Genomic DNA, 57,671 nt, shown 5'->3' on the forward strand with positions numbered 1-57,671 from the left:
GCGGCGTCGACCAGCGGATAGCCGGTGCGGCCGTCGCACCACGCGGCATACGCCTCGTCCGCTTCCGGGCCTTGCTCCCAGCGCAGCCGGTCGTACTCTTCCTTGAACGACGCGCCGGCCGCCAGCCTCGGATGGTGCGAGAGGATCATGAAGTAAAAATCCCGCCAGATCAGTTCCGAAAGCCACGTGGCCGAGCCTTGCCCGTCGGGCTGCAGTGAGATCTCGTGCGCGAGCCGCGCGAGCGTGCGGATCGAGACAGTGCCGAAGCGCAGATGCATCGACAGATAGCTCGGGCCTTTGACGGCGGGAAAGTCGCGCCGGTCCTTGTAGCCATCGATGCGGGTCATGAAGTCGTCGAGCAGACGTTGCGCGCCGCTCATGCCGGTGGGCAAGTTGAGCTCCGTCAGATTGCTCGGTGCGAAGCCGAGCTGGTCGAGCCTCGGTAACTGGCGGTCCAGCTTGGGCGGCAGTACGGCCAGATGCGTGGCGTAGGTCTCGACCGGATACGGCTTCAGATCGAAGGCCGTCAGTTGCTTGAGCCACGCGTTCTTGTATGGCGTGAACACCGTGAACGGTTTGCTCTGTCCGGTCAGCACCTCTTCGCGTTCGAAAATCACCTGGTCTTTAAACGTCAGCCACTGACGTTCGGCTTCGGCAAGAAGCTCACGCACCGTCTCGTCACGCTCAATCGCGACCGGTTCGTAATCTTGATTCGCGAAAACCGCATCTACGCCGAGTTCGTTGGCGAGCTTGGGCACGAGATCGGCTGGATTGCCGTACAGGACGATCAGGCCGCCACCATCCGCGCGCAGCGCCTGATCCAGTTCGCCAAGTGCGGTAAGAATGAATTCGATGCGGCGGTCCTGCGGTTGCGCATCCGGATGGCGGGTTTGCCAGGCTTCGATCAGTGGTTGCAGGATCGTCGTGTCGAATACGAACACGCACCAGACGCGCTCGCAATGCTTGAGCGCGTAGTAGAGCGCGGCGTTGTCCATGCTGCGCAGATCGCGGCGAAACCAGACCAGACCGGTATCGAAGGTGTCATTCAGGCGTCGGACGCGTGTCATCGGAATCGCGGGTCAGGGTGAACGGCTGCGCGGCGGAGCATCGACCGTCGCAATGACGAACTGCCAGGCGACGCTATTACTGAACCGAGCGCGTGTTCAAAGGGCTGGTGATGGTAAGTGATCGCACGATTCGGTATTGCACATTGCGTGCCGCGACCGTAAAACGGCGCAGCGCCCGCCCTGTTTGCAGGGTGTGGGCGCTGTTCAGGGCGGCGCGGTTTTGCCGCGCGGCGTCGACGATTCATCAGCTAGCCGGTGAGGTCGCAGCTTACGCCACTTGCAGGCGCACCGCGACGTTGTTGCGCGTAGCGTTCGAGTACGGGCAGACCTGATGCGCTGCGTCGACCAGTTCCTTGGCTGCATCTGCGGCCAGACCCGGCAACGAAACGCGCAGATCGATGTCGAGCGCGAAACCGCCGTTGTCGTTCGGGCCGATTCCCACTTCTGCCGTGACTTGCGTATCAGCCGGCAAAGTCTGCTTCTTCTGGCCGGCGACGAACTTCATCGCGCTCAGGAAACATGCCGAGTAGCCGGCTGCGAAAAGTTGTTCCGGGTTCGTGCCCGCTGCGCCGTTGCCGCCCAGTTCACGTGGGGCCGCCAGCTTCACGTCCAACGCATTGTCTGACGATACTGCGCGGCCGTCGCGGCCGCCGGTGCTGGTTGCGCTTGCTTTGTAGAGGATGTTCATTTCGCTGCTCCTTCGTTTCGGTTATCGGGATCTGCATACTTGCCGCACCTTACTTGCCCGCCGTTCTGGCGGAGCGCTATCGAAGCGGCATGTGATAAAGATAGTACACAAATCATTTGTGTGCAAATGATTTTTTGCATCACAGCGATAGCATGCTTTTTGAAACAGGCCGGCTAGTGGTCCATGTAATCGTTCAGCGTGGTGCGCAAGCGTGTCAAATCGTCGCGCAGACGGAGCAGGAATTCCGGCGTCTGCTGAGTCGCGCAGAAGATTTCCGCCGGCACTTCGCGTGCCTGACGCTTCAGTGCGGTGCCCGCTTTGGTGAGCCGGATATAGACGAGCCGCTCATCCTCGACGCCGCGTATCCGTTCCAGGTAGCCTTGCGCTTCGAGACGTTTGAGCAGCGGCGTGACCGTTGCCGAGTCGAGATTCAGTCGCGCGGCGAGGTCTTTGACCGTGATGTCGTCGGCTTCCCAGAGCACCAGCATTGCCAGATATTGCGGATAGGTGAGCTCGAGCTTGTCGAGCAGCGGCTTGTACGCTTTCGTCATCGCGAGCGAGGTCGAATAGAGCGCGAAGCAGAGCTGCTCGTCGAGAGTAAAGGGCAAAGCGGGGCGCTGGGTCATGATGCATCTCGTCTAAAAAAGAGCGTGCAAATCGATTGCGCGCAAACCATTGTGCCCCAAATCGAGGGAGGCTGACGAGTCCGGATAGGGGTTCTTCAGGCCGCCGGCGTGGTCGGCAGGTCCGGTGCTTCGGGTGTTTGCACGCCGAAGCAGCCGCGATAGGTCGCGTAGAACGAGCAATACAGCATGGTCGTGACGATCATCGTGGCGGGCATCAGGATCGCGAACGCGAAGTCGCCCGCGCCCAGCGCCTGCATCAGCGCGGACAAACCGAACGAGACCGTGGTCGCCACTGCGAACCACAAGGCGCCGAACACGATGAACGCGCCGCGATTGCGCCAGCAACTGACGATACTGAAGAATATCGCCTTAACGGGCGGCACGTCGTGCCACGCGATGAGAATCGGCGAGAACCAGAAAATCATTGCTACCGGAATGTAGAACGCGAATGCGGCGATCACCGCGAGCGGGATATTGCTGTTGGCGATCGCGTCCTGATCCATCGTGGCGGCGCCAAGCATGACCTTCAGCAGCATGCCGCCGTCGGCGAGCGCCGAGCCGGCCAGCACCAGCGCCATGGCGACGACATAGAGCACGCCCAGTACCAGCAGACGTTTGGCGACCACGGGGCCGTACGAGTGAAAGCCGTCTACCAGAATGGTCGGGAACACCGGCTTGCCCGCGATGGTGTTACGGCACGCGGCCATGAAGCCGACCGCGACACCCGGAATGAAGGCCAGCGGCAACACGCCGCCGATTACCGGAATCTGCGACATCAGCGTCATGACCAGCAGATAGGTGAAGAACAGCGTCAGAAACGCGAGCGGGTTCTTGCGGAACAGCCAGATACCCTGCCGGAACCAGACATAGCCGGTCTTCGCGGGGACTTCGATCAGTTGCATGAGGTATGAATGCCTGGAAGTGCAACGCCGGACAGGCGTTCGCGCAGAATACGTTCGAAATGGCCGGGATCGTGCGGTTTGAGTAACTCGGCCGCGCGCGGCAAATGAAAATCATACAGGCGTGAGACCCAGAAGCGGTAAGCGCCCGCACGCAACATGTCGCCCCAATGGCGGTTTTCTTCGACGGTGAACGGGCGCACGGTCTGGTAGGCGCGCAACATGGCCTCGGTGCGTACTTCGTCCAGCTTGCCGGTGGCGAGGTCGACGCACCAGTCGTTGACCGTTACCGCGACGTCGAACAGCCACTTGTCGCAGCCGGCGAAATAGAAGTCGAAGAAGCCGCCCAGGCGCACCTCGTGGCCGGTGTCCGGCGCGGCGTGCGCGAACAGCGCGTTGTCGCGGAACAGGTCGGCGTGGCAGGGGCCCTCGGGTAATTCGGCGTAATCCGCCGATGCGAAGAAAGCTTCCTGATGCGCCAATTCGGACGACAGCAAGTCACGCTGCGCGCCCTCGAGGAACGGCAGGATGGTCGGTACGGTTTCCTTCCACCACGGCAGGCTGCGCAGATTGGGCTGATGACGCGCGTAATCGCGCCCCGCCAGATGCATGCGAGCGAGCATATGCCCGACCTCGATGCAGTGCTCGACCTGCGGCACTAACTCCGGTGCGCCCTCGAGCTTGGTCACGATAGCGGCGGGCTTGCCGTGCAGCGTGCCGAACAGCGAGCCGTCTTCGCGCGGCATGGGGTCCGGCACGGGTACGCGGTGCGCGGCCAGATGCTGCATCAGATCGAGATAGAACGGCAGTTGCCCGGCCGTCAGCTTTTCGAAAATCGTGAGGACGTATTCGCCGCGCGTCGTCGTCAGAAAGAAGTTGCTGTTCTCAATACCGGACGGGATGCCACGAAACTCGACGACGTCGCCGAGATCGTAATGACGCATCCATTCTGCTAGTTGGGGTTCGGTGACAGCGGTGAAGACAGCCATGCGGGAAACGTCGGATCAGGTTAGTCGGGCTGGCGCGATGCGACCAGTGCGAGGTGTAGCAAATGCGTTTCAGACAGTGCGATCAAGGTCAATCTGGGCAGCGATCCTGGCCACTGGTTCTGGCCATCGGTCCGGCCATCGGTCAGGGCCGCGAAGCGCTGCGGCAATTCAACGCGGTATCGCCGTGCTGCAGGCGGGGTAGAAAAATTGGCAAGCAGGCTGAAAGCCCGGGGTGACAACCACGGGCCGAGCGGATTCGGGGGAGCGGCTCACGCCGTGCCGCCGCCCCGGCATGCATCAATAAGTCAGATTCACGGACGGCAAACGCGTGCTTGCACGGCCGTTGTCGCGCACGGTAGGCGACGTGTCGAGCGGCGCGCTCATCTGATAGCGCGTGCCGAGATTCGAATGCACGTTGATTTCAACGGGCTTGCCTTTGTCGCGATATTCAGTGATTTCGGTGCCGTTAGCGCTGCGTTCGTGGAAGCTCGGCGTGCGCGGGACGTTGATTTCGACCTTCGAGCTGACCTCGGCGGCCGGACGATTGATCTTCTCCAGGTCGGGTAGGCCGGCCCGTTCATTGGCGGATTGGGGGGCGCCGGCGGCCGGAGTGTCATCGACAGGCTGGGCAGCCATCGCGGCGTTGCCAAAGGCGAAGGCCAGTGCAACGGCGACAGGAAGGAGCGGCTTCATGGTGATTCTCCAATATGGTGTCCCGATTCTAGCAAATCCAGCCTTGCCTACGGGCGCGATCGCCTTATTTTGCGCCGCTTTCGCGCGACGTGCGCGCAATCTTGCGACCGCTGTTGCGGCAGTTGTGGTAGGCGCCGCGAGGTCATTTGGTGATCACGGGTTCCGTGGTAATGTCATCTCATGAATAGGGGTGAATGAAGATGAACAACGATACCAATCAACGCGCGGTGCAGACTCCCGCCAACAGCTTCCCAACCGAATCCTTTGACGACGCCACCGAGGCCGTCACGCGTCTGTCGGCGATCTACGAAGCGAATACCTCGTTCCTGCGCGACGCCTTCGCGCGCTACCGCCGCAACGAACTGTTCGAAAGCCGGGTGCGCGCCTGCTACCCGTTCGTCAGAGTGCGCACCGAAGTCAACACGCATATCGACTCGCGCCGCTCGTATGGTTTCGTCGCGGGTCCGGGCGTGTTCGAGACCACGGTCACGCGGCCGGATCTGTTCGGCAACTACTATCGTGAGCAGTTGCGTCTGCTGGCCAAAAATCATCACGTGCAGATCGAAGTTGGCGTGTCCGATCAGCCGATACCGATTCACTTTGCGTTCGCTGAAGGTATCCACCTCGAAGGCGATCTGGATCGCGAGCGCCTGTTCCTGATGCGCGACGTGTTCGATACGCCGGACCTCGCGCTGCTCGACGACCGCATCGTCAACGGCACCTATGAACCGCTGCCGGGAGAGCCGCATCCGCTTGCGCTGTTCACGGCGGCGCGGGTGGATTTCTCGCTGCATCGGCTGAAGCACTACACCGCGACTTCGCCCACGCATTGCCAGAACTACGTGCTGTACACGAACTATCAGTTCTATATCGACGAGTTCGTCAAACTCGGCCGCACGATGATGGCCCATACCGACGACGAAGAACTGCGCGCCTATCGCAGCGAGTACACGTCGTTCGTCGAACCGGGTGACCTGATCACGTACAACGAGAATCTCGGCGAGCAGGCGCAGGAAGGCACGGCGCCGCCGCGTTTGCCGCAGATGCCCGCGTATCATCTGAAGCGTGCCGACGGCAGCGGCATCACGATGGTCAACATTGGTGTCGGGCCGTCGAACGCGAAGACGATCACCGATCACATTGCCGTGCTGCGTCCGCATGCATGGATCATGCTGGGCCACTGCGCGGGACTGCGTAACACGCAGCGTTTGGGAGACTACGTGCTGGCGCACGGCTATGTGCGCGAAGATCACGTACTCGACGACGATTTGCCGCTGTGGGTACCGATTCCTGCACTTGCCGAAGTGCAGGTGGCGTTGGAACGCGCGGTCGCGCAGGTCACGCAGTTGGACGGCGTCGAGTTGAAGCGCGTGATGCGCACGGGCACGGTGGCGAGTGTGGATAACCGCAACTGGGAGTTGCGCGATCATCGTGAGCCGGTGCAGCGGCTGTCGCAAAGCCGTGCGGTTGCGCTCGATATGGAAAGTGCGACGATCGCTGCGAACGGGTTCCGTTTCCGCGTGCCTTACGGCACCTTACTTTGCGTGTCGGACAAGCCTTTGCATGGCGAATTGAAGCTGCCCGGCATGGCGGATCAGTTCTATCGCGCGCAGGTCGATCAGCATCTGCAGATCGGCGTGAAGGCAATGGAGCTGTTGCGGATGAACGGACTGCATCGTCTGCATAGCCGCAAGCTGCGGAGTTTCGCGGAGGTGGCGTTTCAGTAAGCGGCGGTTTAGCGGGATTCGGCGGCGAATAGATCAGCCGTCTGGGCGGTCGTCGCTGTAGGGGAGAACAATCAGACTTTTCTTATAGGCGCGAGCCGGGGCAACAGGTAGCGTCCAAGGTCATATTAAAAGAGTCGGATCGGATGACGTCGAATGAATCGACATCATCCGATCGGCTACAAGAGACCGGAGATGCCCCGATGCAGACCAAGATTAGGACAATTGCAGATCCGAAGTGCTACGGCCGGGAATACTCCCGCGTCTCCGTCGTTGAGGCCGGTTTCCGTTCCGCCTCAGTGAGCCGTAAGCTGCCGCAATGGTTCGAAGAAGATGTTCGAGCCAGCCTTGCAACCCCTTCTGTAAACTTTCCGCCATCAGTTGGGGATAAGGCTGGTTGCGGTCTGGATGCTAGCTCAGGCCTCCTGTGGGCGGGCCCGTCCGGGCAGTCGTTTGAGGGCTTCTGAATCGAGTTGCCTGGAGCGTTGAGACGATGATAATCAGCCCTCCTTTCTTGCTCGAGACACAGGATATCAACTCAACCGATCCGGTGATGGATGCGGTTGATCGTTATGAAATGGCGCACGGTATCTATCCGATTGCGTTCGATCGCCGCTGGCATCCCGGCATGCATCTGACACCGAGAATGCAGAACGAAAAAATTCACGCGATCGCGGACGGCGAGGTCGTGGCGTATCGGGTATGCCAGTATGCCTTCGACGGCGGCGGCGGAGTGCAGGACAGTAATGCTGGCTTCGTGCTGCTCAAACATACTACCGACACGGGCGAAGGCCATAAGCTGACGTTCTATTCGCTCTACATGCACTTGCTGGAACTCGACGGTTATAACGACCACGGATTCCACCCAGACGTTTTGCCGTCGTTCTTGCGGACGTCCTCGCCAGGACCCAATATGCAGCCGCCGGCCGTTGCTCCGGCTCAGGCCGGTGGCGGCCTAAAAGTCTATCGGAAGGACATTCTTGGCCTGACGGGGCGATGCCATGGCCAGTTGCACCTGCACTTCGAGATCTTCATGACGAAGCCGGATTTCGATGCTTATTTTGGGCATACCCAATTAGGCGAGGAGCAGGTTACCACCCCTGCTATTGCTGATTATTGGGGCAGCAGCTATTACGTCATCCCACCCCAGCAGCAGTTCCTGCCATTACCGGTGGGCACAGACGCACACCACAAGCTCAACGGCATCCGATTCGACGAATTGCGCGCTGGGCGGAATGCCGACACGCTATATGTCGAGGCATGGTTTCACAAAGGCTCGAAATTCACAAAAGTGTGGCGCGGCGCGGGGGCGGGGCAGTTCGAATTGCTGACCACAGAACCAATTCGTGAGCCTGACTACGAATATAACCTTTACAACCGGGCGAGCGCCCTATATCCGGGCTGCCCGAGCGACGGCTACGAGATGCTGCGCTTCGGACGCGTGTTCAGAGCACCCGCAACGTTGCCAGAAGCTGCGCGTACTACTTGGATGCGAGTCGCATTTGCGGCAGGCCAGCAAGGCTATATCGACATCAACAATCGGGGTGTTTTGAAATTGTCTGATGCTGATTTCCCGTTCTTTAAAGGCTGGAAGAAGATCAGCGAAGGTAGCGGACCGTTCAATACGGATGGGCTCTGCGATATCGATGCCTTGAAGAAAATCCTGAAGGACGCGAAGGAGCACGAAACACCGCAGGAAGCAGCGCAGACTGAGGAATATCAGAAGGAAGATGTGCTTGTTCGCTATTTGAAGACGACCGAAGGCGTGCGCGAACAGTTGCGTGGTTTTGTATGTGAAGCGCCGAGCGAATGGGATAGCACGCACAACGAGGATCGTTACCGGAAATTGAAAGACCCGGGCGAGTTCTACGATGGCAACGAGGCAGGCTACAGGAAATTCCTCAACCTGCTGAAGTCCTTTCAGTTCTGGGATCACACGGGATTGCCTGCTGGCGAGAAGTTTTGGTTTTTTCATCCGATGGCGTTTATTCGGCATTTCAGAAGGTGTGGATGGATGAGCCTGGACGAGCTTGCCGCTACGTTTCCTCGGCATACGTTTTACGGCCAAACTGGAAACCCACGGACGGCAATTACTACCGACGGGGCGACGTACACCCTGACAAAAACGGAAGCATGTAATCGAATACGGGAACACTCGGTCGCATTGAATAAATGCATTCGAAAATATATAGGACACGATAAGCAACGCATTTCCATTTTTTTGGCTCAGGTGCTTCTTGAAACGGCGCAGTGGAGAAATCTGAGTGGCGTCAGGAGACTTATGCACGAATGGGGTTTTGGGCAGTATTCAAATAACAATCCTGCGACGGAATACTACGGTGCGTTCTACGGACGGGGAATAATGCAGCTTACGTGGGCCGGGAACTATATGCAGTATGGCAAGTTTAGATCTTTTCCGAACAATGTGGGTGCATATACAGAGCGCTTGCCCTCGATCGCTCCACGGATTACATCCGCGTCTCGTCATTACACGGGAAATCCGAATGACGGCGGTCAGTTGATCGTCTGGTTCCCTCGGTTTGATCCTGATTTTGTAGCCGAAGACGTTTTCTCCTCCTGCGACTCAGGTGGTTTCTATTGGGTATCTAAATCGTTCTCGCAAGGATTTAATATAAACAGAGTCGCCGATCGGCTGTATTCTGCTGCGAACATTGGCCTTGTGAACCGGTTGGTGAATGGAGGCGGGAATGGTTATTATGAAAGGCAGGCATACTCCGCATACATGCTTCGCAAACTGACAGATAGAATCGGAAGTAGCTCAACAGAACTGATCGTTGCACCGCCACCAAAGAGCGTCGTGTGCGCTGATATGGAGTCGCCGGAGTAGATTTATGGGGAAAAATACTTTTTTTATTCAGATTGTCCTGTTGTTTTTTTGTTGCCGGGCTTGCGCATCGAGCGGATGGATAGAATTTTCGCCTGACGGCGGAGTAAATGCAGCGTTAAAAGTAGGGGGGAAGACGATTCTTTATAAAATTTATGGAGTCAATTTAAAGCGGCACGGGGAAATAGTCGTTGATTCAGAGAGAAGAATAAATATAAACGTCGATGATTTTAATTTTGATGGGAAAAAGGATTTTTCAGTATGGTACATCGATGATGGGATGGGGGTGTACACAGTTCACAGAATTTTTATGTACTCCAGAAAAAGACAGGCATTCGTGGAGTATTTTCCAGCATGCGGCGATGAATTTATTGAGTTAAAGGTGGATAGAAAAAGGAGGCGATTGATTAGCACATACTTTGAGGACAATGTTTCGAAGTCTTGCGTAACTCGCCTGCCGAAGAATGTACAATGAGTCGCAGCATAAGCTGCCGTTCTACTAGCGTCGGGCAGTAGAGCCGTCCAGTCCATGTCAGGGTCAAAGAGGGGCACGCATCGAATGATGCTTGCGATACAGATCTCTTTGGGGAGGAAAAACCTATGAGATTGCTTCTATCAGTTTTAATATTGACTATCTGTGTACCTGCTCAGGCCTGCGGATCATCTGCTCTCAAACACCATCTTGCGTCCAAATTGTTTTCAGATGCGGATATGCGATTTTTTATCTGCGGAAATGATAAATGCTCGTTCGATAAGTTTATCGTGGTCTGAAATTTCAGAAATATTCTGAACTGTTGCGCGATGGAACTCTAAACATTTGCCTCGTCGATTCGATAAACATTGCACGAAACTCTTACACGGCTGTCTTTGCTGGTTTGCGAGGAAATCTCCGCTTCCAATTAATTTCCTTTGGCGCGGGAGTGGAGGTTGGTCATGACGGCGGTGTGCCAGTTCTGACTGGGCACGATGCATATGATCCGTCGACTGGGCGTCAATCTGGTGCGCTATATGTTTGGAGTGGAGCGGATTTCGTTTTTGAAAGGGATTTTGGTGCAGATCGTTGGAACGACCAAGCGCCTAGCGACGAATTTCAAAACTGCCCAAACCCCGTCAACCCAATCAAGCTTCCTGCCGCCAGCAGCCACAGTGGATGAATACGCGTTTTCAACGCCAGCACGGCAGTAAAAGCGGTGATTGCCCACGCAATCGCAGTCGGGTTCGACGCTTCGGCGATCAGCGCCGCGCTTGCCGCAACGATGCCCGCCGTCACCGGTACCAAGCCCATTTGCGCGTAACGCCGCCACGGGCGGTCCTTGAACCGATCCCACGCATGCAACGCAAGAATCGTCACGAGCGAAGACGGTCCGAACTTCGCCACTGAAGTCACCAGCATTCCCGCCCAACCCGCCACATGCCAGCCGATCAGCGTCACGATCATCAGATTCGGTCCCGGCGCCGCTTGCGCGAGCGCGAATAGCGCACTGAATTCGCTGGCCGGCATCCAGTGATGCACGTCCACTACCTGACGCTGCATCTCCGGAAGAATCGTGTTGCCGCCACCGAACGCCAGTAGCGAAAGCTGACTGAAAATGATGGCAAGAGAAATGAGCGTGTCGTTCATCGTGCGGCCCTCGATGCAATGTAGATGCTGAGCGGCGTGAGCACCAGCATCGTAGGCAGAAGCGGCAGGCGCATGATGGCAATCGCGATGAAACCGAGCGCCGCGATGAGCGCGGCCATCGGTTTATCTCGCAACGGCAGCAGGATTTTCACGGCCATGGAGATCAGCAGACCGGACGCGGCGGCGGCGAGACCGGCAAACAGATGTCGAACGTGCGAGTTGTTTTGCGTGTGTTCGTAAAGTACGCCAAGGCCGATCACGACCAGCGACGGCCCCGCGATTAATCCGAGCAAACCCGCCAGTGCGCCCGGCACGCCGCGAAAGCGCATCCCGATCGCCACTGAAAGATTGATCACATTGCCGCCCGGCAGGAATTGGCACAAGCCCAGTAAGTCAGTGAATTCAGCGCCGGTCAGCCAGCGCCGCCGCTCGACAAGGGCGCGCCGCGCCAGAGGCAGTGCGCCGCCGAACGAGATCAGCCCGAGGCCAAGAAATCCGCCAAAAATTTCCCGCAATGTAGGCGTGGGCGCCAGGGCGGCCTCGGCCGAGGTGAGATCGTGATCCATATCGCTAAGCTTCCAGTTCAAGCTCAGGAGGTTAGCGCTGAACCGGCGGTGAGCAAAACGATTTTTGAGCATGCCTTTGTGATTTAGAATCACAAGCATGGCTCGTAATCTTCCTCCTTTTCCTGCGCTGCGCGCCTTTGAAGCTGCCGCGCGGCATGAAAGCTTCACCGCCGCAGCGAACGAATTGCATGTGACGCACGGTGCAATCAGCCGGCAAGTCGCGGCTTTTGAAACATGGCTCGGCGTGCAGGTGTTCCATCGCCGCGGCAAGCGCGTACGCCTGACCGACGACGGCCGCCGCTATCTGGGCACCGTCCAGGCTGCGTTCGACAGTATCGCGCTTGCCACGGATCAACTCCGCGACACGGGCGTCGTTCATGTGTTGCGGGTGAATGCGCTGCCGACCTTCGCGATGAAATGGCTGCTCCCGCGGCTTCATCAGTTCCAGCGCAAGGCGCCGAATGCGGAGCTGCGCTTATCGACATCAAACGCACCGGTCGAAACACTGGACAGCTTCGACGTCGCGGTGCGGCGCGGGCCGGCGCATTGGCCGAACTGCGTGAGCGGCCACTTCCTTGGCGAGAGCGAGATTCCGGTGTGCAGTCCCGTGCTCCTGCAGCGCTCGCCAGTCAACGCGGCTGACGATCTCGCGAAGCATGTGCTGCTGCATTCGGATACGCGGCCCGACGCGTGGAGCAACTGGTTATCGGCAGCAGGGGTAACGGCGAAATGCCGGAAGAAGCAGTCATTCGATCACTTCTATCTGGCCTTGCAGGCTGCGGTGGATGGCCTCGGCGTAGCGCTCGGTCCGTTGCCCTTGCTGGCGGATGAGCTGGCATCGGGACGGCTCGTCGTGCCGTTGGCGGGTCCGCGTATCGATGCGCGCGGCTATTGGTGGGTGGCGAGGCGGGAGGTCGCGCAGGCGCCGCTCGTGGCGCAGTTCTGCGAATGGCTGCAAGCGCAGGGTGATCAGACCGATGTGGTGGAAGCGAGCGACCTTGGGGTCGCCCGCTAAAGCCTGTGTGCGTTACTCACTATTCATTACACATGCACTTCGCGCACAGGGCGCGAAGTTTCAGCATTACAGATAGAACATCCGGTCTTCATCCGACTTGGCCGGATGCGGTTCGGCTTCTTCACGGTCTTCGTAGAACTTCAGCACCGCTTCGAGCACCTGATCCGGATCGTCGATCACCTGCATCAAGTCCATATCCGCCGGATTGATCAGGCCCATCGGCGTGAGCGAGTTCTTGAACCACGCAAGCAGGCCTTCCCAGAACTCGCCGCCCACCAGAATGATCGGCACGTGGCGCGACTTCTTGGTTTGAATCAGCGTGAGGACTTCGGCGAGTTCGTCCAGCGTGCCGAAACCTCCCGGCATCACGATCACCGCATCCGAGTTCTTGACGAACGTGACCTTGCGCGTGAAGAAGTGACGGAAACGCAGCGAGATGTCCTGCCATTGATTGCCCGATTGCTCGTGCGGCAGCTCGATGTTCAGGCCGACCGAAGGGGCCTTGCCCGCATGGGCGCCCTTGTTGGCCGCTTCCATGATGCCGGGGCCGCCGCCGGAGATCACCGCGAAGCCGGCGTCCGACAGCTTGCGCGCGATTTGCGTGGCAAGTTTGTAGTAGGGCGAGTTCGGTTTCAGGCGCGCTGAACCATAGATGCTGACAGCCGGGCGAATCTCCGAGAGGTACTCGGTCGCCTCGATAAACTCTGCCATAATCGTGAACATCTGCCACGATGCGCGGGCCTTCTTAGCCGTTGCGCGCTCTTGATCTGCGAGTGATCGCAGACTCGGAATCACTTTTCTCTTAGTCATAATGCCTGAAGAACGAAGCCTTGAAGGTAAGACCCTGCTATTGGTAGACGGTTCGAGTTATCTGTACCGGGCCTACCATGCGATGCCTGATCTGCGCGGACCCGAGGGCGGCCCGACGGGTGCGCTCTATGGAATGATCAACATGCTGCGGCGCATGCGCAAGGAAGTCACAGCAGAGTATAGCGCGTGCGTGTTCGACGCCAAGGGCAAAACGTTTCGCGACGACTGGTATGCCGACTATAAGGCGAACCGTCCGTCCATGCCGGACGATCTCTCGCGCCAGATCGAGCCGATTCACGTCGCCGTGCGCGCGCTCGGCTGGCCGTTGCTGATGATCGAAGGCGTCGAAGCCGACGACGTGATCGGCACGCTCAGCACCGCAGCAGAAAAGCGCGGTATGAAGGTGATCGTGTCGACTGGGGACAAGGATCTGGCGCAGCTCGTGTCGGATCATGTCACCCTCATCAATACGATGACCAACGAAACGCTCGACCGCGCCGGCGTGATCGCCAAATTCGGCGTGCCGCCGGAGCGCATCATCGACTACCTGTCGTTGATCGGCGATACCGTCGACAACGTGCCGGGCGTCGAGAAATGCGGCCCGAGAACGGCGGTCAAATGGCTCGCGCAGTACGAGACGCTGGATGGCATCGTCGCACATGCGGACGAAATCAAAGGTGCGGTAGGAGACAATCTGCGCCGTGCGCTCGATTTTCTGCCCATGGCGAAGAAACTCGTCACTGTCGAGCGCAATTGCGATCTGACCGGCCATATCGTGTCGATCGAAGAAAGTCTGGAGAGCCGGCCGGAATCGCGCGAAGAACTGCGCGACGTGTTCACGCGTAACGGCTTCAAGACATGGCTGCGTGAAGTGGAAATCGCTGACGCGGTGGCAGGTCCCGAGACCGATGTGGCACCGGCGCTCACCGTGGATATCGAACGGCACTACGACACCGTGCAGACGTGGGAACAGTTCGATGCGTGGCTCGAGAAGATCAACGCCGCCGAGTTGACTGCGTTCGATTCGGAAACCACCTCGCTCGATCCGATGACCGCGCAAATCGTGGGCTTGTCATTCTCGGTTGAACCGGGCTATGCCGCGTATGTGCCGGTCGCGCATCGAGGCCCGGACGCGCCCGTGCAACTGCCGCGCGATGAAGTGCTCGCGAAACTCAAGCCGTGGCTCGAAAGCGCCGATCACAAGAAGGTCGGCCAGCACATGAAGTACGACGAGCAGGTGCTGGCGAACTACGGCATCGAAATGCGCGGTGTCGAACACGACACACTGCTTGAATCGTACGTGCTCGAATCGCATCGTACGCACGACATGGACAGCCTCGCGCTGCGCCATCTCGGCATCAAGACGATCAAGTACGAAGAGGTGGCGGGCAAAGGTGCGTCGCAGATCGGCTTCGATGAAGTCGCGCTGGAAACGGCCGCCGAATACGCGGCAGAAGACGCCGACATCACCTTGCGTCTGCATCAGGCGTTGTATCCGCAAGTGGCCGCCGAGAAGACGCTCGACTATGTGTATCGCGACATCGAAGTGCCGACCTCGCGCGTCTTGCGCAAGATGGAGCGCACCGGGGTGCTGATCGACGCAGACAAGCTGCGCGCGCAAAGCAGCGAAATCGCCACGCGTCTGATTCAACTGGAAAGCGAAGCGTACGTGCTGGCCGGCGGCGAATTCAATCTGGGTTCGCCAAAGCAGATCGGTCAGATTTTCTTTGAGAAGCTTGAATTGCCCGTGGTCAAGAAGACGCCGAGCGGCGCGCCGTCCACCGACGAAGAAGTGCTGCAAAAGCTTGCCGAAGACTATCCGTTGCCGAAGATCCTGCTCGAACACCGCGGTTTGTCGAAGCTGAAATCGACCTACACCGACAAGCTGCCGCGCATGGTCAACGCCCAAACGGGCCGTGTGCATACGAATTATGCGCAGGCCGTGGCGGTTACGGGGCGGCTGGCGTCGAACGATCCGAACTTGCAGAACATTCCGGTTCGCACCGGCGAAGGGCGCCGTATTCGCGAAGCGTTTATCGCACCGCCGGGCCACAAGCTCGTCTCCGCCGATTACTCGCAGATCGAATTGCGCATCATGGCGCACATTTCCGGCGACGAATCCCTCTTGCGTGCGTTCTCGCAAGGCGAAGACATTCACCGCGCCACCGCGGCGGAAATTTTCAGCGTGACGCCGCTCGAAGTGTCGAACGATCAGCGGCGTGTGGCGAAGGTCATCAACTTCGGCCTGATCTACGGCATGAGCGCGTTCGGTCTTGCCGCGAACCTCGGCATTACACGCGATGCAGCCAAGCTGTACATCGACCGCTACTTCGCGCGTTATCCGGGCGTTGCGCGTTATATGGACGAAACGCGTGTGAGCGCGAAGGCCAAGGGCTACGTGGAAACGGCGTTCGGCCGCCGCTTGTGGCTGCCGGAGATCAACGGCGGTAATGGTCCGCGCCGCCAGGCAGCAGAACGCGCGGCCATCAACGCGCCGATGCAGGGCACGGCCGCCGACCTGATCAAGCTGTCGATGATCGCGGTGCAAAAGTGGATCGAAGACTCGAAGGTCGGTACGCGCATGATCATGCAGGTGCACGACGAACTGATTCTCGAAGTGCCGGACGCGGAATTGTTCGATGTACGTAAGCGCTTGCCGGAACTCATGTGCGGTGTCGCCGCGCTGAAAGTGCCGCTGGTCGCGGAAGTGGGCGCCGGCCTGAACTGGGAAGAAGCGCATTGACGTGCGTGTGACGGGGGCTGGATAGGCGATAACGTCGTGCGCATGTCACATATGCGTATTGATGGCTTGTGACAACCCGTGCCGCTCGCGGACAATCGCCAGGACAGACGGCGCGCGCTTCATGTGTCATGCGCGCCGTCGCGACGCACAACCCATCGGCAAATACGGAGAGTTCAATGCATCGATTTATCGTCGTTGGTGGGGGCGCGGGGGGACTGGAGCTGGCGACACGCCTGGGCGACCGCTATGCACCCCGCAAGAACAAGGGCGGTGCGCGCGCGCAAGTGACGCTCGTCGACCGTAATCCAACCCATATCTGGAAACCGTTGCTGCATGAAGTGGCCGCCGGCAGCATGGACCCGTTCACCCAGGAACTCGAATATGCGGCGCAAGCGCGCTGGCACGGCTTTGAGTTTCAGCAGGGCGAATTGACCGGTCTGGACCGTGCGAACAAGCGTCTCACACTCGGCACAGTGCTCGACGACGATGGCGCCGAATTGCTGCCCGCACGCGAACTCGAATACGACACCCTGGTTATCGCGATCGGCAGCACCACGGCATTCTTCGGCGTGAAGGGCGCGCCGGAGTTTTCTCTCGCGCTCGATACGGTCAGCCAGGCGGAGCGCTTCCGCAAACGCCTGATCGCGGCCTGCATGCGCGCGGAGCATCAGGTGCATGAACCTGTCGAATCGGGCTCGGGCACGTCGCCTTCTTCTGAGCCGCGCATCCAGGTGGCGATCGTCGGCGGCGGCGCGACCGGGGTCGAACTCTCGGCTGAATTGCGCAATACGGCCCAGGTGTTGTCGGCGTACGGCTTGCATAAGCTCGATCCGCGGCACGACGTCGGTATCGTTCTGATTGAGGCCGGGCCGCGTATTTTGCCGGCCTTGCAGGAGCGCGTGTCGACGGCTACCGCCGAATTGCTCACCAAACTCGGCGTGAAGCTGATGACCGGCGAGACCGTGGCCGAGGTCGCGCCCGGCATGATCCGCACGGCCAGCGGTAAAACCGTGCGTGCCGACCTGACGGTGTGGGCAGCGGGCATCAAGGCACCGGCTATCCTGAGCCAGCTGGACGGCCTGCCGGTCAACCGTCTGGGACAACTCATCGTGCGCCGCACCCTGCAATCCGAAATTGACGACAACGTCTTCGCGCTCGGCGATTGCGCGGCTTGCCCATGGCCGGGCAACGAGCGCAACGTGCCGCCGCGTGCGCAGGCGGCTCACCAGCAGGCGAGCTTCCTGATGAAGGCGCTTGCGGCACGACTCGACAACAAGCCGTTGCCTGAGTTTACCTACCGCGACTTCGGCTCGCTGGTGTCGCTCGGGCACTTCAGCGCAGTCGGCAATCTGATGGGCGGCGTGATCGGCGGCAATATGCTGATCGAAGGGCTGTTCGCGCGGTTCATGTACATGTCGCTGTACCGGCTGCATATCGCGGCGCTGCACGGCTACGCGCGGATGGTGCTCGACACCTTCGCGCACTGGTTGCGGCGCACCACACTGCCGCGGGTCAAGCTGCACTGAAGTGCTGAGCGCGCTTGAGAAGGTTGCCTGTGCAACAGGACGCGGGTGAAGCGTATCCTGTTGCCTCCAACCTTCATCCGAGGAGCGCCGCATGCTGAACCCCGACATCGACAGCCTGGTCCCGCACGTTCCCTTCAATCGGCGTACTTTCATCAAGGCCGCGCTCGGCACCGGTTTCGCCGCAGCCGTTCTGCCGGTGTCGGCGCAAACCATCCATACCGATAGCGACGGTCTCGAAGCCGGCGAGATTGGCGTGCGTTCGGGCGATACGCTCGTGCCGGCGTATCGCGCGCAGCCGAAGGGTAAGACGCACCTGCCGGTGATCATCGTCGTACACGAGATTTTCGGTGTGCACGAGCATATCGCCGACGTGTGCCGTCGCTTTGCCAAGCAGGGATATCTCGCGATCGCGCCGAATCTGTACGAACGGCAAGGCGATCCGACTGTGTACACGAGCATGCAGCAACTCAATGAACAACTGGTCAGCAAGGTGCCGGACGACCAGGTCATGGGCGATCTCGACGCAACCGTCGCATGGGCCGGCGAACACGGCGGCGATCTGAACCGGCTGGGTGTGAACGGTTTCTGCTGGGGCGGGCGGATTGCGTGGTTGTATGCCGAGCACAATCCTCGGCTGAAGGCGGGCGTGGCCTGGTATGGGCGCGTAACGGGCCAGAAAACCGCGATGACCCCGGACAATCCGCTCGATGAAGTGGCACAGTTGCATGCGCCGGTGTTGGGCCTATACGGCCGCCAGGACCAAAGCATCCCGCAAGACACGCTCGAACAGATGAAGCAGGCTATCGCGCAGGGTCCGGAGGTGGGACGCGGCTCGCAATTCGTTGTATATGACGATGCAGGCCACGCGTTTTTCGCGGACTATCGGCCGAGCTATAAGAAGGCCGATGCTGAAGATGGCTGGCGCCGGGCGCTGGTGTGGTTCAAGCAGCACGGAGTCGTATGAGGGCGCTTGTTCGCGTGGCCGGGCGCCTTCGATACCGTCGCTAACGCACCGTAAGGGGCGCCGATGCGCTCGGCTTAACGAGTGAAAAGGCCGTAACCGCTGAGCAGCGGCCACGGCCTTTTTATTAATCGGTCCGCTTGATCGGTCGATTAAGGATTTGGGCCCGTTGCAACCGGCCGCTTCGGGTCAGAACTCCATTCGCTCCACGATCCTGCATACAGCGCCGCGCCATGCAGGCCGGCGATCTCCATGGCGAGCGCGTTAACACATGCTGTCACGCCCGAGCCGCATTGCAGCACGACGTGTTCCGGCGGCGTGTCGGCCAGCAGCGCATGGAACTCCTCACGCAGCGTGTGTGCCGGTTTGTAGCGGCCGTCGGCGGTGAGGTTGTCCTTGAAGAACCGATTGAGCGCGCCGGGAATATGGCCGCCGACGCGATCCAGCGTTTCGTTCTCGCCGCGATAACGATCGTTCGCGCGCGCATCGACCACGACGCGTTCTTTCGTGCCGAGATTGCGCTCGACCGTTTGCGCATCGACGGTGACAGAAAGCGGTGCGCCCGCTTTGAAGTCGCCGGTGTTCTGCGCCGGGGCGTCTTGCGTCAGCGGGTGGCCGGCGGCCTGCCAGGCCTGCAGTCCACCGTCGAGCAGCGCAACCGCGTCGTGGCCGAGCCAGCGCAGCAGCCACCAGGCGCGTGCGGCGTACATGCCGCCTTGCGTGTCATAAGCGACCACCTGCTGACCCTGCTTGAGCCCGCGGGATTCCAGCGTCTCCACCAGCCGCGCACGATCCGGTAACGGATGGCGGCCATTGTTGCCGTTCTTTGGCCCCGACAGATCGCGATCGAGGTTCAGATAGTGCGCGCCCGGCAAATGCCCGGCCAGATAGGCTTTCTCGCCTGCTCCGGTGTCGGCCAGATCAAAACGGCAATCGACGACGAACACGCTGCCCGGCGCAGCGGCCAGCCGTTCCGCAAGGTTTGTCGCGGAGATGAGTGTGGTGTAGTGAGTGTGGGGCATGACGTCTCCTGAGTCGACACGCTAACTCCGGTCCCATGCAAGATGGTCGCGAAGCGGGCGATTGCGGCGGTTGCCCGGCGGCTTGGCGCGTTAGCAAATGACCGAACCATACTGATAGTCTAAACAAAAAAAGACGGGCCGAAGCCCGTCTTTCCATGCTTTGATGCGGCTTGCGCAAGGATCGGCTCAAATGCCGGTCAATACGGGTCGCGCGCGGATCAGATTGCGCCGAGTTCGCGCCGCAAGAATTCGTGGAAGTGCTGCATGCCGTCTTCCATTGGGCTCTGATACGGGCCGACCTGCGATTCGCCACGTTCCATCAGCGCGCGGCGGCCTGCGTCCATGCGCTCGGCGATCTCGTCGTCTTCGCGGGCCGTTTCCATATAGGCGGCGCGCTCGGCTTCGACAAACTCGCGCTCGAACAGCGCAATTTCCTCAGGGTAATAGAACTCCACCACATTGGTGGTTTTCTGCGGACCGCGCGGAATCAGCCACGACACGACCAGCACATGCGGATACCACTCGATCATGATGCCGGGGTAGTACACCATCCAGATCGCGCCGAATTCGGGCGGATTGCCGCCGCGGAAACGCAGAACCTCGTCGTGCCACTTACGGTACGTCGGGCTGCCCGGCTGCTCCAGGTCCTTGTGAACGCCGACCGTCTGCACGCTGTACCACTCGCCGAACTCCCACGTCAGATCGTCGCAATTGACGAAGCTGCCGAGGCCCGGATGGAACGGCGCGACGTGGTAATCCTCCAGATAGACCTCGATAAAGGTCTTCCAGTTGTAATTGCATTCGTGCACTTCGACGTGATCGAACATGAAGCCCGAAAAATCGAAGTGTTGCGTGGTGCCGAGCCGTGCCAGATCCCGTGCGACGTCGCGCCCCTGCGCTTCGAACAGCAGGCCTTGCCAGTTCTGAAGCGGTGTGGCGCCGAGATTCAGGCAGGGGTTGTCCGCAAAATGAGGTGCACCGAGGAGTTGGCCGTTCAGGTCGTACGTCCAGCGATGCAGGGGGCAGACGATGTTCTCCGTCTGGCCGCGGCCGTTGAGCATGATGGCTTGCCGGTGGCGGCACACGTTCGACAGCAATTCGACTTGCGACTGCTGGTTACGGACGAGCACACGCCCTTCGCTCTCGCTGGGCAAAGCAAAATAATTTCCCGCTTCGGGCACCATGAGATCGTGGCCGATGTAGCGAGGACCTTTCTTGAAAAGGGTGTCGATTTCGCGCGTTAGAAGCGCTTCGTCAAAGTAAGCCGTGACTGGCAGCTGGCTGTGAACAGACCGCAACTGCAATGCATTGCTCAGATTGGACATTCCCACTCCCGATGAAGACGTGAAAGCAGTGAACAACCCAACCATCGAAGATTCGATTTAGGGAGCCCGCGATTATACCCGTTTCCCCTTTCTTGGGGCGCTTAAGTACCTGATTTGGGTCAAAAATGTCAAGGAAGTTCACGGTTTTCGCCGCAGACCAATCGATTTTTTTCTGCGAGACTGAGGGGCAGGTACGGAGGGCAAAGGCGGGGCGCGGGCTGGCGATGAGATCGGAAATGTCGCTTTTGCCGTAGAATGTCCGACTTGTTTTAATTTTGCGACTATTCATGGCGAAGACCGCGTCGAAAGATACTGCTGCCGCGCCTGCTGAAGGCGTCGATACCACACCGTTGCCCGAGAACTACGAGGCCGCTCAGGCCGAGCTGGAAGGGCTGGTTGCGCGTATGGAAAGCGGCAATCTCAGCCTCGAGGAGTCGCTCGGCGCCTACCGGCGCGGTGCGGCTCTCGTAACGTTTTGCCAGCAGCAGCTCGAGAAGGTCGAGCAGCAGGTACGCGTGCTCGATGGCGAGACGCTCAAGCCGCTGCCTATGAATAGCGCAGGCACAGCCGCTACTGAAAGCGGGGACGACCTATGACATTCGAACAATGGACACGCTCGGTGCTCGAGCGCGTCGAATCGGCACTAGAACATTACCTGCCTACGGAAGCGACCGAGCCGGCCAAACTGCATGAAGCCATGCGCTATGCGGTGCTGGGTGGCGGCAAGCGGGTGCGCCCGCTGCTGTGCCACGCGGCCGGCGAGTTGACCGGCGCGCGCGCCGAAGGCCTCGATGCGGCAGCGGCAGCGCTGGAAATGATCCATGTGTACTCGCTCGTGCACGACGACATGCCCTGCATGGACGACGACGCACTGCGTCGCGGCAAACCCACGGTACACGTCAAATATGACGAAGCCACGGCGCTGCTGGTCGGCGACGCGCTGCAAGCGCAGGCGTTCGTCGCGCTGACGTCGGACGTGCTGGCGCCGGCGCAGCAGGCATCGCTCGTGCGTGAACTGGCCTTGGCGAGTGGCTCGATCGGTATGTGCGGCGGCCAGGCCATCGATCTGGCGAGCGTCGGCCACACGCTGACGCGCGCGCAACTCGAAACCATGCACCGGATGAAAACCGGCGCCTTGCTGCGTGCTGCTGTACGCATGGGCGCGCTGGCGGGCGAAACGCCGAATGCGGACGCGATGCGTTCGCTCGACGCGTATGCGGCCGCTGTCGGCCTCGCGTTTCAGGTTGTCGACGACATTCTCGACGTCACGACCGACTCCGCGACGCTTGGCAAGACGGCAGGTAAAGACGCGAAGGACGGCAAGCCGACCTACGTGTCGATTATTGGGCTAGATGCGTCGCGTGCGCTCGCAGCGCAACTGCGCAGCGACGCCCACGCTGCGATTGCGCCGTTCGGTGCGCGCGCGCAGCGTCTGGCCGAATTGGCCGACCTGGTGGTGAACCGGGTTAGCTGAACGCGAAAGCTCGCCGCCGCGCACCTTTGCTACGAGGTGCATGTATGAAGTGCGGGCGCGTAAGTTTTCCTACAATGGAACGACGATGTACGACTTGCTGAAAACCATCGACGACCCGGCGGCCCTGCGCCGCCTCGATCGCCGCCAATTGCAACCGCTTGCAGACGAGTTGCGTGCCTTCGTGCTCGACAGCGTATCGCAGACGGGCGGCCATCTTTCGTCCAATCTCGGCACGGTCGAGTTGACCATTGCTCTGCACTATGTGTTCGACACGCCACGTGACCGGATCGTGTGGGACGTCGGCCATCAAACCTACCCGCACAAGATCCTGACGGGCCGCCGCGACAAGATGCACACGCTGCGTCAACTGGGCGGCATCTCCGGCTTTCCGAAGCGTGACGAATCGGAATACGACACCTTCGGCACCGCGCACTCCAGCACCTCGATCTCGGCCGCGCTCGGCATGGCAGTCGCCAGCAAGCTGAAGGGCGAGAACCGCACGGGAATTGCCGTGATCGGCGACGGTGCGATGACGGCCGGCATGGCTTTCGAGGCGATGAATAACGCAGGCGTCGAAGACGACGTGCCGCTGCTGGTCATCCTCAACGACAACGACATGTCGATTTCGCCGCCGGTCGGCGCGCTGAATCGCCATCTGGCGCGCCTGATGTCGGGCCGTTTCTACGCTGCCGCGCGTGCGGGCGTCGAACGTGTGCTGCGCGTCGCGCCGCCTATGCTCGATCTGGCTCGCAAGCTCGAAGAGCACGCGAAGGGCATGATCGTGCCGGCTACGCTGTTCGAAGAGTTCGGCTTTAACTACATCGGCCCGATCGACGGTCACGACCTCGACTCGCTGATCCCGACGTTGCAGAACATCAAGGAACTGCGCGGTCCACAATTCCTGCACGTCGTCACGAAGAAGGGCCAGGGCTACAAGCTGGCTGAAGCCGATCCGGTGCTGTACCACGGCCCGGGCAAGTTCAATCCGGCTGAGGGCATCAAGCCGGCCACCACGCCGTCGAAGAAAACCTATACGCAGGTGTTCGGCGAATGGCTGTGCGACGCGGCCGAGCTGGACGCGCGCGTGATCGGTATCACGCCGGCCATGCGTGAAGGCTCGGGCATGGTCGAGTTCGAGAAGCGTTTCCCGGATCGTTACTTCGACGTCGGCATCGCCGAGCAGCACGCGGTGACGTTCGCCGGCGGTCTGGCTGCGGACGGCATGAAGCCGGTGGTCGCGATCTACTCGACCTTCCTGCAACGTGCTTATGACCAACTGATCCACGACGTCGCGCTGCAAAACCTGCCGGTGGTGTTCGCCATCGACCGCGCGGGTCTGGTCGGTGCGGACGGCGCAACACACGCAGGCGCTTACGATCTGGCGTTCCTGCGCTGTATCCCGAACATGACGGTGATGGCTGCATCGGACGAAAATGAATGCCGTCAGATGCTGTACACCGCATTGCAGCAGCCGAACCCGACGGCGGTGCGCTATCCGCGCGGCGCCGGCACGGGTGTGGCAACCGTCAAGCAAATGACGGCGCTGCCGCTCGGCAAGGGCGAGGTCCGTCGTGAAACGTCGCAACCGGCCGGCAAGCGGATTGCGATTCTGGCCTTCGGTACGATGGTCGCACCGTCGCTGGCAGCTGCTGAGCAACTGGACGCCACGGTGGCGAACATGCGCTTCGTGAAGCCGCTGGACGCTGAGCTGGTCCGCCAGCTGGCCGAAACGCACGACGCCATCGTCACGGTCGAAGAAGGCTGCGTAATGGGCGGCGCGGGGTCGGCTTGCGTCGAAGCCCTGCTTGAGAGTGGGGTTATGCGGCCCGTACTACAATTGGGCCTCCCGGATCGCTTCATTGATCATGGGGATCCGGCCAAGCTGCTCGCCGCGTGCGGTCTGGACGCTACGGGCATTGCCAAGTCGATTCGCGAACGCTTTGTTTCCAGTGGCGCGGTTGCCGGTCAAACCTCGGTGAAGCGCGTCGCCTAGTTGTGTCGCTGCGCCGCCCTGCCGTGCGCTATGTCGCGGCTATGGCGGCCATAGCGATCTCCAGCTTGAATCGATGAACCTTCGGGTCCATCATCCAACGCCGGCAAGGGCCGGCGTTTGCTGTTGTGCGCCCTGATCCGCTCGGCCGCTGAGACCCCCCCAAATCTGTCGCTTCGCGATATTCCCCGTGGGGGCAATCCCCCAATCCCCTAAGGGGACTTCCGTCGGGGAGGGGGACTTCCCGCGGAGCGGAAAACCAGGGGCGGCCCGGCGTTTTCTTGAAAGGACAAGAATATGAACCAGATGAACCCCGCCTTTGTGATGCCCGACGTGCAGAGCACGCCCGATACGCGTCAGATTCCGATTCAACGAGTCGGCGTCAAGGCAGTGCGTCATCCGTTGACGGTGCGCACGCAAGGCGGCGAAGTGCAGCCGACGGTCGGCACGTGGAATCTCGACGTGCATCTGCCCGCCGATCAGAAGGGCACGCACATGTCGCGCTTCGTCGCGCTGCTTGAAGAGAACAAGGCGCCGCTCGAGGCTGCCACGTTCCGCACCATGCTTGCCGCGATGCTTGAAAAGCTCGAGGCCGAGGCAGGTCGCATCGAAGTGTCGTTCCCGTACTTCGTGAACAAGACCGCGCCGGTGTCGGGTGTGCAAAGTTTGCTCGACTACGAAGTGACGTTGACGGGCGAGACCCGCAATGGCGCGACGCGTCTGTTCCTTAAGGTGCTGGTGCCGGTCACGAGCCTGTGCCCCTGTTCGAAGAAGATTTCGCAGTACGGCGCGCACAATCAGCGCTCGCACGTCACGATCAACGCCGAACTGGCGGGCGATGTGGCGGTGGAAGAGTTGGTGCGTATCGCTGAAGAAGAAGCCTCGTGCGAACTGTGGGGTTTGCTCAAGCGCCCGGACGAAAAGTTCGTCACCGAGCGTGCCTACGAGAATCCGAAGTTCGTCGAAGACCTGGTGCGCGATGTCGCACAGCGTCTGAACGCGGACGAGCGCATCGTCGCTTATGTGCTCGAAGCTGAGAACTTCGAATCGATTCACAATCACAGCGCGTATGCCGTGATCGAGCGCGATAAGCGGGCAGCGTGATTCGCGCATTTCCTTGCCTGAATAAAAAAGCCGCTCTTCCGAGCGGCTTTTTTTACATCGTCACGTCGCTGAAATTCAGCGAGCGAGCGAAGTCAGGTCCCAGCGCGGTTTCACCGTGAACGCATAGTCTTTGCCGGATTGATCGGGCCAACGTTGCAATCGCAATGCGCCGGCCAAGGCAATCATCGCGCCGTTATCCGTACACAGTGACAAGTCCGGGTAGTGCACGAAGAAATTGCGTTTCTTCGCTGCGGTGGAAAGCGCCTCGCGCAGTTGCCGGTTCGCGCCCACACCGCCTGCCACCACCAGTCGATTCAGTTTCGTGCGTTTGAGCGCAGCCAGCGATTTTGCCGTGAGCACGTCTACGGCAGCGTCAACGAAACCGCGCGCCAGATCGGCTTTCGCCTGCTCGCAGATATTCGCGCCGCCGAGCTTCTTGGCGTGCGTGAGGACAGCGGTCTTAAGCCCGCTGAAGCTGAAATCAAGGTCGCCGGAATGCAACATGGGGCGCGGCAGGACCACTGCGCCGGGCGTGCCGAATTCAGCCATTCGCGACACTTCCGGACCGCCCGGATAACCGAGGCCCAGCAGCTTGGCGGTTTTGTCGAAGGCTTCGCCGGCGGCGTCGTCCAGCGTTTCGCCCAGAGTCTCGTAGACACCCACGTCTGTCACGCGCATCAACTGCGTGTGGCCGCCTGACACCAGCAGCGCGACGAACGGAAACGGCGGCGGCTCGTCCACCAGCAGCGGCGACAGCAAGTGCCCTTCGAGATGGTGGATGCCGATGGTCGGCTTGTCCCACGCCATGGCCAGCGAATTGGCGACGCTCGCGCCGACCAGCAGCGCGCCCGCAAGGCCCGGGCCCTGCGTATAGGCGATCGCGTCGATGTCGCTGCGCACCGTGCCGGCGCGCTCCATCACTTCTTCGAGCAGCGGCAGCGCGCGCCGAATATGGTCGCGCGACGCCAACTCCGGTACCACGCCGCCGTACTCCCGATGCATCGCAATTTGCGAATGCAGCGCGTGCGCGAGCAGGCCGCGCTCTGTGTCGTAGAGCGCGAGACCGGTTTCGTCGCAGGAGCTTTCGATGCCGAGAACGAGCATGGTGGGTGGGGTTGCAGGTGGGTTGCTGGTGGTTGGAAGGGGCGCTCGAGCGAAGACATCGCGGCGCCCAAAATTGAAAAGGCAAGCCTGAAAGTATAGCAGCGCAGGCAAGGGGCCGCAGGCGCGCAGGTACAATGCGGCCCCATGGAATCCTTCGATATCGCAGTGATCGGCGCGGGCGCGGCCGGCATGATGTGCGCGGCCGTGGCCGGGCAACTCGGCCGCCGGGTGGTGCTGATCGATCACTCGCAGCGCCTCGCGGAGAAAATCCGCATTTCCGGCGGCGGCCGGTGCAACTTCACGAATCTATACGCCGGGCCGGCCAATTATCTGTCGGCTAACCCCCACTTTTGCCGCTCGGCGCTCGCGCGCTATACGCCGCGTGACTTCATGGCGTTGCTCAAGCGCCATCACGTGACGTGGCACGAGAAGCACAAGGGGCAGCTGTTCTGCGATCAGTCGAGCGACGCGGTCATCAATGTGCTGAAGAACGAATGCGATGCGGGCCGGATTGCGTGGCGCACGCCGCTCGCGGTCGAGCAGGTTCGCAACGATGCCGAAGGACGGTTCACACTGGACACCCACTCGGGCCCGATCACGGCCCGCGCGATCGTGGTGGCGACCGGCGGCCTGTCGATCCCCAAGATCGGCGCCACCGATTTCGCCTACCGCCTCGCCAAGCAATTCGGCCACAAGCTCATCGACACCCGTCCCGCCCTGGTTCCGCTGACTTTCGCCCCGGCCGACTGGGAGCCGTTCTCGGCGCTCTCCGGCGTGTCGCTCGAGGTGCAACTGACGACCGGCAACAAAAAGACCGGCGCCGAGTTCAACGAAGACCTGCTGCTCACGCACCGCGGCCTGTCGGGCCCGGGCGTTCTGCAGATTTCAAGCTACTGGCAACCTGGCGAGCCGATTCACGTCAATCTGCTGCCCGGGCAGGACGCCACGACCGCCTTGCTGGAAGCCAAAACCGGCACAAAGCGCCAGATCGCCAATCTGCTCTCGGAATGGGTGCCACAACGGCTTGCCCACGTCTGGCTGGAAACCCACGAGATTCCTGCTGAAGCCCGAGTGGCCGATCTGCCGGACAAGACGCTGCGCCGCGTCGGCGAAGCCTTGTCGCGCTGGACGCTCACCCCAAACGGCACCGAAGGCTACCGCAAGGCCGAAGTCACGCGCGGCGGTATCGACACACGCGACCTGTCGTCGGCGACGATGATGAGCGCCCGCACGCCGGGTTTGTACTTCATCGGCGAAGCGGTCGACGTGACTGGCTGGCTCGGCGGCTACAATTTCCAATGGGCGTGGGCCTCCGGCGTGGCGGCCGGCCAGGCGGCCGCGGAGTACGTTCTAGGGGCTTGACGGCGCATTAGCTTTGTGAGAAAGCTCTGCTATAATCCTGAACCTTTACGAAGTTCCGTTATTGAAAAATGACGACCCTCCTCGTAAAAGACAGCGAGCCGTCTGAAGTTGTCATGCGGCGCTTCGAGCGCAGGATGGAGAAAAACGGGTTGCCGACGGAACTGCGCGCCCGTGAGTTTTACGGAAAGGTTTTACGAAAAGCCTACGGCTGAGCGCAAGCGCAAGAAGGCGGCTGCGGTTAAGCGTCATTTCAAGCGTCTGCGTAGCCAGATGCTGCCAAAGAAGTTCTACTGATTCTGGCGTTGCCGCGGTTCCCGTCGAACGGAGCGGCGACATCCAACCGGTGAGGGCACAGCAGGTGCCGTCACGGAAAATACGGCCCTTCGGGCCAGCCGGCAGGGTCGCATCCACTACGCACATTGCGCCAACCCGCTTGAGGAAGCAGTCCCAAGCGGGCGTTTGTGTTGGATTCGGCGCATTGATGCAGCGTATTGGTGCGGTTAGCCGGCCGGTTTTTAAATCTTCAACACGTTCAGGTGAGTGATGAGTCTCAAGGACCAGATCAACGACGATATGAAAGCTGCCATGCGGGCGCGTGAGACCGAGCGTCTCGGCACGATCCGCCTGCTGCTCGCCGCGGTCAAGCAACGCGAAGTCGACGAACGCATCACCCTTGACGACACGGCGATCACCGTCGTCATCGACAAGATGATCAAGCAGCGCAAAGACTCGATCAGCCAGTTCGAAGCCGCTGGCCGCACGGATCTAGCCGACAAGGAAAAGGCCGAACTGGCTATCCTGTCCGCCTATATGCCGGCGCAGATGTCCGAGGCGGAGATCGTTGCCGAAGTTCAGGCCGCGGTTGCGCAAACTGGGGCTGCCGGCCCGCAGGACATGGGCAAGGTGATGGGCGTGCTCAAGCCGAAACTGGCCGGCCGCGCCGACATGACCGCTGTCTCGGCGCAAGTCAAAGCCGCGCTCGCGAAGTAATTTCCGTATTTCCGGTCTGCGCGCGCCGTTGTTCGACGGCGCGCGCAGCCTTGAGCTTTTTAGGTAGCGTCATTCACTGTGATTCCACCGTCATTCCTGCAGGACCTGCTCAACCGCGTCGATATCGTCGACGTGGTCGGCCGGTATGTGCAGTTGAAAAAGGGCGGCGCGAACTTCATGGGGCTGTGCCCGTTTCACAACGAGAAAAGCCCTTCGTTTACGGTTAGTCCGACTAAGCAGTTCTATCACTGCTTCGGCTGTGGCGCGCATGGTACGGCTATCGGATTCCTGATGGAGCACGTCGGCTCCACATTTCCAGAGGCGGTCAACGAGCTTGCGCAATCGGTTGGTTTGACCGTGCCGAACGAGCCTTCGCCGGGATACGGCGGCGGTGGTTCCGGCGGGTATTCGCCGGCCGCGTCCAAGGCCGTCACCACGGCGCTATTCGATGTCATGCAGACCGCTTGCGATTTTTACCGAAAACAGCTGCGCGGCGCGCCGGTCGCGATCCAGTATCTGAAGAAACGTGGCCTGACCGGTGAGATCGCCGCCCGCTTCGGCCTTGGTTATGCACCGGACGGTTGGCAGAACCTCGAGCCCGCATTCCCCAACTATCGGGATGACGCGCTGGTCGAATCAGGTCTTGTGATCGTCAGCGAAAAGTCGGATGCGCAAGGTCAGAACCGCCGATACGACCGCTTTCGCGAGCGGATCATGTTCCCGATCCGCAATGTGAAAGGGCAGGTGATCGGCTTCGGTGGCCGTGTGCTGGACGGCGGTGAGCCGAAATATTTGAATTCGCCGGAAACGCCTCTATTTAACAAAGGCAGCGAGCTGTACGGGCTGTTCGAGGCACGTCTGGCGATTCGCGAACAGCATTACGTGCTGGTGGTCGAAGGCTACATGGACGTGGTTGCGCTGGCCCAATTGGGGTTCCAGAATGGAGTGGCCACGCTCGGCACGGCTTGCACGCCGATTCATGTGCAGAAACTGATGCGTCAGACCGATACGGTCATCTTCAGTTTCGACGGCGATTCCGCTGGGCGCCGCGCTGCGCGCCGTGCGCTGGATGCCTGCCTGCCGCACGCGGCGGACAACCGGACCATCCGGTTCCTGTTTTTGCCGTCCGAGCACGATCCGGACAGCTATGTGCGCGAATTCGGCACCGAGGCGTTCGCCGAACAGGTCGAGCGCGCCATGCCGCTGTCGCAGTTCATGTTGAACGAGGTGTTGGCCGGCAAGGAGCTAGATCAGCCGGAAGGCCGGGCCCGCGCGCTGTTCGACGCGAAACCCCTGCTGCAGCAATTGCCGGCCAATGCGCTGCGCGCGCAGATCATGCATATGTTTGCCGATCGGCTCGATGTGCCGTTCGACGAAGTGGCCGCGTTATGCGAAGTCGACGCCCGGATTGCCGCAGCCACCCGTTCGGCACCGGCCCGGAAAGACCGGCGCAGTGTGACCGGGATCGAAGAAAAAACGCTGCGCAATCTGGTGATGTATCCGCGGACGGTGGCGGTGCTCGACGAGGAAGCCGAACAGGCGCTTCTGAGCGTCACGCGGCACGGCGAACTGTTCGAGGAAGTGACGACACATGCGCGCGCGCTGGGCGATTCGGCGGAGTTTCAGTTGCTGTCCGACCTATTGCGAAACGGCGCAAATGCCCCAACTTTCGAGGAAATCTTTCGCAAAATTCTAGACTATGATGAAAACGTCCGGGATTTACTGCTGAAGGACCCGGAGGATGCGACCGTCATCGAGGAGCGGCGCGAGCAGGAACGGATCGTCGGAGAGGAACTGCAAGCGGCGATTCTGAAGATGCGATACGACGCTTACTGCGATCGTCTCGAGCAGCTTTCGCGGCAATCCCGGCACACGCCGGAGGAGTTTGCGGAGCTGACGGGCCTGAATCAGAAGCGGGCTGAGATGAAGCGCCAGCTCGGGCTGTAAGCAGGATGGCAGAAACCTGAGTGCTATAATTAAAGGTTTCCAGCGGTTTGTTTTTTCAATGGTTTTCCTAGCAAAGGCGAAAAGGCGATTGCGATGGCAAAGACACCAGGCGGAAAAAAAGCGACAGGCACAGGTTCGAACGAGCCGACCAGAAAGGTCACCGAGGCCAAGTTAGCTTCCTCCCCCAGAAAAACGTCTGCCGCAAGCGTCGCACCTGCTGCCGGGAAGAAATCCTCGACCACTTCCGCTGCGCGAGCGGAGCTGGTCAGGGCGGCGAAAGCTGTACCACCACCGGCCACAAAACGGTCGGGTGTCAGAAGCGCAAGGGAAGCGCCTGCCGCGCAGGACGATGCGGTAGAGCGCGAGACTCCAGTATCCACGGTTCAACCGGCTGTTGTCCAACAGCCGCGAGTCGAGACTACAGCCGGTACGACGAACTCCATGACGAAAAAGCTGAACGAAACACCCGTCGATGACGACGCAACCCAAAGCGAAGAAACCCCTGCGGCCGTTCCCGGCAAGGTGGAAAAGGTCAAGGCTCGCGATCGTCGTGCAAAGGAAAAAGCGCTGCTGAAAGACGCGTTCGCGTCATCGCAGCCGGGCACCGTCGAGGAACTCGAAGAGCGCCGCGCCAAACTGCGCGCGCTGATCAAGCTCGGCAAGGAGCGCGGCTTCCTCACGTACGCGGAAATCAACGACCACCTCCCGGACAACTTCACCGAGACCGAGGCGATCGAAGGCATCATCAGCACGTTCAATGACATGGGCGTGGCGGTGTACGAGCAGGCGCCGGATGCTGAAACGCTGCTGTTGAACGACAATGCACCCGCCGCTTCGTCGGACGACGAAGTGGAAGAGGAGGCGGAAGTCGCGCTCTCTACCGTCGACTCCGAATTCGGCCGCACCACCGACCCGGTCCGCATGTACATGCGTGAAATGGGTACGGTCGAGCTGCTCACGCGCGAAGGCGAAATCGAAATCGCAAAGCGGATCGAAGACGGCCTCAAGCACATGGTGATGGCCATCTCGGCGTGCCCGACCACGATCGCCGACATTCTGGCAATGGCCGAGCGCGTCGCGAACGAGGAAATCCGTATCGACGAACTGGTCGACGGCCTGATCGACGCCAACGCGGAAGATGCGGACGGCTTCTCCGCGCAGGAAGCGGAAGCGATCGAGAGCGAAGACGAGGAAGCCGAGGAAGAGGACACGGAAGACGAGGAAGAAGACGACGGCACGGCGCAAGCCACGGCCAACGCAGCGCAGATGGAAGCGCTCAAGCGTGCGTCCCTCGAGAAGTTCGCCATGATCAGCGAATGGTTCGACAAGATGCGTCGCGCGTTCGAGAAGGAAGGCTACAAGTCCAAGTCGTATCTGAAGGCGCAGGAAACGATCCAGAACGAACTGATGACGATCCGCTTTACCGCGCGGACCGTCGAGCGTCTGTGCGACACGTTGCGTGCGCAGGTGGACGAAGTGCGTCAGGTCGAGCGTCAGATCCTGCATACGGTGGTCGACAAGTGCGGCATGCCGCGTGCGGAATTCATCGCGCGTTTCCCGGGCAGCGAAACGGATCTGGAGTGGGCCGACAAGATCGTCGCCGAAGGTCATGGGTATAGCGCAATCCTCACGCGTAATATTCCGGCCATTCAGGAACAGCAGCAGCGCCTGCTCGATTTGCAGGCGCGCGTTGTACTGCCGCTGAAGGACCTGAAGGAAACCAACCGTCAGATGGCGGCCGGCGAACTGAAGGCGCGTCAGGCAAAGCGCGAAATGACCGAGGCGAACTTGCGCCTCGTGATCTCGATTGCGAAGAAGTACACGAACCGTGGTCTGCAGTTCCTCGACCTGATTCAGGAAGGCAACATCGGCCTGATGAAGGCGGTGGACAAGTTCGAATATCGTCGTGGCTACAAGTTTTCCACGTATGCAACGTGGTGGATTCGTCAGGCCATCACGCGTTCGATTGCCGACCAGGCGCGCACGATCCGGATTCCGGTTCACATGATCGAGACGATCAACAAGATGAACCGCATCTCGCGTCAGATCTTGCAGGAAACCGGTCTCGAGCCGGATCCGGCAACGCTGGCCGAGAAGATGGAAATGCCGGAAGACAAGATCCGCAAGATCATGAAGATCGCGAAGGAGCCGATCTCGATGGAAACGCCGATCGGTGACGACGACGATTCGCATCTGGGCGACTTCATCGAAGATACGAACACGGTTGCGCCGGCCGACGCTGCTTTGCACGCCAGCATGCGCGATGTTGTGAAGGACGTGCTCGACTCGCTGACGCCGCGCGAAGCGAAGGTGCTGCGCATGCGTTTCGGTATCGAGATGAGCACCGATCACACGCTCGAAGAAGTCGGTAAGCAGTTCGACGTGACGCGAGAACGGATCCGTCAGATCGAGGCGAAGGCGCTGCGCAAGCTGCGTCATCCGAGCCGTTCCGACAAGCTGAAGTCGTTCCTCGAAGGGAATTGACCGAAGCTGGCGGTTCGTGGGAAATGATGTAGCGGTTTGAGGGGGCCTCCCGGTTGTTTCGCTTGGGCGTTGCGGTTGCGAAGGCCCCTTTTTCGTGTAGTATGTCGGCCAATCAACGAATTGGCCCGGCCTTCATGACCGGGTCTTTTTCTTGGGCCGGACGCCGTGCTGGTTGCAGGCAGCGGACTCATAATCCGCCTCCGAAAGGACACCGTCGGTTCGACTCCGACCCGGCCCACCATAGTTGCGAAAAAGGGTTCCGAGTTTTCGGAACCCTTTTTGTTTTGCGGGGAGAATCCAATATCAGATGCGGCGATATGTCACTTCCGCTGCGCTATTAATCTGGTTGAGTTGATTCTGGCTCAGTTTGCTGGAAAGACTCTGGCAGCAACCTTGGGCGGCTTAAACGAAGTTCAAGATCCATCCTCTTTGGTTCAGGCACGCGTATTAAGCGCCGCATTCCCTCGCGGCAACATCGCGATTTGCTTCATTCATCATCGCGGCAAAAATCCCCACAATCCAATCGTTTCCTTCCGTCGTTCAAGCGTATCTGGATTATGTGCAGTGACGGACCTTCCTGGCGATATGGCGGGCAGTGCGTCGGCTCTCGCTCAATGCTTCGTCGGCCCCGCGACGAGCCATAAGGTCAGCGACCAGGAAGTAGGGAAACTCCGTGTAAAAAAGCGCACGGCTGTGCCGTTAAATGAATACGGAAGGCTGTTCGATGTATGCCGTCCGCTTTCAGCACGGGTCTTTGTCACGCGGCGGTCGGCGCCGCAGTTCACCTCCGGGCAACGCCCGTGCTGAAGGCTTCACTTATTCCGCAGCGCGAGTTCTGTGGAACAAGCGCTCTGCCGGCAAAGCAGCAGCCAGGATTCATAAACCGCCTCACGGTGGTTTTTTCTGGGGCCATTCATTCCGGTCGCGTTGCTCGCTATGGTGCGAAGCACGCCGACCGAGAGCACGACGGGACGGCGGTCAAGGGGATCTCAAGAGAAGGGCCGGCATCGAGCCAAGCCACTGTATCGAACCTTGAATGCCGTGTTCTCTGGATAAAGCCATGCGGCAATTCGTCACTCTCTTTAATTCACAGCTAATCCAGAGATTCGCTATACACAGTGTATTTAGCGCGCTAAATCGACGACCGTATTGAATCAATTAAGTTCCAACTTTTCTTAAATAAATTTACGCCACGTCGAATGGTGTCTATCGCAATTGCCTGATTTTCGGGCAATCAGACGTCTCTCATTTTTTAAACGTTCCGACCCGATTACGTCATTCATATTAAATGCTGTTGCATACGCACAACTTTAATATTGAGATGTTGCCAATAACTTCTGTCCAGAGCAGGCGTGGCGTAGTCCTGATTTTGCGATAAATGTCTGAAAAACAAAGACTTAATAGCTGTGCCGATTTGATTGTTGCGGATTCTGAAAAATCCTGTTGTGTAAATTGCCGACGTCGCTACTAGGGTGTCCCCCTACACTCACGCTTCGTTCAAAGGGTGCCCGGCTGATCCGGAAACGGTTCGGCAAACAGGGCGGCAGCGAGTGATGGTTGCGCTGCTGAGGCAGGTTCCGCTCCCCGCGTAAATTTATCGAACTGGAGTCCCACGCATGAAAAAGAGTCTCATTGTTGTTGCGGTTGCCGCATCGTTCGCTTCCGTCGCTCACGCACAAAGCAGCGTGACCCTGTATGGTCTGCTGGACGCGGGCCTGACGTACACCAGCAATGTCGCCCCCGCCAATGGCGTCGGCCACGGCAACGCAAAGTGGGCAGCAGGTAGCGGCGGCATCAACCAAAGCATGTTCGGTCTGCGCGGTTCGGAAGATCTGGGCGGCGGTCTGAAGGCAATCTTCACGTTGGAAAGCGGCTTCAACATCAACAACGGCAAGTTCGCTAATAACAACGGCATGTTCAACCGTCAAGCGTTTGTCGGTCTGTCGAGCGCGCAATACGGTACGGTCACGCTGGGCCGTCAATACGACGCAGCTCAAGACTACCTGGCACCGCTGACCGCAACGGGCAGCTGGGGCGGTACGTACTTCGCTCACCCGTTCAACAACGACAACCTGAGCACGAACGGCGGCTACTCGGTTAACAACTCGATCAAGTACTCGAGCGCTAACTACGCTGGCTTCACGTTCGGCGGCACGTACGGCTTCTCGAACCAGGCTGGCGCATTCGCAAACAACCGCGAATACAGCGTTGGTGCTGCATACCAGTTCCAAGGTCTGCGTTTGGGTGCTGCTTACGCACAGCAGAACAATCCGGCTGCAAACGCGTCGGGCGCTTCGGATGGCGTGTTGGCTAACACCTCGGGCGTTATCACGGGCAACTTCCGTCAACGTGAGTTCGGCGCAGCTGCTTCGTACTCGTTCGGCCCGGCTACCGTCGGTGCTGCATTCACGCAGTCGCGTATCGACAACCTGGTTGGCGCAGCAGTTGGCCAACGTCAAGGTCGTTCGAATAACTACGAAGTCAACGGTAAGTACAACCTGACGCCGGCTATGTCGCTGGGCGTTGCTTACACGTTCACGGACGCAAAGGGCTACGGCGTCAATGCTGACGGCAACGACATGAAGACCCGTTACCATCAGATCGGCCTGCAAGCTGACTACTCGCTGTCGCGTCGTACGGACGTCTACGCTCAAGCCGTGTACCAGCACGCAATGGGTGACGGCGGTGTTGCTTCGATCTACAGCGGCGACAACACGCAACTGCCGTCGTCGTCGAAGAACCAGACGGCTGCTACGGTCGGTCTGCGTCACCGCTTCTAAGCTTCAGTCGAAGCTAGTATTCTGTCCCAGAAATAACTTGTCGTAAATTTCGATTGTTCTATGATCAAATCCGGGAGAACAGGAGGCGACCATGGGACGCAAGGGAATCGAGGTTGTGGTGTCGGAACTGGAACGAGAGCAATTGCTGTCAATGAGCCGCTCACGTTCGCTGCCTCATTCTCTGGTCCGTCGTGCAAAGATTGTTTTGATGGCGGCTGATGGCCATACGAGCCAGGAAATTGCGATGCAGTGCGAAGTGACGCCACCGGCGATCACACACTGGAAGAAGCGGTTTGTCGCGCACGGGCTTGCCGGCCTGCATGATGAAGCCCGCCCGGGCCGCCCGCGCACACATGACGATGAGGTGGTAGCGGAACTGCTCGCCAGGGTACTGCATGAGAAGCCGAACGGGGCGACGCACTGGAGCGTGCGTTCCGCTGCTGCGCAGACAGGGATTTCAAAGAGTTCGGTGGCCCGATATCTATCGCTGTTCGGTGTGCAGCCCCATCGTTCAAAGAGCTTCAAACTGTCTACCGATCCGTACTTCGTCGAGAAGGTGCGCGATATTGTCGGGCTGTACCTGAGCCCACCGATCAATGCCCTGGTGCTGTGCGTGGACGAGAAGAGCCAGTGCCAGGCGCTGGAGCGTACGCAGCCGATGTTGCCGATGGGGTTAGGCTATCTCGAAGGGGTGACGCATGATTACGTCCGGCATGGCACCACGACCCTGTTCGCTGCGCTCAACACTGCAACAGGGGAAGTCATTGCGCAATGCAAGCCGCGCCACCGGCATCAGGAATTTCTGGCGTTTCTCAGGCATATTGACCTGGCGGTGCCGGCCAATCTCGATGTGCATCTGATTGTCGATAACTATGCGACACACAAGCATCCGAAGGTCAAGGCATGGCTGGCCAGGCACACGCGCTACCACATGCATTTCACGCCGACCTACTCGAGCTGGCTCAATCAGGTTGAACGCTGGTTTGGCCTGATTACGCAGCAGGCGATCCGTCGAGGGTCGTTCAGGAACGTGCGCCAACTCATTGCCGACATCGAGCGTTACATCGAGCAATACAACGAGCACAAGCGGGCTTTCGTCTGGACCGCGACAGCCGATTCCATTCTCCGGAAAGTGGCTCGGTTATGCAAAGTTATTTCTGGGACAGAATACTAGTTGTTGTAGAAAAAGGTGCCGTTCGCGGCACCTTTTTTTATGGGCGCGTGGATAGTAGGTCACCACTTTCATTGCGCACTAATCCATTGGTGCAAAAATTCACAGGCGCAAAAACGTATTGCGATTTCTGACAATTGCGCACACAGGTCTGACAATAATTGACTTTCGCGAAAGCGAGCTTCGGGTAGTCTGAAACGGTTGAGTTATAGACACTATTTTTCGCGGCGACGCTAGCACGTGTGCTGCAGGTGCGCGTTCCTACTGCATGAATACTTCCGCTTCAAACCCACTGGCTCGCTCGCCAGCCATTCAGGATCTCACCGACGAGCAATGGCATCGCATCGTGCCGCTCCTGCCTGAAATGAAAGACCATGGACCCCGGCGCGGCCGTCCCAGCATCGACATCCGTTGCGTGGTGAATAGCGTGCTCTGGGTGCTGCACACGGGCAAACCGTGGCACGCGATGCCCGACCGCTATGCGCCTTATCAGACCGCGCATCGCTACTATCTGCGCTGGAAGAATTCAGGTGTGCTGGCCAACATCGCTTTCACGCTGTTCAACACCGATGCAATGCTCGCGCGGCCTGCCACTCGCAGAAGCGACCCGCGCACTGCGTAGCAGGCTCAGGACTGTTTCGACATCGCAAGAAAGGACCGTCACCGGTAACGGGTGTGAACTGCACGCCAAAGGAGTGGATCAGTGTCCAGCTTTTGGAGTGCAGTTTAACGTCGGTCATTTTTAACCCGTTGGGCTATCAGCAGCGCAGGTGCGCTGCTCAATCACGCGTGTTGTTCGACCTTGAACACTGCAATCGCATTTCGCAGACGTTCGGTCTGCTCATCGAGTGAACCTGCCGCGGCCGCTGCCTGCTCGACTAGCGCGGCATTGCGCTGTGTCACGTCGTCCATCTGGCGGATCGCGAGATTGACTTCGCCGATGCCCGAGCTCTGCTCTTTCGAGGCCGCCGAGATCTCGTTCATGATCGCGGTCACGCGGCGCACGGCGTCGACTACCTCGCCGATCGTGCTGCCGGCCTTGCCCGCCAGCGCCGAGCCTTCGCCGACCTGCGCGACGGACTGATTGATCAGCACCTTGATCTCTTTGGCCGCCGTCGCGCTACGCTGCGCAAGATTGCGTACCTCGCCCGCGACGACCGCGAAGCCGCGGCCTTCTTCACCGGCGCGCGCCGCTTCCACCGCTGCGTTCAGCGCCAGGATATTGGTCTGAAACGCAATGCCTTCGATCACGCTGATGATCTCGCCGATCTTGTGTGAACTATCAGTGATGCCGGCCATTTTCTCGACGACGTCGTTGACGACCTGGCCGCCGCGCGCAGCGATATTCGATGCATCCGCCGCGAGGTCCGACGCGGTCGCCGCGTTGTCGGCGTTCTGCGTGACGGTCTTGGTGAGCTCGTCCATGCTGGCGGCGGTTTGCTCCAACGAAGCCGCCTGTTCTTCGGTGCGGCTCGACAGATCCAGGTTGCCCGCGGCAATCTCTTTCGAGGCGACTGTGATCGTCTCGGCGGAGGTCTTGATCCGCGCGACGGTCGCAGCGAGTTGGTTGCGCATCTCGCGCAGCGAGGACAGCAGACTTGAGCTGTCGTCGCGATGCAGGTCAATGCGAGTGGCGAGATCGCCGCGAGCGATCTGCATTGCAATCGCCGCCGCCGTGGAGGGCTCTCCGCCGATCGAGCGCGATACGTTGCGTACCACGCGCGAGGCTACGAACGACACCAGCACGACCAATAGCACCAGCATGCCGGCCGAGCGTTCGAGGGTTGCGTAGAACTGCGCCTGGATGTCGTCCATATAGGCCCCGGCGATAAAGTCCCAGTTCCACGGGCCGAAGCGTTTCACATAGCCGATTTTTTCGCTCGGCGCCGTTTCACCGGGTTTGGGCCACCAGTAGCGCAGATAGCCTGCGCCGCCCGCCGAGCCGCCTGCCTGCGCGATGTCGTGATACAGCGCGTTGCCTTTGGCGTCGCGAAAGCCGCTCATGTCCTTGCCGTTCAGCTTTGGACTGATTGGATGAGCAACCATCACCGAATCGCTGCGCACGATCGTCACGTAGCCCGATGTGCCGTAGCGTTGCGCGTTGACGCGGGCGATGGCTTGCTGCTTGGCCTCGTTGACCGAGAGCTTGCCCGTGTCGGCCTGCTTCGCATAGTCCGCGACGATCGATACGGCCATGTCGGTGACGTCGGCCAGATCCGCGCGCCGTGCGTCCATTTGGGCGTTTCTCGCATCGAACGCATTCACAACGGTAACGATCAGGAGCGCCGCCCAGCAAAGCAGTATCGGCACCCACAATTTCTGTTTCAGTGTCAGACGGTTCATTATCGGTTTCGACAATACGTTGAACTCGGAATAGGGAGGATCTGCAATCTGCGTTGCATAGTCGGCATAACGGCCGTTGCCGCGGATTCTTTATTCGGGCGTCCCAAATTCCTGCCTGGAACGCGAACGTCCGGCCTGAGGCAGCCGATGAAAAGCGGGAAACGTGGAGGAAAATCGGGGAAAGTGGGGCCAAACCCGTAGAAAATCACAGGAAACCGCGGACAGACTGCAACAGGCCGCCGGGCGCACGCGTTTGCGCTAGATCTGCTCCTGACCAAACGCGTACAGACGTTCGAGGTCCAGCACGTCGATCTGGTTGTACGAGACGCGCAAAATCTGCAGCCTTTCGAGGTTTTGGAGTGCCTGGTTGATCCGTTGCCGCGACACGCTCGCCAGCAAGCCGACTTCTTCCTGCGAAATGGCCAGCGTGCGCCCGGTGTCGGGATAAAGGTCGGGATTGAACAGTTGCGCGAGCGACTGGGCGACGCGCGCGTCGACGTCCAGCAACCGGCTATTCTGGATCGATGCGATAAATTCGCCCATGCGGTTGTTCAACTGCCGGATCACAAAACCGGTGAACGGTAGACTCGAGTCGAGCAGCGCATGGAACGTCTCCGACGGCACGAACATCACGAGCGAAGGCTGAATCGCGGCCACGTCGTACTTGCGCAATTCGCGCTTGATGACACTGCCTTCGCCGAACCAGCCGCCGGGCGGCACGCCGGAGAGGGTGCAACTGCGTCCTGAGGCGCTGTAGATGGCGAGTTTGATGAGGCCGGAATGGACGCCGATCCAGTACTCCGACGGCTCCTGGCGGCGAGCGATCCACGTTCCCCCTTCCAGATGCTCCGCGTACGCGCTGGCGAGGACCATGGCCTGATGTTCAGCGGCGAGTGCCCTGAACCAGGCGCAGGTGCCGAACAGCCGCGGCAAATCGGTGCGCGGAACCCGTTCCGGCCGGTGCGGGCGGCCTTCTGCGGGGACGGTGAACGGAGCGTCATCCATAGCGGCTGGTGGGGCGTATGCGGGTGTGAAGTCGGTTGAGAAGAGTCTGGGCGCGTCACTCTGTCATTTGAATGACAGACAGTTCACCATGACAGTTGCTACGCTAGCTCATCAATCAGAAAAAGCGACGGCGCGGGCAGCGCCTCAGGAGACAAGGCAATGAAGCACATGTTCGAAGAAGGCCTTCAGCGGCGCGAGGCCAATTATGTCCCGCTGACACCCATCGATTTCATCGTACGTGCAGCGCAAGTCTACGGTGAGCGGCTGGCGGTCGTCCATGGTGAGATTCGCCGCAACTGGCGCGAAACCTACGAGCGCGCGCGGCGTCTGGCCAGCGCGTTGCGGCAGGCCGGTATCGAACGTGGCGACACGATTGCCGTGCTGCTGCCGAATATTCCTCCGATGATAGAAGCGCATTTCGGCGCACCGATGGCCGGGGCCGTGCTCAATACGCTGAATACGCGGCTCGACGTGTCGTCGCTGCTCTTCATGTTGCGTCATGGCGAGGCGAAGGCGTTAATCGTCGATACGGAATACAGCGAATTGGCGCACCGCGCGGCGCTGGAATTCCCGGAGTTACGCGTGATCAGCGTGGCGGACGCGATGCCCGCCGACGCCGAAAAGTTTATCCGCGCGACCGACTACGAAGCGTTCCTGCAAACCGGCGACCCCGAATTCGCCTGGACCCTGCCTGGCGACGAGTGGGACGCTATCGCGCTCAACTACACCTCGGGCACGACCGGCGACCCGAAGGGCGTGGTTTACCACCATCGCGGCGCTTATCTGAATGCGCTCAGCAATATCCTCGAATGGGATATGCCCAAGCATGCGGTCTACCTATGGACCTTGCCGCTGTTTCACTGCAACGGCTGGTGTTTCCCCTGGACCGTTGCCGCGCGTGCTGGCGTCAACGTCTGTTTGCGCAAATTCGACGCGAAGACGGTGTTCGAACTGATTTGCCGCGAAGGCATCACGCATTATTGTGGCGCGCCGATCGTGCAGAGCGCACTCGCGAATGCGCCCGCCGAGTGGCGTGAGGGTATCAGGCATCGTGTGTCGACGATGGTGGCCGGTGCGGCGCCCGCGCCGGCGGTGATTGCCAAGATGAAGGAGATCGGTTTCGATCTGACTCACGTATATGGACTGACCGAGACCTACGGGCCGGCTGCCGTCTGCGCAAAACAGGAGGAATGGGAAACGCTCGACGACAACGCACGCGCAGAAATGAACGCGCGGCAAGGTGTGCGTTACCACCTGCAGGCAGCGATAGCAGTGCTCGACCCGGACACGCTCGCGCCAGTACCTGAGGACGGCGAAACGCTCGGCGAGATCATGTTCCGCGGCAACATCTGCATGAAAGGGTATTTGAAGAACGAACGCGCTACGGAAGCGACCTTTCGTGGCGGCTGGTTCCACACCGGAGATCTCGGCGTGCGGATGCCCGATGGCTATATCCGCATCCGCGATCGCAGCAAGGACATCATCATATCGGGCGGCGAGAACATCTCGAGCATCGAGGTCGAAGACACGTTGTACCGTCACCCCGCAGTGTCGGTTGCCGCCGTGGTGGCGATGGCCGACCCGAAGTGGGGTGAGGTACCGTGCGCCTTCGTCGAACTCAAGGAGGGCGCTCAGGTGAGCGCAGAAGAGATCATCGCGCACTGCCGGCTGTTTCTTGCAGGATACAAGTTGCCAAAAGCGGTGCGATTCGGCGAATTGCCGAAGACGTCGACGGGAAAAATTCAGAAGTTCGAACTGCGCGCGCGGATCAAGGCGGAAGAAACCGAATAGACCGCGCGCGAGGGTGATGGTCTAACGCGCCTCATGGCGCGCTATGGGGTGCTGAACGATGCCGGCGCGGGGTTTTTCCGCGCGCATCAGGTTCGACTCGCGTTTAGCCGCGTGTGTCGACCCAGTGGCGTGCCCAGCGTGCCGAGTGCTGCAGTGCCTGTTCTTCGTTCGTGAAATAGTCGAGCGAATAGAACTGGTAGCGCCCTTCGGTACGCGCGCTGTCAGCGCGTTCGAGCAACAGGTTGGATGAAAAGCTACCGTCGGGCAAGCGATGCGCCGAGGGTTTGACGGCATAGCCGTTGTAATGATGAATATGTTTGTTTTGCATTTTATATTTTAATAATGTTCGAGTGCGCGCCTGCCGTGCGAGCCGTTGTGCGGGTCACGGACGAGCTGATTCAAGCCATTGGAGCCGAATCCAAACGCAGTCGGAAAGCTAAAAAGGGCGTTAAAGCCGGAGGGGAGAATGAGGTGCAACGAGGCGTTTGGCGCTTGGGCTAGCTGCTGAACAACACATGCAGCTAAAAGCGATCGCGCCAACTGTGGGAGACAAAGCTCCGCGAGGATGTCGCTGCAGCCCGATGTCCGTTGCCGGACACCGAGCCCTTCAAACTTACATCGGCTTGATATTAGCCGCTTGCAGACCCTTCGGGCCTTGCTTCGTTTCGAAGCTCACCTTCTGATTTTCAGCCAGCGTCTTGAAGCCGTCGCCGCTGATTTCGGAGAAGTGCGCGAACAGGTCGTCGCCGCCCTTGTCCGGGGTGATGAAGCCAAAGCCTTTGCTGTCGTTGAACCACTTAACGGTACCGGTATCCATAAAGAATCCTTGAGGAAAAAATAGAAAAATTTGCTCTGTTGAGGAGCGCGTGAAGGGTCAAGGAGGGAGAGGACAACGAATACCGCTGAGGAGCGAGACATTGATGAACAGCAATCGAACTTCTTGAACTTCGGACGTCACAGTAACTGCCGGAGCATGTAAGCGTCAACACTTATCTTGTAACTGTTTTGTCAAGCCCGAATGGCTCAGCCTGGGGGGGCTTGACGATGTGGCCCTCGTTGCTGGCTTGTCGCGTCGCGCGGCACGACAAGCCGTTCAAGCGGGATTTCAGCCTCAGATACCCACTTTATGTGCCGTCAGGATCAGGCGCAATCCAAGCGCGGCAACGGCGCTTGCGGCGACGCGATCGATCCAGCCCTTCCACTGCAGATAGATTTCGCGCGGCCGTTTGCTCGAAAAGCACAACGCGACCACGGTGTACCAGCCGGCTTCAATGGCGAAAATCGCAGGGGGCAATGCAAAGTAGCACCACAGCGGCGGATGTTGCGGAAGCAAGGCCGCGAAGATACTGCCGTAGTAGACCGCTGTCTTCGGATTGCTGAGTTGTGTGCTCAAACCGACCCAGAAAGATTTGCGCACATTGGCGGTGGCGGCTTGTGTTGCATCGAACGCCAGTGGTTTGGCCGCACCGCGCCAGATCTTCGACGCAAGGTAGATCAGATAAAGGCCACCTGCCACTTTCAAGCCGACGTACAGCCACTCTACCGTCGCCAGCAAGGTGTACAGACCGAGCAGGGCGATGCCGCTGAAGAACACGCCGCCTATTCCCATGCCGACGGCTGTCGCAAGGCCGTCGCTACGGGAGAGTCCGATCGCATTGCGGGCGACAATGACGAAGCTTGGTCCAGGGCTCATGGCACCGAGCAGCAGTGCGGCCAGGATTGTGACGATGGCTGTCGAGGCGGGCATTTTTGTATGTCTCCTAAGGCGGCGATGCGGGTCAGTGAAACATAGCATGAGAGGGCGAGATTTTGTTTTTCGATCAGCGCTAGTGGAACCAATAAGAACCAGTAGGAACCGAATGGGCCGGAGCCGAACGCAATCGGAATGACCAGGAAAGCTGATCGTCGCAGGCAAACAATCAGTTGCTGCAAGCAGCGGAAATTGGATGCTAGAATCACTTTTCATACGCTGAAGCAGCCTTGGAACACCGAGGCCAATCACGGGCGCGATCCGAACCGTTTGCCGTCGAATTCCCCTCAATCCAGGATTTATTGGACATGAATTCCAGATGCGAGTTGTCATGCATCGGGAGAGGCATCGTGAGTTCGATTTGCACTCAAGCCATCTGATTCACGCATAGGCTTCGCGTTGTTTAGCGAAGCCTTTGTTTTTCGAACGCGAGCATTATCAGCCGCGAACCGGTACGTTATGAAAGAGCGAGAAGAACAACGGCTGTTCGACCTCGACGGGAATGCGCGTGAGCGCCTGATCGTGTGGATCCGCCGACGCATGGACGAATACGGGATTACGATGGAAGCGCTCGCGGAAACGATCGAAGCCGACAAGGCCGCGACCCGGGCCGTGATGTATCGCGACGCCTACGGTAATACGTGGGACGGTTACGGCGATAAACCGGATTGGCTCGCGCGCGCAATCTACGCTGGACAGAACATCGACCATTTCCGTTGTTAAGTGTGACTTCAGTTTCTTCTGCTAATCGTTTTCCTGCGTGGCTCCGCTACATCGTGTTGTTCGGTTTGGTGTGGCTGAATATCGGCTGGTCGTTCGGTGCGGCCCATGAGCCTGCGCGCCATCTGTCCGCTCGCGCGAGCCGGCACGTTACGCCGTCCACCGGGCCCACGTCCAAAGCGAAAACGAAAACCCCCGGCAAAGCGAAAAAACAAACCGTCGGCAAGGCACGGCGCCGCATCGCGCGCAAGCGAAAGCAGGTGACGACTGCAGAGCGGCCAATGCATGTCAGCAAGCTCAGTACGAAGCATCGCCGGCAGGCTGCGCGCAATGCACGAGACCCGCGCGGCGCGAGGCGTCCCACTGCGTCGGCAGCGGCGCGTCGTGCGCAGCATACAGCGGCATCCCGCTCATCTTTGCATTCATCGCTTCGTTTATTGGCGCGCTGCGGCTATACGCCTAAATCGCGTGCGTTGCTCCGCGCCAGAGCCGTCTATGTCGTCGACGAGCGAACGCATACCGTGCTCACTGAAAAGCAGGCTGACCGAGTCATGCCGATTGCTTCGATATCCAAACTGATGACCGCAGTGGTGTCGCTCGATGCAAAGCATGCCCTGAATGCGCCACTTAACGTCACCGTTCAGGATCAGGATTTCGACAAGTTCACCGGCTCCCGGTTGAGTGTCGGGTCGAGATTGTCGCGTCATGACATGTTGCACATTGCGCTGATGTCATCTGAGAATCGCGCTGCGGCGGCACTCAGCCGCGATTACACTGGCGGGCGGCCAGGTTTTGTTGCAGCGATGAATGCGAAAGCACGCGCGCTCGGGATGCGGCATACGTCGTTCGTGAATGGCACGGGGTTGTCGCCGCGGAACGTTTCGACGGCGCGGGATTTGTCGTTGCTGGTTGCGGCGGCCAGCCGATATCCGTTGATCAAGGCTTATTCGACTGACTCTGCGCAGGTTGTCGCGCCAGGCGGCGGGCGGGCGCGGCTGAGTTATCACAATTCGAATGCGTTGGTGAGAGGTGGCGATCGGTCGATCGTGCTGCAAAAGACGGGCTTTATTAACGAAGCCGGGCATTGCGTTGTCGTGCGCATGCTGGTGCATGGCAGGCCGGTCGATATCGTCGTATTGGGCGCGCCAGGCGCTCGGGATCATATCGCCGACGTCGTGAGGATTAGCCGCTGGCTGCAGTGTTCCCTGAAGTGAACTGCCTTGCCGCGCAGACGCAAAAACCAAAAAAAAAGCCCGCACGGGGCGGGCTTAACTACTCGGAGTTTCGCGATCCAGTCGCTTGACGGATCATCTCCAGTGTATGTGAAAGCTATGTGAAAGTATAGAAAATCCGCGTCACAGGTCGAAAAACACGGTTTCCTTGTCACCCTGCATATAGATATCGAACCGGTACACATTGGCCGTATTCGGCTCGCGACGCGCGATCAGCGTGCCACGCCGGTCCGCCGGAACCGCTGCCAGCACGGCGTCCCGTGCGTTAGCCTCGGCTTCGTCTTCGAAATAGACGCGTGTGAAGGTGTGCAGCAGCATGCCGCGCATTGTCACGATCACATTCAGATGCGGCGCTTCGTCCGGGCTTGCGCGGCCGGGTTTCACCGTTTCAACGACAAAGCGCTTCTGCGGATCCGTCCCAGTACCGACACGGGCGAAGCCACGGAAACCCGTCTTCAGGATTTCCTCGCGTGATTCCGGATAGCGGCCCTGCGCGTCCACTTGCGACACTTCCAGCATGGCATCGCCGATCACGTTGCTGTCGCCGTCGAACAACTGGCCGACGATCGTGATGTGTTCGCCGGCCGCTTCGCGGTCGGCTAGAACCGGCGTGAACAGGCTTTTGAATTCGAAGTCGTATTGCTGCGGGCACAGACCGTAGGCGAAGTACGGTCCAACCGTTTGCGAAGGCGTTTGCTTGAGGGTTGTCATGGCTTAGCGCTCCATCGGGGTTTCGTTGCGGCCGCGCAGCACGATGTCGAAGTCGTAGCCGAGCGCATAGGCCTCTTCTGTCGTATCGAGCGAGAAGCCTGCAATCAGGCGGTCGCGTGCGTGCTCGGGCGTGCCCTGGAAAATCGGGTCGAAAGCCAGCAGCGGGTCGCCGGGGAAGTACATCTGCGTGACGAGACGCGAGCCGAAATGATCGCCGAACAGCGAAAAATGAATATGGTTCGGACGCCATGCGTTCGGGTGATTACCCCACGGGTAAGCGCCCGGTTTGATCGTCAGAAAGCGGTAACGGCCTTCGTTGTCGGTGATACAGCGGCCCGCACCGAGGAAGTTCGGGTCGAGTGGCGCGTCGTGCTGATCGTTCTTGTGCACATAGCGGCCGGCTGCATTGGCTTGCCAGATCTCAACCAACGTATTGCGCACCGGACGGCCACCTTCATCGAGCACACGGCCCGTCACGATGATGCGCTCGCCAAGCGGCTCGCCGTTGCGCACTGCATTGCGCGTCAGATCGTGATCGAGGGCGCCGAGGTCTTCGGTGCCGTAGACTGGCACGCGCTGATCGCGCAGCTTTTCTTTCAGCGGAATCAGCGGGCGTGTCGGGCCACGTTTGACCGAGGACCCGTAACCGGGATAGATGTAAGCGGGATGGGACGCGAAGTCGCGTGCGGTGAGAAAGGACTCGTCCATTAGTGTCTCCTTCGAGAATTGTGGGATATAGCTTTATGAAGCGACTTTATCTAACCTGAGAGGTTATGCAAAATGACGTTTTCGCTCATTTCGTATAACCTGTCGTTATGCAACGCAGCCTCGCGGACACCCGCGTCAAATTCCGCCATCTCCAGTGTTTTCTGGCTGTCGCCCAGTTCGGCGGCGTGCAGCGGGCCGCCGAAAGCCTGTCCATCACGCAGCCCGCGGTCTCCAAGACGGTCGCTGAACTGGAAGCGATTCTCGGTGTGAAGCTATTCGAGCGCGGCCGCCACGGCGCTGTGCCGACGCGCGAGGGGCAACTCTTCATGCCGCACGCGAGCGCCTGCGTCAGTGCGTTGCGACAGGGCGTCGATTTGCTGGCGCACGCGGAAGGCGCAGCGGCGGCCACGCTGGAAATCGGTATTCTGCCGACCGTCGCGGCTGCGCTGGTGCCGCCGGTGCTGAAACTGTTCGCTCCGCTTTGGCCGCGCGTGATCGTGCGCCTTGCCACCGGTGCCAACCCCGAATTGCTCGAACGCCTGAAGGCCGGCACGATCGAGTTCGCGATCGGGCGCCTGGCGGACCCGGAACGGATGATCGGGCTAAGTTTCGAGCAGCTTTTCAGCGAGCCGTTGATTGCCGTGGTGCGTGCCGGGCATCCGCTGGCGTTGGGGGCGGGCCTGCCGGCCACGTCGCTGGAGAATTTTCCGGTGGTGCTGCCGCCATTCGGTACGCTGATCCGGCAATCGGCTGAGAGTCTGTTGAGCGCGTGGGGCGTGCCGCCGCTGTCAGGGTTTGTCGAAGTGCTGTCGGTGTCGACGGGGCGCGCGTTGACGCTCGAGAACGACGCGGTATGGTTCGTGCCGCTGAGTGCAGTCGAATATGAGTTGGCGCACGGCATGCTGGTGCGTCTGCCTTTGCCGTTCGCGGGCACCGGCGAGCCCGTGGGGTTGATCCGGCGTTCGGACACGCAGCCGTCGCCGGTGGGGCGGGCGTTTATCGATGCCGTGCGCGAGGTCGCGCAGCAGCGCATGGCGGCGGTCACTGGCAAGCCGGCGGCCAAACGTGCATCGAAACGCAGCCGCGGCAATACGCCCAAAATCTGACGCATGCTGTGCAGCGGTGCAGGAATCGCGGGAGATGGGAGAGCCGCGAGAGATGCAGGAGACGCATGCCGCGACCTGATTCGCCGCGCGTGAACCATCCAGTACAAAATGAAGGTTGCGAACGCCCTGCTACCCGGTGTACAAACACGGTGCAAAAGCTGTCGCGGGGCGCCTTGCTGCGGCACACCACGCATGCGGTGTCACACTGCGGAAGATTGACGGCTTGCACCGAGCAGCAGAAACATCACGAACATTCGCAACAGCGTACGAACGACTGTACAAGGAGATTGCCATGCCCAGCGACTTGCCCACTCCAGACGCCGCGCTGCGCGCCGTGTCGGCGCCTGAGCACAATCCGCTCGGCACCGCCGGCCTCGAATTCGTGGAGTTCGCCTCGCGCGAGCCGAAGGCGCTCGGTGAGACCTTCACGAAACTCGGCTTCAAGGCGATTGCGCGCCATATCAGCAAAGACGTCACGTTGTATCGCCAGGGCGAGATGCATTTCCTGATCAATGCCGAGCCGGATTCGTTCGCCGAACGCTACGCGGAGGAATACGGCGCGGGTATCTGCGCAATCGGCATTCGCGTGGCCAACGCGCAGCGCGCCTTCGACCGCGCAATCGAACTCGGCGCGTGGGCGTTCGAAGGAGAACGGCTTGGCGCGGGCGAACTGCTGATTCCGGCGATCCAGGGCATTGGCGACTCGCACATCTATTTCGTCGACCGTTGGCGCGGCCGAGGTGGCCAGCGCGGCGGTCTTGGCGACATCTCGATCTTCGACATCGACTTCCGTCCGATCGAGATCGATACCGCGCAAGCCGATCTGAATCACGTGGGCACAGGCCTCGTCGCGGTCGATCATCTGACGCAAACGGTCGGCGAGGGCAGGATGCAGGAATGGCTCGACTTCTATCGCGATCTGCTCAACTTCCGTGAGATTCACGAGTTGCACGCGAACTGGCATGTGTCGGCGGAATCGCGCGTGATGGTGTCGCCGTGCGGCGCGATCCGCGTGCCCCTGTATGAAGAAGGCACGCGCCGCACGAGTCTGATGCACGAGTATCTGCCGGATCATCCGGGCGAAGGTGTGCAGCACATCGCGCTAGCCACCGACGACATCTTTGCGTGCGTTGAGCAACTCCTCGCGAACGGCGTCGAATTCGTCGAGCCACCGCCGCGCTACTACGCGCAACTCGATACGCGCTTGCCGGGTCATGGGCTCGATGTCGAGCGGCTCAAGCGTACGCATGTTCTGGTGGATGGCGAGATCGGCGCCGACGGCGTGCCACTGCTGTTCTTTCAGACCTTTGTGCGACGTGGCGCTGGCGAGATCTTCTTTGAGATCGTGCAGCGGCAAGGACATCACGGCTTTGGCGAAGGCAATTTGAGCGCGTTAGCGCAGGCACGATAAGCGGCATATATGACCGGCGATCTGCCGTGGAATTCGCAACTATTACTTGTTATTTAATTAACTGATTATCGTTTGCAAGTACGAGCCTATTCGTGTGAGCAATAAAGAATATCGATTATTTCAATTGAAATATGTCCCGATATCCGGGATCAAATCATGTTGCGATGAAAGATGAATTTCTTTCTGGTGGCGGTCAACAGCGCTTTCACCGCTACTTTCCAATCAGCTGGATTCTCCATTAATTTCGCAGAAAAACGACAAGAAAGGACAAAGTAATATCTGCTGTTTACTCTCCCGTTCGTAATATCTGGTAGGCAATCGTGTTGAAACAATTTGCGTTCCAACGACCAGGAGAGAGAAGTGCGATCAGAAGACGACTTCAGCGCAATGCGATGCCTATGGATAGTGCGGCACGCCGAACCTCCTTCTGATTACGTCAACACATGGCCCGCTAATGCGGTTGCCGTCAGTTTGCGCCGGCGCCGCGGATTGCCGCTCCCTGCGACGACGATGGCGGTTTCCGCCGTCATCGCCTGCTTGCCGCTTTCGGCGCTTGCGAACTGCACCAGCGCCGGCAATACCACCACCTGCGACACCACCGCGCCGTCCCCGTGGACGACGACCATCGGCACCGGTCCGGCGAACCCATCCGGCGCGACCGTCACGATTGGGCCGAATGCCCAGGTGGTGGTCGGCGACGCAACGGCGATTGCCGTGTCCGACAACGCCAATATCACCGTATCGAGCGGCGCGTTGGTCAAGAACACCGCGAAGACCAACAACGGCTTGTACAGCACAGGCGCTAACACGATCGACTTCCGCAACAACAGCACGCTGACGGTGCAGCAGGGCGCGACGGTCATTTCGTCGGGCACCCAGGGGCAAGCCGAAGCGGTCAATCCGGAAGGCAGCGGCAATACGATCGTCAACAACGGCACGATCCGTGGGGTCAATTCGGCGGCAATCTGGTTTCAGAATACGTCAGGTTTGAACACCGTCATCAATAACGCGACGGGCATCATTCAGGCGCCAAACAATGTGATTGGCGCAAGCGGGAATGGCTCGGTCGATTTCACAAACCGCGGCCAGGTGATCGGCAATCTGGTTTTCGCCGGTGGCAGCGATTCGTTGCATCTGTACACCGGCTCCGTCATCACCGGCAATTTCGACGGCGGTGGCGGCAATAATGTGATTACGCTTAACGGCACTGGAACGGCATCGTTGCCGGGCAGCATCAAGAATTTTCAGAGCCTCTATAAGCAGGACAGCGGCACCTGGACGCTCACCGGCTCGATCGTCGGCGTGACGGTCGCCGAGGTGCAACAAGGCACGCTTGTGTTGAACGGCAACAACTCGCAGTACACCGGCAAGGTGATCGTCGATCCGGCTGGTGTGCTTCAGGCCCCGGCACAGAGCTTGCCACCGACCGTCACCGACAACGGTCTTGTGCAATTCACGCAGACCGTCGACGGCATCTACGCGGGTCTCATCACGGGTACCGGCTCGGTGGAAAAGGACGGGGCCGGCACGTTGACGCTCGCGCCGTCGGCAGCCGGCGGGAATACCTATTCGGGCGGTACGGTGCTCACGCAAGGTGTGCTGTCGGCATCGGCGGATAACGTGCTCGGCGCGACGACGGGCGGCGTAACGTTCAACGGCGGCACGCTTCAACTCGGCACGAGCTTCAATCTGGCAAGCACGCGACCGATCGCGATCGCAGCGGGCGGCGGCACGATCGACACGCAGGGCTTCCAGTCAACCATTACGCAGAACATCACCGGTACGGGCGCGTTGACCAAGGCCGGCGCGGGCACATTGCTGCTTGACGGCGCGAACACTTACAGCGGTGGCACGACGGTTGGCGCGGGCACGCTCGCGGTGGGCGACGCATCGAGCCCGAGCGCGGCGCTCGGCGGCGGTGGGACCGTCAGCGTTGTTGCCGGCGCGACGCTCGGTGGCTATGGCAGCGTCACCGGCGACGTCAATAACGCAGGCACGCTCAGCGTCGCTAATGCGATGGCTGCTTTTGCCAGCGGACCAAACGGCAACTTCACGGTGAACGGCAACGTGGTCAACGCTGGACTCGCGCAGATTGCGGGCAGTGGCGTGGGCAATACGCTGACTGTCGCTGGGAACTACACCGGGCAGAATGCGACGGCCGCGCTCAACACGCAACTGGGTGCGGACAATTCGCCGTCCGACAAGATTGTGATCAACGGCGGCCGGGCTAGCGGAACGACAACGCTTGGGATTACCAATGTCGGTGGGACGGGTGGCCTTACTGTCGGCAACGGGATTCAGGTGGTGCAGGCGACCAACGGCGGCACGACTGCGGGCGGCGCTTTCGCGCAGGGTAATAACATCAGCGCCGGCGCTTATACCTACGCGCTGTATCAAGGCGGGGTGACGGCAGGCACGCAAAGTAATTGGTATTTGCGTTCGAGCTTGCCGCCTGCGCCGACGCCCGCACCGGTCCCGGCTCCGGCTCCGGCGCCTACACCGGCCGCCCCAGCACCCACGCCGGCCCCAGCACCGACACCGACACCGACACCGACACCGACACCGACACCGACACCGACACCGACACCGACACCGACACCGACACCGACACCGACACCGACACCGACACCGACACCCGCGCCAACGCCAGCGCCAGCGCCAGCGCCAGCGCCAACGCCAACGCCAACGCCAACGCCAACGCCAACGCCAACGCCAACGGGCGCCCCTGCACCGACACCGACACCCGCGCCCGCAGCGCTCCCAGCGCCCGTCCTCGCGGTCGGCGCGCCTGCTCTGCCCGTCGTCACAGCCAACGCCGCAACACCCGTGCCGATCTATCGCATGGAAGTACCGGTCTACGCCGAAGTGCCGTCGCTGGCGCGCGAACTTGCCGTTGAGCAGATCGGCACCTTCCACGATCGGCAAGGCTCGCAGAGTTTGCTAAACGAGAATGGCGTGGCGCCGGCAGGATGGGGCCGCGTATGGGGTGGGCACACGGTACAAGGCAACGACGGTGCGGTGAACCAGGAATTCGACGGCACGATCGTCGGCGCGCAGGTCGGACAGGACCTCTATGCCGACTCGAGCTCGAGCGGCCACCGCAACCACTACGGTTTCCTGCTCGGCTACGCCCGCGCGACCGGCGACGTCAACGGCTTCGCGCTCGCGCAACCGGATTTTTCGGCCGGTCATCTGTCGATCAATTCATACAGCCTCGGCGGCTACTGGACGCACATCGGCCCCGGCGGCTGGTATACGGACACCGTGCTGATGGGCAGTACGATGACGATCGATCCGCGCTCCAATCAGAACATCGGCGCGACGACGCATGGCAATGCGTTTACGGCATCGGTGGAGGCCGGCTTGCCGATTCCGTTGCCGCTGAATCTGTCGATCGAGCCGCAGTTGCAATTGATCTATCAGCACACGCACATCAATGACCTGAACGATGGCGTTTCTACCGTCTCGTTCCACAGCGCGAGCGGTCTGATCGGGCGCATCGGTGCACGGCTGCTGGGGCAGTTCTCCGCGCTCGGGACGCAATGGGAACCCTACGTACGCGTTAACGTGTTGCGTTATTTCGGTGGGACGGACGAGGCGACCTTCGCCGGCACCACGGCGATCCCGACGACGGTCGGTCAAACCGAGGGACATGTCGGCGCCGGCGTCTCGGCCCGGTTGAACAACACCGTCAGTGTCTACGCGACGGCGGGATATCTCTTCAATCTGGGCGGCGCGCATCAACGTACCGTCGAGGGAGATCTTGGCGTGCGTTGGCGCTGGTGAAGGCGGGGGCGACGCCAGGGCGCGCGGAGATCAAACGGCCTGGCGTCGTCGAGTCCTGCCAGGAATGGGTTCGCCGCGCTTTCGGCGAGTTTCGGTGAGGACGCCGCATATGCGAAGCTTTCGTGTCGCACGGCGGCTCCGAAAGCGAGCAGCGCGCCCATGTCGGGATCCTGAACTTCCGCATGTTAATTCCAAAAACGCATCAAGTAGCGATTTAATCTCGCTTTACGGCGGCGCTGTGGGTTTGAATAATCGTGCATCCAACGATACCGCGCTCGCGTCTTGAAGCCCGGCCGGCAGGCCACCTTCAAACACACGAACGCGCGCTTACCGCACTCCGTCGAGATCAATATGCGAAACACCAAAAATGCGAATGTCGAACAACTCCTGTTGAAACTGTTTGGCGCTGAGAAAACCGCGAGGCTGTTCGCTACGCTGAACCATCCGCAGATCCTCAACGAATGGGAAGACGGCACTGTCACGCGTGCCGAACTGGCTCAGGCGCTGAACATGGCGCTATTCGAAGGCCTTCTGGCGCGCTCGGCGAATGGCCGCCAATACACGGAGGAGACGATCGCCGCTGGCGGCAGCGTCTACTTCGACCACGGCGCATTGCGCACGGTGCGCTGGACAGAAAGCGGCGCGTTGCCACCGGGCGAAGCGGCTTTCGCGCGCATCCTGCGTCCGCTCGGCTTCAGTATCAACGGCCGTTATCCACTTGACCGTCTCGGCATGACCGGCCGCGCCTGGGCCCACGACGACGCCCCAGACGAGATCGCTCAATTCTTCCTCAGCGAATTGCATCCGGAGCGTTTCTCGGCGGAATTCCAGCGGGCGGTGACGAACGTGATCGGCGATTCGCGCGATCCGTTGACACCTCAGGCCGTTGGTCAGTTGTGGGAGCTCGAACGCGAGGGCGTGTTGCCGCTCGAGGCGGCTCATGCTTTGTTGCCGGTGATCGTCGGCGCGTTCGCGCGTCAACACAAGACGCCACGCGAAGCCGATTACGAAGTACTGTTGAAGGAGTCGGCGGAAATGGCGTGGATCGCGACCGAAGGCAATGCCTTTAATCACGCCACCGATCGCGTCGTGGACGTGTTCAAACTTGCCGACGACGAAAAGGCGAAGGGTCGTCCAATGAAGCCGGAAGTCGAGCGTTCGCGTTCGGGCCGCGTATTTCAGACCGCGTACCGCGCGGACATCGTGCCGCGCGAATTCCGCGCAGCTGATGGCAGCATCGTGACGCGCGACGTGCCGGGCTCGTTCTACGAGTTCATCACGCGCAAGCGGACTTTCGATCAGGATGCACGCCGCTGGGAAACGGACCTGCGTTTCGACGCAGGCAACGCACAGGGCATCTTCAAGATGACCGCAAGCCAGGCTGCGTGATGTGTAGAGCAGGCCATCACGCTGGCGTTGGCGGCGCGTTGTTAAGGCGCTGTAGCGGTGGCGGTGGCGGTGGCGTTAGCGCTGCCATTGGCATCGATTTTCGCTTCTGGCGTTGAGATGTGTCGTGGCGCGGTCCACGCGCTTTGGCTATTTTTTTGTCGGCTCGGCGGTGGCGGGTGTTTGCGTGACGTCGACGCTGGTCGCCATCCACAATACTTCGGCGTCTTTCTCGCTTGTGGATACCGCGGCGTGGCCGGTGCGGCTGTCGAAGTACAGACTGTCGCCCGCATTCAGATGCGTCGGCGCGTACAACTCGGAATACAGGCACACGCTGCCGCTGATCACGTACAGGAATTCTTCGCCTTCGTGACGGCCCCAGTCATCGAACGCGTCCAGCGTGTGCGCAGAGATGCGGATGCGGAACGGCAACATCGCTTTGTGCGCCAGATCCGTGGCGAGTAACTCCATCTGATAGCCGCGATAGGCGTGGCGCTGACCTTCGTCTTTGCGAGTCAGAGCGCGTCGGCCGCTGGCGCTGACTTTGGGTGTCGAACCGAACAGCTCGCCGATTTCAATCTTCAGTCCGAGGACGATTTTCTGCAGGACGTCGAAGGTGGGGGACATCAGGCCGTTTTCGACTTTTGACAGTGTCGAGCGGGAGACGCCGCAGAGGCGGCTCGCGGTTTCGAGCGTCAAATCCTGCGCCTGGCGGGCGGCGCGGACGCGGCGGCCGAGGTCGGTTGTGGATTGGTCGGCGGGCTTGGTGAGGTGAGTATCCATGGGGTCCAACGGCTCAAATGCGCGCCTTGGGAGGCGGGTCGTGTTTCCGATAATAACATTTGAGAAGGGCTGGCCTGGGTAGCGTTCGGTTCACGCGACCATCGAGCAACTTTTCCCATCGGAAACATAGCGCTACGAGGTTGACGCGGTCAGTTTCAATCCCGTTCCACCGCGGACTTGGCAGGCTTTAGGTCGACTTTCCAGTCCGCGCACGGCATCGATTGGTCTCCAAAACCTTCGTACAAGCACGGGATCAGTGTTTCCCCGAGGTACGATTGAATGCCGTTGACTAAGTTAAATCAATTGATTTAATCTGAGGTCGTCTGAAAAACGCGGACTGCTCTGATGCCGCACGGATGCAACATGCGCGCGAATCGGGTGCTTCCAGCGTTGGCGACCCACGCTGTCGATGACGCTGGTTACGACCGGATCATTGACGACAAGGGCGCTACGCCGGCTGGGCGAGGCGGTCGGACATCGGTACAGGTTCAGGCAACGCCTGCGCCGCTAATTACCTTAAAAACGGAGACACTCGATGACCAGACTATCGAACAAGCTGATCGGCGTCAGCACGCTGACCCTGAGCCTGATGAGCGGCACGGCGGCCATTGCAGCGCCGAGCGGAACGGTCGCCTTCCTGATGCCCGACGAGGGCTCGACGCGCTACGAACAGCATGATTTTCCCGGCTTCAAGGCCGAAATGAGCAAGCTCTGCCCCGACTGCAAAGTGCTTTATCAAAACGCAAACGGCGACGTCGCGCAGCAGCAGCAGCAGTTCAACTCGGCGATTTCCCAGGGAGCCAGGGTGATCGTTCTCGACCCTGTGGATTCGGCGGCGGCCGCCTCTTTGGTCCATCTGGCGCAGAGCCAGGGTGTCAAGGTGATCGCCTATGACCGGCCCGTACCGTCGACACCGGCGGACTACTACGTGTCGTTCGACAACGAAGGTATTGGCCGTGCCATCGCGCAGTCGCTTGTCCAGCACCTGAAAGACACGGGCGTGCCTACGACCAGGGGCGGCTTGCTCGAAGTCAACGGCTCGCCCGTTGATGCTGCGGCCGGACTGATCAAAAAGGGCAGCCACGAGGGAGTGCAGGGCAGTGGCTACAAGACGCTGGCCGAGTACGACACGCCGGACTGGGCACCACCGAAAGCGCAGCAGTGGGTCAGCGGGCAGATCACCCGCTTCGGGTCGCAGATTATCGGTGTCGTGGCCGCCAATGACGGCACGGGCGGCGGGGCCGTCGCGGCCTTCAAGGCAGCCGGTGTCAACCCGGTGCCGCCCGTGACGGGCAACGACGCGACGATCGCAGGGCTGCAGTTGATCATCTCGGGCGACCAGTACAACACGATCCTGAAGCCGAGCGAGATCGTCGCGGCTGCGGCGGCGAGGGTGGCAGTCGGCTTCCTGTC

47 protein-coding genes, 1 tRNA gene and 1 pseudogene (2 of these 49 running past the window's edge) are annotated in these 57,671 nt (G+C 60.2%); 28 read left to right on the top strand and 21 right to left on the bottom strand.

The features are described 5' to 3' along the window. The 6 genes from ACUN0E_RS06935 to ACUN0E_RS06960 form a co-directional block, all read right to left on the bottom strand. A protein-coding gene (locus ACUN0E_RS06935) for a cryptochrome/photolyase family protein (protein ID WP_445566067.1) crosses the window boundary here: on the bottom strand, positions 1-1,067 show its 5' portion. Its footprint begins 433 nt before the window's first position; 1,067 of the gene's 1,500 nt are visible here — the first part of the coding sequence; its start codon is at positions 1,065-1,067; its stop codon lies beyond the left edge, outside the window. Positions 1,068-1,335: 268 nt separating this feature from the next. Continuing rightward, positions 1,336-1,755, bottom strand: coding sequence for an organic hydroperoxide resistance protein (locus tag ACUN0E_RS06940; protein ID WP_201077894.1), 420 nt, complete (start codon positions 1,753-1,755; stop codon positions 1,336-1,338). Positions 1,756-1,928: 173 nt separating this feature from the next. Then, a complete protein-coding gene (locus ACUN0E_RS06945) occupies positions 1,929-2,381 on the bottom strand; it encodes a MarR family winged helix-turn-helix transcriptional regulator (protein WP_408339964.1) in 453 nt (150 codons plus the stop codon). 95 nt (positions 2,382-2,476) lie between these two features. Then, on the bottom strand, positions 2,477-3,283 hold the full coding sequence (locus ACUN0E_RS06950) for a BPSS1780 family membrane protein (RefSeq protein ID WP_408509964.1): 807 nt from the start codon (positions 3,281-3,283) through the stop codon (positions 2,477-2,479). Beyond that, a complete protein-coding gene (locus ACUN0E_RS06955; protein ID WP_445566068.1) occupies positions 3,274-4,269 on the bottom strand; it encodes a homoserine kinase in 996 nt (331 codons plus the stop codon). Before ACUN0E_RS06955 ends, ACUN0E_RS06950 begins: the two co-directional genes overlap by 10 nt. Before the next feature lie 297 nt (positions 4,270-4,566). Further along, positions 4,567-4,962, bottom strand: coding sequence for a hypothetical protein (locus ACUN0E_RS06960; RefSeq protein WP_408230994.1), 396 nt, complete (start codon positions 4,960-4,962; stop codon positions 4,567-4,569). A gap of 200 nt (positions 4,963-5,162) precedes the next feature. Between ACUN0E_RS06960 and ACUN0E_RS06965 the strand changes: the two genes are divergently transcribed. The 3 genes from ACUN0E_RS06965 to ACUN0E_RS06975 all read left to right on the top strand — a co-directional run bounded on the left by ACUN0E_RS06965 (position 5,163) and on the right by ACUN0E_RS06975 (position 10,006). Continuing rightward, positions 5,163-6,689, top strand: a complete 1,527-nt coding sequence (locus ACUN0E_RS06965; RefSeq protein ID WP_408230991.1) for an AMP nucleosidase — start codon at positions 5,163-5,165, stop codon at positions 6,687-6,689. 490 nt (positions 6,690-7,179) lie between these two features. Further along, positions 7,180-9,534 (top strand): peptidase M23, encoded by a 2,355-nt coding sequence (locus tag ACUN0E_RS06970; protein ID WP_445566069.1) that lies wholly within the window; start codon positions 7,180-7,182, stop codon positions 9,532-9,534. 4 nt (positions 9,535-9,538) lie between these two features. Continuing rightward, positions 9,539-10,006, top strand: coding sequence for an XAC2610-related protein (locus tag ACUN0E_RS06975; RefSeq protein ID WP_445566070.1), 468 nt, complete (start codon positions 9,539-9,541; stop codon positions 10,004-10,006). A gap of 615 nt (positions 10,007-10,621) precedes the next feature. On the opposite strand, the gene ACUN0E_RS06980 is transcribed toward ACUN0E_RS06975, so the two are convergent. Both ACUN0E_RS06980 and ACUN0E_RS06985 read right to left on the bottom strand, forming a co-directional pair. Further along, positions 10,622-11,152: a chromate transporter gene (locus tag ACUN0E_RS06980; protein WP_445566071.1), complete on the bottom strand. Its 531-nt coding sequence runs from the start codon at positions 11,150-11,152 to the stop codon at positions 10,622-10,624. Further along, entirely contained in the window at positions 11,149-11,718 is a 570-nt protein-coding gene (locus tag ACUN0E_RS06985; RefSeq protein WP_445566072.1) for a chromate transporter, read from the bottom strand. The genes ACUN0E_RS06980 and ACUN0E_RS06985 overlap by 4 nt, the downstream gene beginning before the upstream one ends. Positions 11,719-11,815: 97 nt before the next feature. On the opposite strand from ACUN0E_RS06985, the gene ACUN0E_RS06990 reads away from it, so the two are divergent. Next, entirely contained in the window at positions 11,816-12,733 is a 918-nt protein-coding gene (locus tag ACUN0E_RS06990; RefSeq protein WP_445566073.1) for a transcriptional regulator GcvA, read from the top strand. A 66-nt stretch (positions 12,734-12,799) separates the two neighbouring features. Here ACUN0E_RS06990 and ACUN0E_RS06995 read toward each other — a convergent pair whose 3' ends face one another. Then, positions 12,800-13,543, bottom strand: a complete 744-nt coding sequence (locus tag ACUN0E_RS06995; RefSeq protein ID WP_028196168.1) for an LOG family protein — start codon at positions 13,541-13,543, stop codon at positions 12,800-12,802. Position 13,544: 1 nt separating this feature from the next. Between ACUN0E_RS06995 and polA the strand changes: the two genes are divergently transcribed. From polA to ACUN0E_RS07010, 3 genes are all read left to right on the top strand, one after another. Beyond that, positions 13,545-16,286, top strand: coding sequence for a DNA polymerase I (gene polA / locus ACUN0E_RS07000; protein WP_445566074.1), 2,742 nt, complete (start codon positions 13,545-13,547; stop codon positions 16,284-16,286). 176 nt (positions 16,287-16,462) lie between these two features. Further along, the gene (locus ACUN0E_RS07005) at positions 16,463-17,812 is read left to right on the top strand and encodes an NAD(P)/FAD-dependent oxidoreductase (protein ID WP_445566075.1); all 1,350 of its coding nucleotides are present in this window, start codon (positions 16,463-16,465) and stop codon (positions 17,810-17,812) included. A gap of 91 nt (positions 17,813-17,903) precedes the next feature. Then, positions 17,904-18,776 (top strand): dienelactone hydrolase family protein, encoded by an 873-nt coding sequence (locus ACUN0E_RS07010; protein WP_445566076.1) that lies wholly within the window; start codon positions 17,904-17,906, stop codon positions 18,774-18,776. Positions 18,777-18,925: 149 nt separating this feature from the next. Here the strand turns inward: ACUN0E_RS07010 and ACUN0E_RS07015 are convergent, their stop codons facing one another. Continuing rightward, a complete protein-coding gene (locus ACUN0E_RS07015) occupies positions 18,926-19,795 on the bottom strand; it encodes a sulfurtransferase (protein ID WP_445566077.1) in 870 nt (289 codons plus the stop codon). A 218-nt stretch (positions 19,796-20,013) separates the two neighbouring features. Continuing rightward, a complete protein-coding gene (locus ACUN0E_RS07020; protein ID WP_408392024.1) occupies positions 20,014-21,120 on the bottom strand; it encodes an aromatic ring-hydroxylating oxygenase subunit alpha in 1,107 nt (368 codons plus the stop codon). A 287-nt stretch (positions 21,121-21,407) separates the two neighbouring features. Between ACUN0E_RS07020 and ACUN0E_RS07025 the strand changes: the two genes are divergently transcribed. The 4 genes from ACUN0E_RS07025 to folE2 all read left to right on the top strand — a co-directional run bounded on the left by ACUN0E_RS07025 (position 21,408) and on the right by folE2 (position 25,688). Next, the gene (locus ACUN0E_RS07025; RefSeq protein WP_408230955.1) at positions 21,408-21,716 is read left to right on the top strand and encodes an exodeoxyribonuclease VII small subunit; all 309 of its coding nucleotides are present in this window, start codon (positions 21,408-21,410) and stop codon (positions 21,714-21,716) included. Beyond that, on the top strand, positions 21,713-22,594 hold the full coding sequence (locus ACUN0E_RS07030; protein ID WP_445566078.1) for a polyprenyl synthetase family protein: 882 nt from the start codon (positions 21,713-21,715) through the stop codon (positions 22,592-22,594). The genes ACUN0E_RS07025 and ACUN0E_RS07030 overlap by 4 nt, the downstream gene beginning before the upstream one ends. A gap of 85 nt (positions 22,595-22,679) precedes the next feature. Next, positions 22,680-24,587 (top strand): 1-deoxy-D-xylulose-5-phosphate synthase, encoded by a 1,908-nt coding sequence (dxs, locus tag ACUN0E_RS07035; RefSeq protein ID WP_445566079.1) that lies wholly within the window; start codon positions 22,680-22,682, stop codon positions 24,585-24,587. 294 nt (positions 24,588-24,881) lie between these two features. Further along, complete coding sequence (folE2, locus tag ACUN0E_RS07040; RefSeq protein ID WP_120348840.1) at positions 24,882-25,688, top strand: GTP cyclohydrolase FolE2; 807 nt, start codon at positions 24,882-24,884, stop codon at positions 25,686-25,688. Between the two features lie 75 nt (positions 25,689-25,763). Here the strand turns inward: folE2 and tsaD are convergent, their stop codons facing one another. Continuing rightward, positions 25,764-26,792: a tRNA (adenosine(37)-N6)-threonylcarbamoyltransferase complex transferase subunit TsaD gene (tsaD, locus tag ACUN0E_RS07045; RefSeq protein ID WP_408230945.1), complete on the bottom strand. Its 1,029-nt coding sequence runs from the start codon at positions 26,790-26,792 to the stop codon at positions 25,764-25,766. 144 nt (positions 26,793-26,936) lie between these two features. Here tsaD and ACUN0E_RS07050 point away from each other — a divergent pair, with 144 nt between their 5' ends. The 9 genes and pseudogenes from ACUN0E_RS07050 (at position 26,937) to ACUN0E_RS07090 (ending at position 38,148) form a co-directional block, all read left to right on the top strand. Beyond that, complete coding sequence (locus ACUN0E_RS07050) at positions 26,937-28,154, top strand: BaiN/RdsA family NAD(P)/FAD-dependent oxidoreductase (protein WP_408520204.1); 1,218 nt, start codon at positions 26,937-26,939, stop codon at positions 28,152-28,154. 68 nt (positions 28,155-28,222) lie between these two features. Further along, positions 28,223-28,448 (top strand): annotated as a pseudogene (gene rpsU, locus ACUN0E_RS07055) (30S ribosomal protein S21). Positions 28,449-28,697: 249 nt separating this feature from the next. Further along, positions 28,698-29,144, top strand: a complete 447-nt coding sequence (locus ACUN0E_RS07060; RefSeq protein WP_408230939.1) for a GatB/YqeY domain-containing protein — start codon at positions 28,698-28,700, stop codon at positions 29,142-29,144. A 78-nt stretch (positions 29,145-29,222) separates the two neighbouring features. Next, positions 29,223-31,091, top strand: a complete 1,869-nt coding sequence (gene dnaG, locus ACUN0E_RS07065; RefSeq protein ID WP_445566080.1) for a DNA primase — start codon at positions 29,223-29,225, stop codon at positions 31,089-31,091. Positions 31,092-31,184: 93 nt separating this feature from the next. Continuing rightward, positions 31,185-33,575, top strand: a complete 2,391-nt coding sequence (gene rpoD / locus ACUN0E_RS07070; RefSeq protein ID WP_408230933.1) for an RNA polymerase sigma factor RpoD — start codon at positions 31,185-31,187, stop codon at positions 33,573-33,575. A gap of 153 nt (positions 33,576-33,728) precedes the next feature. Next, positions 33,729-33,816: transfer RNA gene (locus ACUN0E_RS07075), tRNA-Ile, on the top strand. A 1,375-nt stretch (positions 33,817-35,191) separates the two neighbouring features. Continuing rightward, a complete protein-coding gene (locus tag ACUN0E_RS07080) occupies positions 35,192-36,355 on the top strand; it encodes a porin (RefSeq protein ID WP_445566081.1) in 1,164 nt (387 codons plus the stop codon). 91 nt (positions 36,356-36,446) lie between these two features. Continuing rightward, on the top strand, positions 36,447-37,529 hold the full coding sequence (locus ACUN0E_RS07085; RefSeq protein ID WP_445565654.1) for an IS630 family transposase: 1,083 nt from the start codon (positions 36,447-36,449) through the stop codon (positions 37,527-37,529). Positions 37,530-37,794: 265 nt separating this feature from the next. After that, entirely contained in the window at positions 37,795-38,148 is a 354-nt protein-coding gene (locus tag ACUN0E_RS07090) for a transposase (protein ID WP_445566082.1), read from the top strand. 161 nt (positions 38,149-38,309) lie between these two features. Here the strand turns inward: ACUN0E_RS07090 and ACUN0E_RS07095 are convergent, their stop codons facing one another. Both ACUN0E_RS07095 and ACUN0E_RS07100 read right to left on the bottom strand, forming a co-directional pair. Continuing rightward, positions 38,310-39,869, bottom strand: coding sequence for a methyl-accepting chemotaxis protein (locus ACUN0E_RS07095; protein ID WP_445566083.1), 1,560 nt, complete (start codon positions 39,867-39,869; stop codon positions 38,310-38,312). A gap of 258 nt (positions 39,870-40,127) precedes the next feature. Continuing rightward, positions 40,128-40,874: a Crp/Fnr family transcriptional regulator gene (locus ACUN0E_RS07100; protein ID WP_445566084.1), complete on the bottom strand. Its 747-nt coding sequence runs from the start codon at positions 40,872-40,874 to the stop codon at positions 40,128-40,130. Between the two features lie 159 nt (positions 40,875-41,033). On the opposite strand from ACUN0E_RS07100, the gene ACUN0E_RS07105 reads away from it, so the two are divergent. Beyond that, on the top strand, positions 41,034-42,665 hold the full coding sequence (locus ACUN0E_RS07105) for an acyl-CoA synthetase (RefSeq protein ID WP_445566085.1): 1,632 nt from the start codon (positions 41,034-41,036) through the stop codon (positions 42,663-42,665). 103 nt (positions 42,666-42,768) lie between these two features. Here ACUN0E_RS07105 and ACUN0E_RS07110 read toward each other — a convergent pair whose 3' ends face one another. From ACUN0E_RS07110 to ACUN0E_RS07120, 3 genes are all read right to left on the bottom strand, one after another. Next, complete coding sequence (locus ACUN0E_RS07110) at positions 42,769-42,993, bottom strand: hypothetical protein (RefSeq protein WP_179739291.1); 225 nt, start codon at positions 42,991-42,993, stop codon at positions 42,769-42,771. 285 nt (positions 42,994-43,278) lie between these two features. Then, positions 43,279-43,482 carry a cold-shock protein gene (locus tag ACUN0E_RS07115; RefSeq protein ID WP_007178877.1) on the bottom strand — a complete coding sequence of 68 codons (204 nt, stop codon included), beginning with the start codon at positions 43,480-43,482 and terminating at the stop codon, positions 43,279-43,281. Positions 43,483-43,776: 294 nt separating this feature from the next. Then, positions 43,777-44,412, bottom strand: coding sequence for a LysE family translocator (locus tag ACUN0E_RS07120; RefSeq protein WP_408339948.1), 636 nt, complete (start codon positions 44,410-44,412; stop codon positions 43,777-43,779). 462 nt (positions 44,413-44,874) lie between these two features. Here ACUN0E_RS07120 and ACUN0E_RS07125 point away from each other — a divergent pair, with 462 nt between their 5' ends. Further along, positions 44,875-45,138 carry an H-NS family nucleoid-associated regulatory protein gene (locus tag ACUN0E_RS07125; RefSeq protein WP_445566086.1) on the top strand — a complete coding sequence of 88 codons (264 nt, stop codon included), beginning with the start codon at positions 44,875-44,877 and terminating at the stop codon, positions 45,136-45,138. Then, positions 45,132-46,349 (top strand): serine hydrolase, encoded by a 1,218-nt coding sequence (locus ACUN0E_RS07130; protein WP_445566087.1) that lies wholly within the window; start codon positions 45,132-45,134, stop codon positions 46,347-46,349. Before ACUN0E_RS07125 ends, ACUN0E_RS07130 begins: the two co-directional genes overlap by 7 nt. A 141-nt stretch (positions 46,350-46,490) precedes the next feature. Here ACUN0E_RS07130 and pcaG read toward each other — a convergent pair whose 3' ends face one another. Further along, entirely contained in the window at positions 46,491-47,078 is a 588-nt protein-coding gene (pcaG, locus tag ACUN0E_RS07135) for a protocatechuate 3,4-dioxygenase subunit alpha (protein WP_445566088.1), read from the bottom strand. 3 nt (positions 47,079-47,081) lie between these two features. Beyond that, complete coding sequence (gene pcaH / locus ACUN0E_RS07140; protein ID WP_408339946.1) at positions 47,082-47,786, bottom strand: protocatechuate 3,4-dioxygenase subunit beta; 705 nt, start codon at positions 47,784-47,786, stop codon at positions 47,082-47,084. Between the two features lie 107 nt (positions 47,787-47,893). Here pcaH and pcaQ point away from each other — a divergent pair, with 107 nt between their 5' ends. Together pcaQ and ACUN0E_RS07150 are read left to right on the top strand one after the other, a co-directional pair. Then, positions 47,894-48,892 (top strand): pca operon transcription factor PcaQ, encoded by a 999-nt coding sequence (pcaQ, locus tag ACUN0E_RS07145; RefSeq protein ID WP_445566089.1) that lies wholly within the window; start codon positions 47,894-47,896, stop codon positions 48,890-48,892. Between the two features lie 292 nt (positions 48,893-49,184). After that, a complete protein-coding gene (locus tag ACUN0E_RS07150; protein ID WP_445566090.1) occupies positions 49,185-50,303 on the top strand; it encodes a 4-hydroxyphenylpyruvate dioxygenase family protein in 1,119 nt (372 codons plus the stop codon). 431 nt (positions 50,304-50,734) lie between these two features. Here ACUN0E_RS07150 and ACUN0E_RS07155 read toward each other — a convergent pair whose 3' ends face one another. Then, positions 50,735-51,028 carry a hypothetical protein gene (locus ACUN0E_RS07155; protein WP_408230857.1) on the bottom strand — a complete coding sequence of 98 codons (294 nt, stop codon included), beginning with the start codon at positions 51,026-51,028 and terminating at the stop codon, positions 50,735-50,737. On the opposite strand from ACUN0E_RS07155, the gene ACUN0E_RS07160 reads away from it, so the two are divergent. Together ACUN0E_RS07160 and ACUN0E_RS07165 are read left to right on the top strand one after the other, a co-directional pair. Beyond that, entirely contained in the window at positions 51,018-54,089 is a 3,072-nt protein-coding gene (locus ACUN0E_RS07160) for an autotransporter family protein (protein WP_445566091.1), read from the top strand. The genes ACUN0E_RS07155 and ACUN0E_RS07160 overlap by 11 nt on opposite strands. Positions 54,090-54,440: 351 nt before the next feature. Then, entirely contained in the window at positions 54,441-55,478 is a 1,038-nt protein-coding gene (locus ACUN0E_RS07165; RefSeq protein WP_445566092.1) for a DUF1338 domain-containing protein, read from the top strand. A 147-nt stretch (positions 55,479-55,625) separates the two neighbouring features. On the opposite strand, the gene ACUN0E_RS07170 is transcribed toward ACUN0E_RS07165, so the two are convergent. Continuing rightward, positions 55,626-56,258 (bottom strand): helix-turn-helix domain-containing protein, encoded by a 633-nt coding sequence (locus tag ACUN0E_RS07170; protein WP_445566093.1) that lies wholly within the window; start codon positions 56,256-56,258, stop codon positions 55,626-55,628. 535 nt (positions 56,259-56,793) lie between these two features. Here ACUN0E_RS07170 and ACUN0E_RS07175 point away from each other — a divergent pair. Next, positions 56,794-57,671, top strand: partial view of an ABC transporter substrate-binding protein gene (locus ACUN0E_RS07175; protein ID WP_445566094.1) — the 5' portion only. It continues 181 nt past the right edge of the window; 878 of the gene's 1,059 nt are visible here — the first part of the coding sequence; the start codon lies at positions 56,794-56,796; its stop codon lies beyond the right edge, outside the window.

Source organism: Paraburkholderia sp. D1E, from assembly GCF_052682275.1.

What these genes read in the sequence shown, in the direction of transcription:
- ACUN0E_RS06985 (WP_445566072.1), bottom strand. Translation starts at nt 11,718, where the DNA reads ATGGATCACGATCTCACCTCGGCCGAGGCCGCCCTGGCGCCCACGCCT.
- ACUN0E_RS06950 (WP_408509964.1), bottom strand. Translation starts at nt 3,283, where the DNA reads ATGCAACTGATCGAAGTCCCCGCGAAGACCGGCTATGTCTGGTTCCGG.
- ACUN0E_RS07090 (WP_445566082.1), top strand. Translation starts at nt 37,795, where the DNA reads ATGAATACTTCCGCTTCAAACCCACTGGCTCGCTCGCCAGCCATTCAG.
- pcaQ (WP_445566089.1), top strand. Translation starts at nt 47,894, where the DNA reads ATGCAACGCAGCCTCGCGGACACCCGCGTCAAATTCCGCCATCTCCAG.
- ACUN0E_RS07050 (WP_408520204.1), top strand. Translation starts at nt 26,937, where the DNA reads ATGGAATCCTTCGATATCGCAGTGATCGGCGCGGGCGCGGCCGGCATG.
- tsaD (WP_408230945.1), bottom strand. Translation starts at nt 26,792, where the DNA reads ATGCTCGTTCTCGGCATCGAAAGCTCCTGCGACGAAACCGGTCTCGCG.
- ACUN0E_RS07010 (WP_445566076.1), top strand. Translation starts at nt 17,904, where the DNA reads ATGCTGAACCCCGACATCGACAGCCTGGTCCCGCACGTTCCCTTCAAT.
- polA (WP_445566074.1), top strand. Translation starts at nt 13,545, where the DNA reads ATGCCTGAAGAACGAAGCCTTGAAGGTAAGACCCTGCTATTGGTAGAC.
- ACUN0E_RS07170 (WP_445566093.1), bottom strand. Translation starts at nt 56,258, where the DNA reads ATGGATACTCACCTCACCAAGCCCGCCGACCAATCCACAACCGACCTC.
- ACUN0E_RS07115 (WP_007178877.1), bottom strand. Translation starts at nt 43,482, where the DNA reads ATGGATACCGGTACCGTTAAGTGGTTCAACGACAGCAAAGGCTTTGGC.
- ACUN0E_RS07015 (WP_445566077.1), bottom strand. Translation starts at nt 19,795, where the DNA reads ATGCCCCACACTCACTACACCACACTCATCTCCGCGACAAACCTTGCG.
- ACUN0E_RS07095 (WP_445566083.1), bottom strand. Translation starts at nt 39,869, where the DNA reads ATGAACCGTCTGACACTGAAACAGAAATTGTGGGTGCCGATACTGCTT.
- ACUN0E_RS07030 (WP_445566078.1), top strand. Translation starts at nt 21,713, where the DNA reads ATGACATTCGAACAATGGACACGCTCGGTGCTCGAGCGCGTCGAATCG.
- ACUN0E_RS07150 (WP_445566090.1), top strand. Translation starts at nt 49,185, where the DNA reads ATGCCCAGCGACTTGCCCACTCCAGACGCCGCGCTGCGCGCCGTGTCG.
- ACUN0E_RS07165 (WP_445566092.1), top strand. Translation starts at nt 54,441, where the DNA reads ATGCGAAACACCAAAAATGCGAATGTCGAACAACTCCTGTTGAAACTG.
- ACUN0E_RS06940 (WP_201077894.1), bottom strand. Translation starts at nt 1,755, where the DNA reads ATGAACATCCTCTACAAAGCAAGCGCAACCAGCACCGGCGGCCGCGAC.
- ACUN0E_RS06995 (WP_028196168.1), bottom strand. Translation starts at nt 13,543, where the DNA reads ATGACTAAGAGAAAAGTGATTCCGAGTCTGCGATCACTCGCAGATCAA.
- ACUN0E_RS06970 (WP_445566069.1), top strand. Translation starts at nt 7,180, where the DNA reads ATGATAATCAGCCCTCCTTTCTTGCTCGAGACACAGGATATCAACTCA.
- ACUN0E_RS07105 (WP_445566085.1), top strand. Translation starts at nt 41,034, where the DNA reads ATGAAGCACATGTTCGAAGAAGGCCTTCAGCGGCGCGAGGCCAATTAT.
- ACUN0E_RS06955 (WP_445566068.1), bottom strand. Translation starts at nt 4,269, where the DNA reads ATGGCTGTCTTCACCGCTGTCACCGAACCCCAACTAGCAGAATGGATG.
- ACUN0E_RS07020 (WP_408392024.1), bottom strand. Translation starts at nt 21,120, where the DNA reads ATGTCCAATCTGAGCAATGCATTGCAGTTGCGGTCTGTTCACAGCCAG.
- ACUN0E_RS07005 (WP_445566075.1), top strand. Translation starts at nt 16,463, where the DNA reads ATGCATCGATTTATCGTCGTTGGTGGGGGCGCGGGGGGACTGGAGCTG.
- ACUN0E_RS07110 (WP_179739291.1), bottom strand. Translation starts at nt 42,993, where the DNA reads ATGCAAAACAAACATATTCATCATTACAACGGCTATGCCGTCAAACCC.
- ACUN0E_RS06960 (WP_408230994.1), bottom strand. Translation starts at nt 4,962, where the DNA reads ATGAAGCCGCTCCTTCCTGTCGCCGTTGCACTGGCCTTCGCCTTTGGC.
- ACUN0E_RS07120 (WP_408339948.1), bottom strand. Translation starts at nt 44,412, where the DNA reads ATGCCCGCCTCGACAGCCATCGTCACAATCCTGGCCGCACTGCTGCTC.
- ACUN0E_RS07025 (WP_408230955.1), top strand. Translation starts at nt 21,408, where the DNA reads ATGGCGAAGACCGCGTCGAAAGATACTGCTGCCGCGCCTGCTGAAGGC.
- ACUN0E_RS06945 (WP_408339964.1), bottom strand. Translation starts at nt 2,381, where the DNA reads ATGACCCAGCGCCCCGCTTTGCCCTTTACTCTCGACGAGCAGCTCTGC.
- folE2 (WP_120348840.1), top strand. Translation starts at nt 24,882, where the DNA reads ATGAACCAGATGAACCCCGCCTTTGTGATGCCCGACGTGCAGAGCACG.
- ACUN0E_RS06975 (WP_445566070.1), top strand. Translation starts at nt 9,539, where the DNA reads ATGGGGAAAAATACTTTTTTTATTCAGATTGTCCTGTTGTTTTTTTGT.
- ACUN0E_RS06990 (WP_445566073.1), top strand. Translation starts at nt 11,816, where the DNA reads ATGGCTCGTAATCTTCCTCCTTTTCCTGCGCTGCGCGCCTTTGAAGCT.
- ACUN0E_RS07085 (WP_445565654.1), top strand. Translation starts at nt 36,447, where the DNA reads ATGGGACGCAAGGGAATCGAGGTTGTGGTGTCGGAACTGGAACGAGAG.
- ACUN0E_RS07060 (WP_408230939.1), top strand. Translation starts at nt 28,698, where the DNA reads ATGAGTCTCAAGGACCAGATCAACGACGATATGAAAGCTGCCATGCGG.
- ACUN0E_RS06965 (WP_408230991.1), top strand. Translation starts at nt 5,163, where the DNA reads ATGAACAACGATACCAATCAACGCGCGGTGCAGACTCCCGCCAACAGC.
- dxs (WP_445566079.1), top strand. Translation starts at nt 22,680, where the DNA reads ATGTACGACTTGCTGAAAACCATCGACGACCCGGCGGCCCTGCGCCGC.
- ACUN0E_RS07080 (WP_445566081.1), top strand. Translation starts at nt 35,192, where the DNA reads ATGAAAAAGAGTCTCATTGTTGTTGCGGTTGCCGCATCGTTCGCTTCC.
- rpoD (WP_408230933.1), top strand. Translation starts at nt 31,185, where the DNA reads ATGGCAAAGACACCAGGCGGAAAAAAAGCGACAGGCACAGGTTCGAAC.
- pcaG (WP_445566088.1), bottom strand. Translation starts at nt 47,078, where the DNA reads ATGACAACCCTCAAGCAAACGCCTTCGCAAACGGTTGGACCGTACTTC.
- ACUN0E_RS07125 (WP_445566086.1), top strand. Translation starts at nt 44,875, where the DNA reads ATGAAAGAGCGAGAAGAACAACGGCTGTTCGACCTCGACGGGAATGCG.
- ACUN0E_RS06980 (WP_445566071.1), bottom strand. Translation starts at nt 11,152, where the DNA reads ATGAACGACACGCTCATTTCTCTTGCCATCATTTTCAGTCAGCTTTCG.
- ACUN0E_RS07100 (WP_445566084.1), bottom strand. Translation starts at nt 40,874, where the DNA reads ATGGATGACGCTCCGTTCACCGTCCCCGCAGAAGGCCGCCCGCACCGG.
- pcaH (WP_408339946.1), bottom strand. Translation starts at nt 47,786, where the DNA reads ATGGACGAGTCCTTTCTCACCGCACGCGACTTCGCGTCCCATCCCGCT.